Genomic DNA, 43,476 nt, shown 5'->3' on the forward strand with positions numbered 1-43,476 from the left:
TTTGCCTTGGCGCGGCGGGGACCGGGTGGCAGGCATGGATCAGGGGATGGAGGATGCGGACCAGCTTTTGCTGGTATGGTGAGCCCAAAGCCCCCTCAAACAAGAAAGCCCGCAGTCCTTGGAACTGCGGGCTTTTCCTTTTTGCACTCCGAACCGCTCAGTGGCCGCCAAGGATCCCAGTCTTGACCGAGTAATCCACCGCGATCTCGTATTCCGGGTCGTCATCGCTGTCGACCATCAGGTGGCCTGCCTTGGTCAGCAGCTGGTGGCAATCGCGGCTCAGATGCCGCAGCACCAGCTTTTTGCCCTCCGCCTCATACTTGCCGGCCACCGCTTCGATCGCCTGCAGCGCCGACTGGTCCACCACCCGGCTGCGGGCGAAGTCGACGATCACATGCGCTGGGTCTCCAGCCACATCAAACAGCTCGATGAACCCATCGGTGGAGCCGAAGAACAGCGGTCCTTCGATCTCATAGACCTTGGCGCCTTTGTCGCTTTCGGACTCGCGGGTATAGGCGTGGATGCGGCGCGCATTGTTCCAGGCATAGGCCAGCGCCGAGACAATCACGCCCACAACCACAGCCACCGCCAGGTCCGACATCACGGTGACAACCGTCACCAGAACGATCACAAAGGCGTCCATCATCGGCACCTTCCGCATGATCTTAAGGCTGTTCCAGGCAAACGTCCCGATCACCACCATGAACATCACGCCTACCAGGGCCGCCAGCGGGATCTGCTCGATCAGCGGCGAGGCCACCACGATGAACAGCAAGAGGAACAGCGCCGCGGCGATGCCCGCAATCCGCGTCCGGCCGCCCGATTTCACATTGATCATCGACTGGCCGATCATCGCACAGCCGCCCATGCCGCCAAAGAAGCCCGTGACCACGTTGGACGCGCCCTGCGCAATGCACTCCTGGCTTGCCCCGCCGCGCTTGCCGGTGATCTCGCCCACCAGGTTCAGCGTCAGCAGGCTCTCGATCAGGCCGATCGCCGCCAAAATGACCGCATAGGGCAGGATGATCCACAGCGTCTCCAGCGTGAAGGGCGCAAGTGCCGTGCCATAGAGCCCCTCACCCGTGCCGAACGGATTGTGGAAGCTCGGGAAACCGCCCTTGATCGAGGCCATATCGCCCACGGTCGGCACGTCGATGTTCAGCGCAATGACCAGAACCGCCACAACACCGATGCCTGCCAGCGGCGCCGGGATCACGGATGTGATCTTCGGCATCCCCCAGATGATCAGCATGGTGAGGCCAACCAGCCCCAGCATCATGTAAAGCTGCATCCCGCTCAGCCATTCCGCACCGCCTGAACCCGGTACCTTGAACTGCGTCAGCTGCGCCAGGAAGATCACGATGGCCAGACCATTCACAAAGCCAAGCATCACCGGATGCGGCACAAGGCGGATGAACTTGCCCCAATGCATCACACCCGCGATGATCTGCAAAATGCCCATCAGCACCACGGTGGCAAAGAGATATTCCACACCATGCTGCGCCACAAGCGCCACCATCACCACCGCCAGCGCGCCGGTCGCACCCGAGATCATCCCGGGCCGACCGCCGAACACCGCGGTGATCAGACCCACCATGAAGGCCGCATAGAGGCCGACCAGCGGATGCACCCCCGCCACAAAGGCAAAGGCGACGGCCTCCGGCACCAGCGCCAGCGCCACGGTCAGGCCCGACAAAAGCTCCGTGCGCACGCGGCCCACGGTAAAGCCCTCGTCCTGCATGATCGAAAGATTGGGCGGGGAAATCTGCTTGGCCAGCAAAGCCATGGCTGCGCGTCTCATAAGGTCTACCTGTGCTCGGGAGGAAAGCTGTTGCGCCCGCCCCTAGCGGAAATGCGCCTTTGGGGCAAGGGCGCGGGCCTTCCGCAGGGAATACCGCGTCTGCGGGACGCAAAGAGGCCACCCTCCCTGCTGCAACCGTCCGCGCGCGAGGTATCTGCTCAGACGGACCGGGATAAAACTTTAGCGCTTGTTACAGCTTCACCGCTCGCCCCGCCTTGAAAATACGCCCCAAGCCGCCGATGATCCCCCTATTCGGTTTGAAGGATTTGAGATGCAGCGATTTACAAGCTGGGACGAGATTGAGCCCACCGAGGCGGAGCGGAAGCTAATGCAGGCCGCAATGGCCGGTGAATTCTGCCACTGCAGCCCCGAGGGTCAAACCCCGCCAGAGCCAGCGGATTGGTCGTCGCTGCCCGCTGACCGCCACATCCGCGCCGATGTGCTGCGCTTCTTCCTGCGCGGCGGCTGTGCAGACAGCCAGGTCACGGAAGTCGGCGTTGCCCTGGCAGGCGCGCTGATCAGCGGTGAATTAAATCTGATGGATTGCGAAATCCCCGGCAACATGCTGCTGCACAATTGCCGGTTTCAGCATGGCATCTACGCTACCCGCTGTAACGCTAAGACAGATTTCCGGCTGCGCTCGTGCAAGCTGCCGTTTCTTGCAGCTGACGGACTTAAAGTCGGCGGACAGCTGGACTGTGAGGGCGCCGAGTTCAAGAACCAGGGCGGAGAGGCGCTGAACCTCCAGAACGCTGAGATTAGCCAAGACCTGTTCCTCCGCTCCGTAAAAATTTTTGGCGCGGCGGATCTGAAGCACCTCAAAACAGGAGGTGAACTGTCCTGCGAAGACGCAGACTTCCAAAACAAGGGCAGGACCGCGTTGAATCTCCAGAACGCAAAGATTGGCCAAGACTTGTTCTTTCGCAATCAGGTAAGGGTACAAGGGGTCGTAGATCTGACCACTGCACGCTGCGGTGACTTGGTGGATGATCCTGACTGCTGGCCGGACGGTGCACCAGACGGTGAAAACTACATCCTTGACGGGTTCACCTATCGCCGTCTTCACGGCCCCACCGATGCCCGCATTCGGCTCAACTGGCTGGCGCAGGGCGACCACTGGGAGGGGGAGTTCTACCCCCAGCCCTACAAACAGCTCGCCAAGGTGCTGCACGATATGGGGCATGAGGCGGATGCGATGAAAGTCCGCGTCAAGCTTGCCTGCGAACTGCGGGCAGAAGCACGGCGGGAAGCTATTCCGAGGTCACCCGCCTTTGCATTTCTGCGCCCGGCGAGACGCGGCGCGCTTTGGATCTGGCACGGGCTTTCCTTTTTACTAACTGCCCACGGATACCGCCCTTGGCAGTCCCTTTTTGCGCTCGCCCTTTTGATTGTCATGACTTCCATTCCAACAAAGCAGGCCTGGGAAGAAGGCAGCTTCGCCCCAAATTCCAGCGTGATCCTGAACTCGCAAAGCTGGGCAGCCTATGCTTCAGCTTACAACCACCCGCCGCACCCGAACCAGGCGCAGGACTGGAGCCAAACCTCTATCCCGGGCCGCGATTGGGAGAGCTTCCATTCTCTTGCCTATGCCGCCGATGTGGTGATCCCCATCATCAACTTCGGCCAGACCGACGCCTGGTCCCCTTCGACCGAGCGCGGCCCCTGGGGGTATCACCTCTGGTGGCTGCGCTGGCTCTTCGCAACCTTGGGCTGGATCGTCACCGCCCTTGGCGCCGCTGCGCTGACCGGGATCATACGGCGCGAGTAGGCCTCTCGCCCTTTCCTCTTTCCAGAAACATCCCCGCCGGAGGCTCCCGCGCTTGCAGCACCCCCCGGTGTACGAGGGGTGCACGGCCGGTGCACGCTTGTCACCCCCTGTTTATCAGCTTGGGCTTGCCAAATCCGGCGCCGCTTGCGCATATCCCAGACAACAGCATCAGGAGGGCAGCACGTGACCGCAGCAACACCCCGTGAAACCATGATTGCCGTGATCGGCGGCTCGGGCATTTATGAGATCGACGGGCTGGAAGGCGCCGAATGGGTCTCGGTCGAAACCCCCTGGGGGGCGCCGTCGGATCAGATCCTGACCGGTTCGCTGGACGGCGTGAAAATGGCCTTCCTGCCCCGCCACGGCCGCGGCCATGTGCATTCCCCGACCGAGGTCCCCTATCGTGCCAATATCGACGCGCTGAAACGGCTGGGCGTGACCGATGTGTTCTCGGTCTCCGCTTGCGGATCGTTCCGCGAGGAGATGGCACCGGGCGATTTTGTTGTTGTGGATCAGTTCATTGACCGCACCTTCGCGCGCGAGAAGAGCTTTTTCGGCACCGGCTGCGTCGCCCATGTGAGCGTCGCGCACCCCACCTGCGAACGTCTGTCGAATGCGGCGGAAGCGGCGGCGCGCGATGCAGGCGTCAACGTCCACCGCGGCGGCACCTACCTGTGCATGGAGGGGCCGCAGTTCTCCTCGATGGCAGAAAGCAAACTCTACCGCGAGCAATGGGGCTGCGATGTGATCGGCATGACCAACATGCCCGAAGCCAAGCTCGCCCGCGAGGCGGAGCTGTGCTACGCATCCGTTGCCATGGTCACGGATTATGACAGTTGGCATCCCGAGCATGGCGCAGTGGAAATCACTGAAATCATTGCGACTTTGCAAGGCAACTCCGCCAATGCCCGCGAGCTGGTCCGGCGCCTGCCCGGCCTCTTGGGCCGCGAGCGCGCCGATTGCCCGCATGGCTGCGACAAGGCGCTGGAATATGCCATCATGACCGCCCCCGAGAAACGCGACCCGGCGCTGCTGGCCAAGCTGGACGCGGTGGCGGGCCGGGTGCTGGGCTGACCCCAAGCAGCAGGCCACGGGAAGTTGGGGCGGCCCCAAGGGCCGCCCCTTTTTTGTGCGCTGCAGTTCCTTTTTCAGCCGGCAGAATATGCCCGCAGATTTCAGGGCCTTCAAATGCGCTTTCAGGGATTGGGCATAGCCCGCTTGCTGGCCTGCTGTCCGAGAACTTCCGCATCGCCGCACTGCTCCTTCCTGAAAACATGCCCTCTCGCTGTTCACAAATGCGCTGGAGGGCCGGGCCGCAACGCTGTTTGCGGCACTGGCCGGGATTGGGAAGCGTTGGGGCGGCTGGAGGGTTCTCTCACCTCAGGCTGGCTCTTCGGATACTCCTTGGGGTTCTGCGCGCTGCCGATGGTGCTGGCCCGGGTCTGGCCCCTGGTTGCCAAAGGCCGGCCGTTTGAGGCGCTGATGCGCTGGAGCACGAGCTTCCCCGTTGACACGCGTGCATTTCCGGGGATTGCTGCAAGCGCACCAACAGCCCGGAGAGACCCATGGACCTGAACCTTTGGCTGGCCTTCAGCGCCGCTTCCATCGCCCTTCTGATGATCCCCGGGCCGACCGTGCTGCTGGTGCTGAGCTATGCGCTTTCCAAGGGCCGGCAGGTGGCGGTGGCCTCGGCGCTTGGGGTGGCCCTGGGGGATTTCATCGCCATGAGCGCCTCGCTGGCCGGGCTTGGCGCGCTGGTGATGGCATCTGCCACGCTGTTTTCCGTGCTGAAATGGGCCGGTGCCGCCTATCTTGTCTGGCTGGGGGTAAAGCTCTGGCGCAGCGCGCCGGAAGCGGCAATCGAGCGGTTCAAGCCGGACAGCAGCGTCGAGGCCCGCGGCGTCTTTGGCCATGCGGCGGCGGTGACGGCGCTGAACCCGAAATCCATCGCCTTCTTCATCGCCTTTGTACCGCAGTTCATCCGGCCGGAAACCAGCCTGGCGCCGCAGTTTGCCGTTCTGATCGCAACCTTTGTCGGACTCGCGGCGCTGAATGCGCTGGCCTATGCGCTGCTGGCAGACAAGCTGCGGCGCTGGATTGCCAAGCCCGCAGCCGCCGCCGCTGTCACCCGGACCGGGGGATTGGCCCTCATCGGCATGGGGGCCGCCACCGCGCTGCTGCGCCGCCCGGCCTGAGCAGGAGGCAGAGCCGCACCGGCGGCGTTTGATTTCGCCGCCTGCGGACGCTAGGCTTCAGGGGCATCCTCCCTCCGGCTCCGGATGATCCCTTGCAACGCAACCCAGTACCGTCCCATGACAGTAAACCTCCACACCGCCCGCAACCTGCTGACCCGCCGCCGCCGGGACTGGCGCGGCGCGCATCTGGCCTGGCTGCCCTCCAGCCTTTACCGCAGCTACCTGTCACGCCGCAAAATCCGGCACGGCGGGTAACAACATCAGGTACCGGCATCATAGCCTCTTGCATGAGGCCGCCGCTTCGGCCACACCCCGGCTGGCCCGGGGCTGAAGCCGGGCGACTGTTTCATTTTCCGCCAAGGGGAGCCGTCCCATGCCCAAGAAGCCTGACGTCAAGGACTACATCCGCACCATCGTGGACTTTCCCCACGAAGGGATCATGTTCCGCGATGTGACCACCCTGTTTGCCGATCCGCGCGGCTTCCGCATGGCAATTGACCAGATGCTGCACCCCTACGCGGGGGAGCAGATCGACAAGGTGGTAGGCCTTGAGGCGCGCGGCTTCATCCTGGGCGGCGCCATTGCGCACCAGCTGAGCGTGGGTTTTGTGCCGATCCGCAAGAAAGGCAAGCTGCCCGGCACCACCATCAGCCAGGAATACAAGCTGGAATACGGCGAGGCGATTGTCGAGATCCACGACGACGCCATCAAACCGGGCGAAAAGATCCTGGTGGTTGATGACCTGCTCGCCACAGGCGGCACGGCCGGCGCCGGCATCAAGCTGATTGAACGGCTGGGCGGAGAGATCGTCTCCTGCTCCTTCATTGTCGACCTGCCCGAGCTGGGCGGCCGCAAACTGCTTGAGGCGGCAGGCATGGATGTGCATGTGCTGTGCGAGTTCGAAGGCCTGTGACCTCTGACTGCGGCCTCTGCTGCAGCGGAGTGCTCCCGCCCGCTTCAGCGCATTTGAAAATGCGCATTGCCGGTTGGGTATAGCCTTTCAGGCTCCTGAAGGAGCCTGAAAGGCGCGCCGCGCTCTTGCGCGGCGCCGGGCCCAAAGCCGCCAGGCTGCCCGGCAGGGCCGGGCAGCCGCGGGTGCGGGAGCCCCCCCTGATGTCCTGAAATCAGCCCCCAGCTAGCACAGCTCCGGGGTTCATGATGCCATTCGGATCCAGCGCCTGCTTGATGGCCCGCATGGCGGCCAGCTTGACAGGGTCGCCATAGCGCTGCAGATCGCCGGTCTTCATCCGCCCCACCCCATGCTCGGCGCTGAAGGAGCCGCCAAAGGCATGGACCAGATCGTGCACGGCTTCCTTCACCGCGTCCCGCACAGCGTGGAACTCATCGCGAGAACGGCCTTTGGGCGGGAAGACATTGTAGTGTAGGTTGCCATCCCCCAAGTGTCCAAAGCAGTTGATGCGGAAGTCTCCCAGCGCGGCAACCGCCTTGCCGCCTTGTTCGATAAAGGCAGGGATTTCTGAGATCGGCACCGAGATATCGTGGCTGGAAACAGAACCCACCGCTTTGTTGGCCACCGGGATGTGCTCACGCACGGCCCAGAGCCCCTGCCGCTGCGCCTCGGACTGCGCAATCACACCATCAGCAGCAAGGCCTGCGTCCAGCGCGGCCGCAAACAGATCTGCCAGCGCTTCATCCGCATTCAGGCCGCGCGGCAGGCCCAGCTCAATCAGCACGCACCATTCCGGCGCCTCCGCAAAGGGCTGACGGATCTGCGGCTGGGTTTCCGCCAGAAACGCCAGCCCCTGCCTGTGGATCAGTTCAAAGGCGCTGACTGCCTCGCCAGCCTGGCTGCGCGCGAGCGCCAGCAGCGCAATGGCGGCCTCCGGGTCCCTGACGGTGAAAACTGCCGCGCCCTGCCCTGCCGGAACCGGGGAGAGCTTCAGCGAGGCAGCCGTGATCATTCCAAGAGTGCCTTCGGCGCCGATCAGCAGGTTCTTCAGATCATAACCGGTGTTGTCCTTGCGCAGCCGCGACAGGCCATGCCAGATCTCACCCGACGGCAGCACCGCCTCCAGCCCCAGGCACAGGTCGCGGGCATTGCCGTAGCGCAGCACGTTCACCCCGCCTGCATTGGTCGAAAGATTGCCGCCGATCCGGGCCGAGCCCTCAGCAGCCAGCGACAGCGGAAACAGGCGGCCTGCCTTCTGCGCCGCAGCCTGCACATCCGCCAGAATGGCGCCGGCTTCAGCGACAAGGACATTCTCCTGCGGGTACACCGCCCGGATGGCCGACATCCGTTCCAGCGAGATGACCAGCGGCGCTGGTCCATCGGGCTTCACCTGGCCGCCAACCAGGCTTGTGCCGCCGCCATAGGGAACAACCGGCACGCAGGCCGCATTGGCTTCCCTCAGCAGGATAGAAACCTGCTCCACCGTCTGCGGCAGTGCCAGAACACCGGCCTGCCCCTGGTAGCGCCCGCGCGGCTCTTCCAGGTAGCGCGGTTCAGGCGGGCGCAGTACGCTTTCCGGCAGCAGAGCGGAGAGACGGGCGGCAAAAGCGGGATCGGCAGGGGTCAGCGTCATGCCTTATCCATGGCGCAAGCTGCACCCGCAGGCAAGGAAGGTCATTCGCCGGCTTCCAGGTACCGGGGCCGCAGCACATGGATCGTGGGGCGGCTGGGCAGGCTGCGCAGGGACACCGTCAGCGTGCTGTTCCCTTCATTGACGACGCTGAACTCCGGGCCGACCCGGGCCAGGAAGCGTTCCAGCGAGTAATCCGTGAACCAGTGCATCGGGATGATGACCGAGGAGCGCAGCCGCCCCAGCACCTCCAGCATCTGATCCAGCGGCAGGGTGATGCCGCCATCCACCGCTGCCATCACCACATCCAGCCGTCCAAGTGCTGCGAACTGCTCCGGTGTCGGCACATGGTGCAGATGGCCGAGGTGGCCGATGCAGAGGCCTGCGGCCTCGAAGACAAAGATCGAATTGCCGAGCGGCTCTACCCCGCCGAACATGTTGCGGATGTCGGTCGGAACGTTGCGGATCAGCATTTCTCCGAGGTCCAGGTGGTGCTGAGCCCCCGTTCCGGCAGGCCCCCACCCCTGCAGCACATGCGGGATCGCCGGGTCCGGATGTGCGGTCCAATGGGTTTCATGCGCGTGGTTCATGGTGACCGCATCGGGGATCAGCGGCGCGGAGCCGGTGAAGCCGGTGAAATCGGTCACCACATTGAGCCCGCCTTCAGTCCTGAGCAGGAAGGAGGCATGGGCAATGTAGCGGATATGGACGCTGTCCCGGGAAACAGGATCCTGCCAGCTGGCCTTCTGCAGATACTCCAGCCCGTCCGTGCTTTCGGCCAGGGCGATGCAATGGCTCGCCCGCCGCTCCTGTGCATGCAGAGCACCGGCAAAAAGGGTCAGGCAGAGAAACCAAAGAAGAGCGCGCATGACGCAGGTTCTAGGGCGTATTTTCCCGCTGTCAGCCTTTTGGGTGGAAATTCCTCTCAGAGGCCCTCCCGCCCGCTCCTGCAGAATTTGAAATTCTGCCTCGCAGTTGGGCATAGCGCCGGGCCGCCGGCCCGGCGCGGGCGGTTCGCTTTCGCAGCCGGTTCTTCCGGCCGCAAGGCCGGACAGCGCCGCGCCTCAGGCGCGGCGCTATGCCCAACGGGAGCGGTGCATCACAGATGCACCAGCGACGGGCGGGAGTTCCTGAATCCGGCTGTGCAGATGATTGCGGTCAGGCCTGCCCGGCCAGTGTCTTGCCGCGGCGGTCGTGGCGCAGGGAGGCATAAAGCACATGGGTCCGCCAGCGGCCGTTGATCTGCAGATAGGACTGGGCAACGCCTTCGTATTTGAAGCCGGATTTCTCCAGCAATCCGCGGGACGCCTGGTTTTCCGGCAGGCAGGCGGCCTCGATCCGGCTGAGGTCCAGCTTGCTGAAGGCATAGTGCACCACCGCGCCAATCGCCTCGCGCATGTAGCCCTGACGGGCAAAGCTCTGGCCGGTCCAATAGCCCAGGGTGCCGGATTGCGCCGGGCCGCGGCGGATGTTGTCCAGGGTGATGGCCCCGACCAGCTGGCTGTCCTCCCGGCGGATCAGGAACAGCGGCAGCGCAGTGCCGCCGGAGACTGAGCGGCGGGCCCAGTAAACCCGGTTGGTGAAGCTCTTGCGGCTGAGATGATCCGCCGCCCAGCTGGGCTCCCAAGGCGTGAGATAAGCCTGGCTTTGCAGGCGCAATGCCGCCCAGCCGTGAAAATCCGCATGCACCGGCGGCCTGAGAGTCAGGCGCTCGGTTTCAATACGGACCTTGCGGCGGTTCAGCAGCATCAGGCGGCGCGCCTCTCCTGCAGCCTCTCCAATGCGGGGGCGCCGTCCACCGGGCCGTAAAGCGCAAGTGCTGCAGGTGCTGCTACCGCCATGGTCTCGGCCAGCTCACGCACGTCTTTGGTGGTGACCGCATTGATGCGCTCCACCGTGCGCTCCAGCGACGGCACCTTGCCCCAGATCTGCACCAGCCGCGCCAGACGCTCGGCCCGGTTGGAGGGGCTTTCCAGCCCCATCAGCATGCCGGCCTTCATCTGGGCGCGGGCGCGCTCGACCTCGGCATCGTTCATATCATCCGCAGCGCGCTTCATCTCGTCGATGGTGATGCCTGCCAGCTCCGCCAGCTGCTCGCCCGAGGTGCCTGCGTAGACGGTCATCGAGCCGGTATCGGCATAAGACCCTGCCTGCGAGAAGATCGTGTAGCACAGGCCGCGTTTTTCGCGCACCTCCTGGAACAGCCGCGAGGACATGCCGCCGCCAAGGGCGCTGGCATAGATCTGCGCAGTGTACATCGACTGGTCGCGGTAGCTGGGCGCCTCAAAGGCCAGCGCGAAATGCGCCTGTTCCAGATCCTTGACCTGCCGTGCCTCGCCGCCGGTGAAGGTGGCACCTTCCGCAGTGAAATCGGCTTTCGGCTCCATGTGGCCGAACAGACGCTCGGCCAGTTTGACCAGTTCATCGTGATCCACACCGCCAGCGGCTGCGAGGATCATCTGGCCGGGACCGTAGTGCTCCGCCACGAAGCCCTGCAGGTCCTCGCGAGAGAAGCTGCTGACGCGTTCTGCCGGGCCCAGAATAGTCCGCCCCAGCGGCTGGCCGCGGTAGCTTTCCTCCTGCAGCCAGTCAAAGATCACATCATCGGGCGTATCCAGCGACTGGCCGATTTCCTGCAGGATCACCCCGCGCTCAACCTCGATCTCGCGCTGATCGAACACCGGATTCAGCAGGATATCCCCGATCACATCCACCGCCAGCGGCACGTCGTCCTTCAGCACACGGGCGTAATAGGCCGTCACCTCGCGCGAGGTATAGGCGTTGATATAGCCGCCTACATCCTCGATCTCCTCGGCGATCTGCAGGGCCGAGCGCCGCTTGGTGCCCTTGAAGGCCATATGCTCCAGGAAATGGGCGATACCGTTCTGCTCAATCCGCTCGTGGCGGCCGCCGGCGCTTACCCAGATCCCGATCGCCGCGGATTCCAGCCCCGGCATATGCTCGGAGACGATGCGGAACCCGTTGGCGAGTGTGTGCTGCTGTACGGTCAATGCGCGATGTTCTTTCTGATGTGATCCTCAAGGGCAGCCAGATCGTTTGCGATCCGGGTCACCCGTTCCGACCTCTCATACAGGTCGGACATGCGCGGCGGCAAGGGCGGATGGATACCGCTGGCATCTTCCACGGCTGCCGGGAATTTCGCCGGATGCGCAGTGGCCAGGGTGATCATCGGCACGTCTGCGCTTCGGTGCTCATTGGCGACCTTCACGCCGACCGCGCCATGCGGGCAGAGCAGCTCGCCCGAGGCTGCCAGTTCGGATTTGATGGTGGCCAGAGTCTCCTCCTCGGAGGTGCGGCCCGAGGCATAGGTCTCGGACAGCGCCTGCATCGCGCCCTGCGAGACGTCAAAACCGCCGTTCTTCAGCTCATCCATCAGCTGGGCGATGGCCTTGGCATCTTTGCCATAGGCGTAGAACAGGGCGCGTTCGAAGTTGGAGGAGACCTGAATGTCCATCGACGGCGAGATCGAGGGCTGGGTGTCACCCTTGTAATAGCCCTGCCCCGACAGGCAGCGGTGCAGAATGTCGTTCTGGTTGGTGGCAACCACCAGCTGGTCGATGGGCAGGCCCATCTGCTTGGCGATGAAGCCTGCAAAGATGTCACCGAAGTTGCCGGTGGGCACGGTGAAGCTCACCTTGCGCTGCGGTGCGCCGAGGCTCACGGCAGAGGAGAAGTAATAGACCACCTGCGCCAGCACCCGGGCGATGTTGATCGAATTGACGCCAGCCAGTTTCACGCCATCGCGGAAGTCGAAGTCGTTGAACATGTCTTTCACGCGCGCCTGGCAATCGTCGAAGTCGCCATCAACGGCCAGCGCATGGACATTGGCGTCCTGCGGCGTGGTCATCTGGCGGCGCTGCACCTCAGACACACGGCCGTGCGGATAGAGGATGAAGACATCGACATTGGACAGGCCGCGGAAGGCCTCCATCGCCGCCGAGCCGGTATCGCCGGAGGTTGCGCCTGCGATGGTCACCCGGTCGCTGCGGCGCTCCAGTGCGGCCTGGAACAGCTGGCCGATCAGCTGCATGGCGAAGTCCTTGAACGCCAGCGTCGGGCCGTGGAACAGTTCCAGCAGGAAATGGTTCGGCGCCAGCTGCTTGAGCGGTGCGCGGGCGGCGTGGCCGAAGCCTTCGTAGGCGCGGGCGATGATGCCGCGGAATTCCTCATCGGTGAAGCAATCGCCGATGAAGGGGCGCATGACGCGGAAGGCGGTTTCCTCGTAGGACAGGCCCGCCAGCGCCGCGATCTCATCCTGCGGCATCTGCGGGATTTCGGCCGGCACATAGAGGCCGCCGTCACGGGCCAGTCCGGTCAGCATGGCGTCTTCAAAGGTCAGCTCGGGCGCTTGGCCCCGGGTCGAGATATATTTCATCGCCTTCAGCTCTTTTCAGTTCAGGAGCGGCTGCGCCGCAGGAAATAGACAGTCATCGCGGCCCAGATAGCGGCCAGCGAAAACCAGGTGATCGCGTATTGCAAGTGGTTGTTCGGGATGGAGGCCGTGTTGACGGGAACCGGCAGCAGCCCCGCCTCCCCCTCCGGGTTCGCGCGCAGGACGATCATCACCGCTTCGGTGCCAAGCTGTGCCGCCATCTTTCCGGTGTCGCGGGCGTACCAGATGTTGCCGGCCAGATCCGGGTCAGGCGTGTAGCTGTCGGTCTCCTGCGGCCAGTGGATGTTACCATCAATGCCGGCAGGGCCGGCCAGGCGTGCGGCCTGCTTTTCCTTCACCGGGACAAAGCCGCGGTCGATCAGAACCTTGCGGCCATCCGCCAGGGTGAAGGGGGAAATCACCCGGTAGCCAGGGCCGATATCCTTGACCGAGGTGAGCACGTGCAGCTCCTCTGACCCGATCTCCCCTTCCAGGCGAACCGGGAGGTACTTGTCCGCTTCGGGGTCGAACTGGGCCGGCAGGGAGGCGGAAGGTGCCTCTGCGATCCGCGCATCTATGGTGGCGAGGATATTTTCCTTCCAGGCCTTGCGCTGCAGCTGCCAGGTGCCGAGGCCGGTCAGAACGGCCAGGCCCGCGCCGCTGATGATCAACAGGAAGATGACACGCCGCATCGACGCTGTGCTCCGCTTCAAAGTTCAGGGCGCGCAAGGTGTCCCTTGCGCGCCCCGTGTGTGACTTCAAGCCTGCGGATAATCAACCGCAAACATGTAACCCATACAAACCGCCCTTACAGGCCCGCGGTGCCCCAGATGTAGACAGCCACGAAGAGGAACAGCCAGACAACGTCCACGAAGTGCCAGTACCAGGCCGCGGCCTCGAAGCCGACGTGCTGTTCCGGAGTGAAGTCGCCCTTCATCGCGCGGATCAGGCAGACGGTCAGGAAGATGGTGCCGATGACCACGTGGAAACCGTGGAAGCCGGTGGCCATGAAGAAGTTCGAATAGAACTCGTCGCCGCCGAACTGCCAGCCTTCGTGCAGCAGGTGGTAGTACTCGTAGCCCTGCAGGAAGGTGAAGGCGATGCCGAACGCGATGCCGATGGCCAGGCCCTGCACCAGCGCTTTGCGGTCGTTGTTGTGGACCAGCGCGTGGTGCGCCCAAGTCACGGCACAGCCCGACAGCAGCAGGATCAGAGTGTTGATCAGCGGCAGGTGGAACGGGTCGACCGGCAGGATTTCCGGCGCGATGTACTCGGTGCCGATATAGGTCTCCATCGGGTAGATGGCGTGTTTGAAGAACGACCAGAACCAGGCGAAGAAGAACATCACTTCGGACATCACAAACAGGATGAAGCCATAGCGCAGGCCGATACGCACAACCGGGGTGTGGTCGCCCTGTTTGCTTTCCTTGACGACTTCCGACCACCAGGCGAAGGCCGAGTACAGCACCAGCACCAGTGCGCCCCAGAACAGATAGGACGTGATGCCCTGCATCCACAGCACGGCGCCGAACAGCATGAAGAAGGTGCCCAAGGAGCTCAGCAGCGGCCAGATCGACGGCGGCAGAATGTGATAATCGTGATTTTTAGCGTGCGCCATTTAAGTGTCCCTCACCTAGCGGCCTAGTTCGTGGTTGAGCCTGCCCCGGTGTTTTCCCCGGTATCGAGGGCTGCGTATCCCTCGGGCAGATCGATTTCATTGAACGTGTACGACAGCGTGATCGTATGCACGTATTTTGCGTCCCGGTCATCAATGATTTCCGGATCAACATAGAAGGTCACGGGCATCTGCACCCGCTCCCCCGGCTGAAGCACCTGCTCGGTAAAGCAGAAGCAGTCGATTTTTTCGAAGAAATAGCCGGCCTCGTACGGCACCACATTATAGGATGCCTGGCCCGCTACCGGGCGGTCGGTCGGGTTATAGGCCTCGTAGAAGGCAAGCCCGGTTTCGCCCAGCTTGATCTCCATCTCGCGCACCACCGGCTTGAACTCCCACGGCATGCCGAGGGCCTTGGAGGCGTCGAAGCGCACCTTGATGGTCTGCTCCAGCACGGTGTCGGAACCGGCACTGGCCACCTGAGTGACACCGCCAAAGCCGGTCACCCGGCAGAACCAGTCGTAGAACGGCACCGAGGCCCAGGAGAGGCCGCCCATCAGGACAACCACGCCGACCAGCTGCACAACGGTTTTCTGGGGCCCCTGCAGCGCCATCAGTTCTGCGCCTCCTGCGTTTCCGGGAACTGGAAGCCGGAGGAAGTCACCTTGACCATAGTCAGCACCATGATCAGCACCACAAATGCGGCCAGCAAGATGCCAACGCCCTTGTTGAGGCCCGAGCGGCGCTTGTGGATCTCGTGTTCCTTGTGCAGCGCCATGTTACCAGCCTCCCAGCCCGAAGGGTTTCAGCAGAGCTTCGGCCAGGATGGCGCCGAAATGCAGGAACAGATACAGCAGCGACAGTTTGAAGAAGCTGCGCTCAACCTTGAAGTTGTCGGCTTCGGAGTCGTCCTCGTCGCGGCGGGTGATCTTCCAGGCACCGTGCAGGAACATCGCGTTCAGCACCAGGGCCACGGCCAGATACAGCGGGCCGCCGATGCTGGAGAACGCGGTGCCAACGGCCAGAACGGCCAGCAGCACGGTATAGGCCAGGATGTGGAGGCGGGTCGAGCGGCGGCCGTGGGTCACGGTCAGCATCGGCACGCCCGCGTCGTCATAATCCGAACGCATGAACAGCGCCAGCGCCCAGAAATGCGGCGGCGTCCACATGAAGGTCAGCAGGAACATCAGCCAGGGTTCAACCGACATGGTGCCGGTTGCGGCGATCCAGCCGATCACTGGCGGGAAAGCGCCTGCGGCGCCGCCGATCACGATGTTCTGCGGCGTCGCCCGCTTGAGCCACATGGTGTAGATCACCACGTAGAAGAAGATGGTGAAGGCCAGGAATGCACCCGCAAAGACGTTGGCGGCCAGCGCCAGCATGATCACCGACAGGCCCGACAGGGCCAGCCCCAGGGCCAGCGCCTCGCCTGCCTCGACCTTGCCGGCCGGGATAGGGCGCCCTTTGGTGCGCTTCATCACCTTGTCGATATCAGCATCCCACCACATGTTCAGCGCGCCGGAAGCGCCGCCGCCGATGGCAATGAACAGGATGGCGCAGAAGCCGACAACGGGATGCACGCCAACGGGAGCTGCCAGCAGGCCGACCAGAGCGGTGAACACAACCAGCGACATGACCCGCGGCTTCAGCAGGGCGAAATAATCGCCGAAGCTGGCCTCGTCTTCATATGCGCGGCTGGCGTTGATGCTTGCGTCGGTCATCTTGGGTCCTTTGGCGGCAACAGGTGCGCATCGCTGCGCACCCTGGTCTTTTTTCTGAAACATATGGAGCTCCCTCAAGCTCCATATAGCCAGTTATCAGTTCGAGGCGACCTGGAAGGCCTGCGGGGTGCCCGCCAGTTCTTCCTTGGTGGCAGCCAGCCAGGCATCGTATTCGGCCTGGGTCACGACCTTGACGGTGATCGGCATATAGGCGTGATCCTTGCCGCACAGTTCGGAGCACTGGCCGAAGTAGACGCCTTCCTTGCCTTCGTCGACGTTGAACCACAGTTCCGCCAGACGGCCGGGAACCGCATCCTGCTTCACGCCGAAGGCCGGGATGGTCCAGGAGTGGATCACGTCGGCTGCGGTCACCTGCATCACGATGGTCTTGCCCGACGGCACCACAACCGAGGTGTCGGTGGCCAGCAGGAACTCGTCCTCGTTAAAGCCTGCGTCGACCAGCTTGGCCCGCATCGCGTCATCCAGCACAAACGGGGTGACGTCGGCGTCGGCCGGGCGGGCGTCAGTGTCGAGGGTCGACGGGTTGCCCAGCATGTAGCTTTCGAACTCGACGCCTTCGTCGACATATTCATAACCCCAGTACCACTGGTAGCCGGTCACCTTGATGGTGATGTCGCCTTCGGGGATTTCCTGCTGGGCAAACAGCTGCGGCAGCGAGAAGGAACCGATGAACACCAGAACCAGGATCGGGATCACGGTCCAGGCGATTTCAATCGGGGTGTGGTGGGTGAACTTGGCCGGTGTCGGGTTGGCGCGGCGGTTGAAGCGGACAATCGCCCACAGCAGCAAACCTGCAACAAACACGCAGATCACGGTGATGATCACCAGGATCATCCAATCCAGTTTATGGATCCCGTCCATCAGCGAGGTGGCCGCCGGCTGGAAGTTCAAGCCGCCGTCGACCGGCTTGCCAATGGTTTCCAGGCCTTCTTGCGCTGTGGCTGGAAGGCTCGAAAGGCCGGCGAAAAGGCCCGAAAGCATCAAAGCGTTTTTCATGTTCTGTCCTGATCGGTTGATCGCATGTTCCTGCGGCAGCACGAATCACAGGAATCAATGATTCCACAAAACGCACCTGCCCCGTTGTCTTTGACGCCGCTTAAAATCATATTCAGAGGCACAGATAAAGAGGCAGCCAAGCGTCAAACCGTCGCTTTCTTGATTTAGATCAAAAATTCTGAGGACCGTGCCATGGAAAACCCAGCCTTCCGCCCCTTTGAAACCGCGCTTCCAGAAGATGAGGCGCTGGCCTGCCTGCGCGACGCGCTGAACGGGGCCGAAGATGGCGAGATCTTTGCCGAACGCCGCAAGTCCGAGGCGCTGTCCTTTGACGACGGGCGGCTGCGCAGCGCCAGCTATGACGCGTCCGAGGGATTCGGCCTGCGTGCCGTGAACGGCGATGTGGCCGGCTACGCGCATTCCACCGATGTCTCCATCGCCTCGCTGCGGCGGGCCGCAGAGACGGCCAAACTGGCTGTGGGCGACGGCGGCGGCACCTACTCGGATGCGCCTCAGGCAACCAACACCAAGCTTTACACCGATGCCGATCCGATCAGCGCCATGCCCTTCCCGGTCAAGGTGGAGACCCTGCGCGAAATCGATGCCTATGCCCGCGATCTGGACAAGCGCGTTGTGCAGGTGTCCGCGTCCCTGGCCGCATCCCTGCAGGAAGTGGAGATCCTCCGCGCCGACGGGGCGCGGGTCAGCGACATCCGCCCGATGGCGCGGCTGAACGTGTCGGTCATTGTTGAAAAAGACGGCCGCCGCGAGAGCGGCTCGGCAGGCGGCGGCGGGCGGCTGGGGCTTGATGGCCTGGTCGACCCCAAGCACTGGCAGGCTCAGGTGCAGGAGGCGCTGCGGATCGCGCTGGTCAATCTGGACGCGGTTCCCGCGCCTGCCGGCGAGATGGATGTGGTGCTAGGCCCCGGCTGGCCCGGCATCCTGCTGCACGAGGCGATCGGCCACGGGCTGGAGGGCGACTTCAACCGCAAGGGCTCATCGGCGTTTGCCGGCCTGATGGGGCAGCAGATTGCCGCCAAAGGCGTCACGGTGCTGGATGATGGCACCATTCCGGACCGGCGCGGCTCGATCACCGTGGATGACGAAGGCACCCCAAGCCAGAAGACCGCGCTGATCGAAGACGGCGTGCTGGTCGGCTTCATGCAGGACCGCCAGAACGCGCGGCTGATGGGGGTTTCCCCTACCGGCAACGGCCGGCGCCAAAGCTATGCCCATGCACCGATGCCGCGGATGACCAACACCTATATGCTGGGCGGCGAGGCCGACCCCGGCGATCTGGTGGCGGGAATCAAGGACGGCATCTGGGCCGTGGGTTTTGGCGGCGGCCAGGTGGACATCACCAATGGCAAGTTCGTGTTCTCCTGCACCGAAGCCTACCGGGTGAAGGATGGCAAGGTCGGTGCGCCGGTCAAGGGCGCCACGCTGATCGGCGACGGCGCCACTGCCTTGAAGCAGATTCGCGGGCTTGGCAACGACATGGCGCTGGATCCCGGCATGGGCAACTGCGGCAAGGCCGGCCAATGGGTACCGGTCGGAGTCGGACAGCCATCGGTTCTGATGGGCGGTCTGACGGTGGGCGGCTCAGCCGCCTGAGGACGTCACTCCAACTGGCCTATTCCCGATTGAAGCTAAAAGCCACGGCCCGGACACTTGTGCATCCGGGCCGGTTTGGTTTTGAAACGCGCTCGCAACCATAGGGTGAAGGTCAATTCTACATTCACTTTGGTTACTCCGGAAAATTTTCGAGGAATTTCCAAAAAACCTCACCACGTTCACCACCTGTTAACCAGCCTAAGGTTAATTCTGGTTCTGCAAACAGGCGGAGCTGCGGATGACTGAAGAAGCATTTTCTTCCACTCACCCCCCACTCCCACCCACCACGGAAGATACGCAGTATTCCTGGCTTCGTCTGTTGCGCTCCAAGCGGGTAGGCCCGGTGACGTTTCACCGGCTGCTCGCCGAATACGGTTCAGCGCAGAACGCGCTGGATGCGCTGCCCGAAGTGGCACGCTCCGCAGGTATCAAGGGGTATGAAACATGCCCTGCCAGTGCGGTGGACGCCGAAATTGAGGCCGCAAAAGCCGCCAAAGCGCGGCTTTTGTGCTTTTCGGATCCCGGCTATCCCCAGCTTCTGAAGGGCTTGAAGGATGCGCCGCCGCTCTTGTGGGCTATCGGCGACCTGTCAGTGCTGAACCGGCCGATGATCTCGCTGGTCGGCGCCCGCAATGCCTCCTCGCTGGGGCTGCGCATGGCACGCTCGCTGGCGCAGAGCCTGGGCGAAGCGGGTTACACAGTGGTCTCCGGCCTGGCCCGCGGCGTCGACACGGCGGCGCATCAGGCGGCGCTGCCGACCGGCACCGTCGCAGTTCTGGCAGGCGGTGCCGATGTGATCTACCCCGCGGAAAATGCCGGGCTGGCCGAACGCATCAGCGAAACCGGTCTTTGCCTGTCCGAGCAGCCGATGGGCATGACGCCACAGGCCCGCGACTTCCCCAAGCGCAACCGGATCATTGCCGGTCTGCCACGGGCCGTCGTGGTGGTGGAGGCGGCAGCAAAGTCCGGGAGCCTGATTACCGCCCGGGACGCCCTGGACTATGGCCGCGAAGTGCTGGCGGTCCCCGGGCATCCGTTTGACGCCCGCTCCTCCGGCTGCAACCGGCTGATCCGCGACGGTGCGGTCCTGATCCGCGACGCAGCCGACGTGCTGGAGGCATTGCCACCGCAGGAAACCGCTGCTGCCGCCAAGGATGCTGCCCCGGCAGCCAGTTTGCAGCAGGCACTGGCGGAATTGCCGCCGCCACCGCCCCAGCGGCGCAGCCTGGCGGAGACCCACGCCCTGCATCAGCAAATTCTTGGCAGGCTGGGCCCCACGCCCACGTCTGAAACCGACCTGCTGCGCGACCTCTCCCTGCCGCCGCAGGATCTGGCTCCGGCACTGACCGATCTCGAACTTGAAGGCACGATCACCCGCCAGCCCGGCGGCCTGCTGTCCAAGGCCCTGCCGGAGGACAAAGACTGACACCCCCTGCCCCGCCAAACGCCCGGAAACGGCGCTGCAAAGCCCCCAGTGCAAGCCGCCGCCGCGGCAGAGCAAACACCGCCTTTACCGCCGCGTCCATTGCACCCGGATTGACAATCCCCCCTTGCGCCCCACATCTTGCCCCGCCATAGAACCCGCAGAAGCGGTCCGAAGAGGTATCAGAATTAATGCCAGTTGTTGTTGTCGAATCCCCGGCCAAAGCAAAAACAATCAATAAATACCTGGGCTCCGGCTATACGGTTCTGGCGTCATACGGCCATGTGCGCGACCTGCCGCGCAAGGATGGGTCGGTCGATCCTGACGACGGTTTTGGCATGACCTGGGAGGTCGGCGCTGATTCCCGTAAACATGTGAAGGCCATTGCCGACGCGCTGAAAGAGGACAATGCGCTGATTCTCGCCACCGACCCCGACCGCGAGGGAGAGGCAATCAGCTGGCATTTGCAGGAGGCGCTGACCAAGCGCCGCTCGATCAAGAAAGACACGCCGGTCAGCCGGGTGACCTTCAACGCCATTACCAAGGAAGCGGTGACCGAGGCGATGAGCAAGCCCCGCCAGGTCGACATGCCGCTGGTGGAGGCCTATCTGGCGCGGCGTGCGCTGGACTATCTGGTCGGCTTCAACCTGTCGCCGGTTTTGTGGCGCAAGCTGCCCGGCGCCCGCTCCGCGGGCCGGGTGCAGTCGGTCTGCCTGCGGCTGATCGTCGAGCGCGAGATGGAGATCGAGGCCTTCAATGCCCAGGAGTACTGGTCCGTACGGGCACAGCTGGCCACCCCGCGCAGCCAGGAGTTCGAGGCGCGCCTGACCGTGCTGGGCGGCGAGAAACTGGATAAGTACTCGCTGAAAAACGCCACCGCAGCGGAACTGGCGGTGCAAGCGGTCGCGTCGCGCAGCCTGTCGGTGCTGTCGGTGGAGGCGAAGCCTGCCGCCCGCAACCCCTCTGCGCCCTTCATGACTTCGACCCTGCAGCAGGAAGCCAGCCGCAAGTTCGGCATGGGCGCGCGCCAGACCATGAATGCAGCGCAGCGCCTGTATGAAGCGGGCTACATCACCTATATGCGGACTGATGGCATCGATATGGCGCCGGAGGCCGTGCAGGAGGCCCGCGCCGAGATCGAAAAGCGCTATGGCGCCGAATACGTGCCCTCCTCTCCGCGGATTTACAAGAACAAGGCGAAGAACGCTCAGGAAGCGCACGAATGTATCCGCCCGACGGATATGAGCCGCGATGCCAAGGCGCTGAAGGTCACCGACGACGATCAGCGCAAACTCTACGACCTGATCTGGAAACGCACCCTGTCCTGTCAGATGGAAGGCGCCCGGCTGGAGCGCACCACCGTCGACATCGGCTCGGACGACCGCCAGGTGGTGCTGCGTGCCACCGGCCAGGTGGTGCTGTTCGACGGTTTCATGCGGGTCTACGAGGAAGGCCGCGATGACGTCTCGGATGAAGACGACAAGCGCCTGCCGCAGATCATGCAGGGCGAGGCGCTGAAATTTGCCTCCTCCCTGGCAGCACAGGCTGACAAGGCCGGCAAGGACGCATCAGTGCTGTCCGAAAGCGGCGCCGTGCTGGCGCTGCAGCACCACACCCAGCCGCCGCCGCGCTATACCGAGGCCACCCTGGTCAAGCGGATGGAAGAGCTGGGCATCGGCCGGCCCTCGACCTATGCGTCTGTGATCACCACCATTCAGGACCGCGAGTATGTCCGCAAGGAGAAAAACCGCCTGTTCCCCGAGGACAAGGGCCGGATCGTCACCATCTTCCTGCTGAACTTCTTCCGCAAGTACGTGGGTTACGAGTTCACCGCCAATCTGGAAGAAGAGCTCGATGACGTGAGCGCCGGCGACCGCGACTACAAGGATCTGCTGGGCAAGTTCTGGCGCGATTTCTCGGCAGCGATCACTGAAACTTCGGATCTGCGGATCACCGAAGTTCTGGACGTTCTGGATGACGCGCTGGCGCCGCAGCTTTACCCGCCTCGCGAGGATGGCACCGACCCGCGCAGCTGCCCCAAATGCGGCGCGGGCCAGCTGCATCTGAAAACTTCGCGCACCGGCGGCTTTGTCGGCTGCGGCAACTATCCTGAGTGCAACTACACCCGTCCGATCTCAGGCGAGGGTGCCGAGGGATATGAACGCATCCTGGGCGAAGACAACGGGGATGAGATCCACCTGAAGTCCGGCCGTTTCGGGCCCTATGTGCAGCGCGGCGAAGCCACGCCCGAGAACAAGAAGCCGCCGCGGTCGTCGCTGCCCAAACAGGGCAAGGATTTCCTGCCCGGCTGGGGGCCGAATGAAGTCACCCTGGAACAGGCCCTGACCCTGCTTACCTTGCCGCGCGAAATCGGCCAGCACCCGGATGGCGGCGCCATTCAGTCCAACCTGGGCCGGTTCGGGCCGTATATCGCGCATCAGCTGCCGGACGAGGAGAAACCAGTTTATGTGAACCTCAAAGACACATTGGATGTCTTTGAGATCGGCATGAACCGGGCGGTTGAGATGCTGGCGGAGAAGCGCGCCAATCCGGGCCGCGGGCGCGGACGGGCTGCAGCCAAGCCGCTGAAGGAACTGGGCGAGCACCCCGAGAGCGGCGGCGCCGTCAACATCCTGGACGGGCGTTACGGGCCTTACGTGAAATGGGAGAAGGTGAACGCCACACTTCCCAAGGACGTGGAGCCCAAGGACGTGACCATGGAGATGGCCGTGAAGCTGATTGCGGAGAAGTCCTCCAAAGGCGGGAAGAAAAAAGCGGCCCCAAAAAAGAAGAAAGCCGCATCCAAAAGCTGAGCTGCAGGCTGTTCACCTGCCCATGCAGCTGCAGCCTGCGGCAAAACCGCCGCGGGCTGAATAATTCCCAGTGCTATAGTGTTTTCTTGTGGAAGGGGCGCAGCTGGCGCCCGAACACAGGAGAAAACATATGCTCAAAACCTTCATTACAGCTGCCGTATTGAGTGCCGCCGCCAGCGCGGCTGCACTGGCCGGCGGGCACATCAATTCAGCCAAGGCAGATCTCATCAATGCGGATGGCGAGATTATCGGCGCTGCACATCTGACCCAGGGGCCGAACGGCGTTCTGCTGCATCTCAAAGTGTCAGGCCTGACCCCGGGCAAACACGGGCTGCACCTGCACAGCCATGGCACCTGCGACCCGGGCACCGGGTTCAAATCTGCAAAAGGCCATGTGGGGAAAGTTGAAGGCGCGCACGGGCTGATGAACCCCGAAGGGCCTGAGCCGGGCGACCTCCCGAACCTCTTTGTCGCGGCAGATGGCACCGGCGAAATGGAAGCCTTCACCAGCCTGGTCACGCTGGACGGCGGCGATCATGCTCTGCTGGATGCCGACGGCTCCACCTTCATCATTCATGAAAACGGCGATGACCATATCAGCCAGCCCATCGGCGGCGCCGGTGCGCGGGTTGCCTGCGGCATAGTCACCGCGGGCTGAAACACCTGCCGGGCGCGTACCGTAGAAATACGTGCCCGGCTCCGTATTCGTTGACTCTCCCCCGTCCGGGCGCCAGAAATCGCTGCAACCGGCATAATGGGAGATCTCCATGAAAAAGGTATATTCCAGCGCCGCTGAAGCACTCGACGGTCTGCTTCACGACGGCATGTTCATTGCGGCGGGCGGCTTTGGCCTCTGCGGCATCCCCGAGCTTCTGCTGCAGGCGATCAAGGATGCGGGCACCAAGGACCTGACCTTTGCCTCCAACAACGCGGGCGTTGATGACTTCGGGATCGGTATCCTGCTGCAGACCCGCCAGGTGAAAAAGATGATCTCCTCCTATGTGGGCGAGAACGCGGAATTCATGCGCCAGTACCTCAGCGGCGAGCTGGAGCTGGAGTTCAACCCGCAGGGGACCCTGGCCGAGCGTATGCGCGCCGGCGGCGCAGGCATCCCCGGCTTCTTCACCAAGACCGGCGTCGGCACTGTCATTGCCGAGGGCAAGATGGAAAAGCAGTTTTCCACCGGCCCTGACGGCGCGATGGAAGACTACATCATGGAGGAGGGCATCTTTGCCGACCTCGCCATCGTGAAAGCCTGGAAGGCGGATGAGACCGGCAACCTGGTGTTCCGCAAAACCGCCCGCAACTTCAACGCGCCGGCCGCCACCTGCGGCAAAATCTGCGTCGCGGAAGTGGAAGAGATCGTGCCCACCGGCTCGCTGGACCCCGACTCGATCCACCTGCCCGGCATCTATGTGAACCGCCTGATCCAGGGCAATCACGAGAAACGCATCGAACAGCGCACCGTCCGTCAGAAGGAGCAAGCATAATGCCTTGGGACCGCAATCAGATGGCGGCACGCGCCGCGCAGGAGCTGCAGGACGGCTGGTATGTGAACCTCGGCATCGGCATTCCGACACTGGTCTCCAACTACATCCCCGAGGGTGTGGAAGTGACCCTGCAGTCGGAGAACGGCATGCTGGGCATGGGCCCCTTCCCCTATGAGGGCGAAGAAGATCCCGACCTGATCAACGCGGGCAAGCAGACCATCACCGAACTGCCGCAGACCGCCTATTTCGACTCGGCGCAAAGCTTTGCGATGATCCGGGGCGGCAAGATTGCCATGGCGATCCTGGGCGCGATGGAGGTGGCCGAAAACGGCGACCTGGCGAACTGGATGATCCCGGGCAAGCTGGTCAAGGGCATGGGCGGCGCCATGGACCTGGTTGCGGGCGTCGGCCGCGTGGTTGTGGTGATGGACCACACCAACAAGCATGGCGACAGCAAGGTGCTGAAGGAATGCACCCTGCCGCTGACCGGCAAGGGCGTTGTCGACCGCATCATCACCAATCTGGGTGTGCTGGACGTCGTCGAAGGCGGGCTGAAGATTGTCGAACTGGCTGATGGCGTCAGCGAAGACGAACTGCGCACCGCAACCCAGGCTGCCATCGTCGGCTGATCCATCCCGGAAGAAATGCAAAAAGGCCCGCCGGTTTCCCGGGGGGCCTTTTTTGAAGTTTCGGGAGTAGGCTGTCCTGATCAGACTCCGGCAGCGGCGCCCGGCCTGGCACGGGGGCGCAATGTGTGCCACACCGCGCCTTCCGGCGGGTTTATGATTTCCCACATATAAACCCGCTTGTCGTACCAGTTGACGATCTTTTCCCCGCCCTCTTCAAACACCACAACGCAGTAGCTGCCATCTGCCGGGTCGCAGCTGTCCTTGCCCAGCCAGGTGACTGTGATCGGGTCCACCAGATGCCGGTTGAACAGAACCATGGCCTTGGTCTGTTTCCCCGAGATGTATAGCGCACCTGCAAACAGACCTGCCGCCAGCAGGATAAAGCCAGGGCCTGAGAAATTCCGGAACGGGTTCGCTTTGGCGATACCCGGTGCAAAAGCCACAAACACCATCCGTCCGAAAAAACCGGCAAATGCAATGAAGCCAATCAGCATAAGCTTGCTGGTCAGCCCTTGCGAGCCCACGGCAACCGCCGAGGGATCAATACCCAAATCCAATGTCTTTCTCCAATGTCTTGCAAAACCTGAAAATGCAGGCCGGGAACTGCCCCTTTCGGCAGCATAATCACCACCCGAGCAGGGAGGTGCAAATTTATCGAAAATTATTGGTTAATCAAACCGCTGCGGCTTCGGCCGCCGCTACTTCATCACCCGGAAAACGCAGCCGTCGGAGATCAGCTCGGGCGGCGTCAGGCAAAGGCCCCGTGCTACTTGATAGGCCGCCAGGACCTTGGGAACGTAGTCGCGGGTTTCGGCAAAGGGCGGCACCCCCTGATGGCTGCGCACCGCACCTTCGCCTGCATTGTAGCCGGCCAGGACCAGAATCGGGTCGCCATCGAATTCGCCCATCAGCCAATCGAGGTACTGGATGCCGCCGGAAATGTTCTGCTGTGCCTGCAGCGGATCGGAAACGCCAAAGCGGGCAGCGGTATCGGGCATCAGCTGCATCAGCCCCTGCGCCCCGGCTGTGCTGACAGCATCCGCCTTGCCGGCGGATTCGACGGCGATCACCGCAAGAACCAGCGCAGGCGACACCCGGGTGCCGGCGCTTTCGGTCAGAATCTGCACACCCCGGTCCTGTGCAATCTCCTGCATCAGCTGCAGCCGCGGCGCCGCCAGGTCCTTGGCGCCCGTCAAAGCCAGCAGAGCGCTCTCCAGCCGTCCCGGCCCCGAAGCCTCGATACCGGGCGTCACCTTGTCCCAGAACCAGCCGTAGCGTCCGGCCGTCTGCGCGCCCCTTTCCGGAGCAGCCCCCGCCGCGGCCGCTTCCGGTTCGGATGCCGGTTCAGGCGCCGGCTCGATCTGAATGGTGATACGCTTGCCCGTTCCCGGCGCAGGCGGTTTGACCCGCTTGGCCTCGAATTGGGGAAAAGGCGCCGGCTGCTGCTCCTGCCCCGCTGCGGTCAGAGGCATGGTGCAGGCAGCAAGCGTAGAAACTGCGGTGCGGAAAGACATTGCCCGGCCTGCCTGTGGTTTTCTTTTGCTGCAGACTCAGGAATTCAGGCAGCAAAATCCAGCTTTTCCGCCCCGAAATCTGGCGCATTCGCCATATTTGCCCCCGCCTGGCGCGGATTTACCACGCGCCCCAACACGGTAACGAAAAATTAATCTCACAAAATCAACCGATTAGTGAATTTCTTGCCGAAAAGTAAAAATTGGGCGGCAATTTCCGGTTTTCAGCCCAAATCCTGCCACGCTGCGCTGGCTATATGTACCCATCCAAGCCGGACAGTGGTCGAGCAGGTGAGAGAGCAGACCCTGGCGAGATGGCGGGATAACGCAAATTCTGAGATCCTTTGGAGGGACCAAACCATGATCAAATTCTTCAAGAACTTCCGCAAAGACGAATCCGGCGCCGTGACTGTGGACTGGGTTGTGCTGACCGCAGCCGTTGCTGCTCTGGGCGGCGTTGTCTACACCGCCATCGAAAACGGCGCATCGACCCTGACCACCAACACCGGCTCCTACCTGGCGACCAAAGGTCCGACCGACTCCTAAGTTCTTCGCGGCAACGCACCAAGACACCGGGCCGCCCTGCTTGCAGGGCGGCTTTTGCTATTTGTACGCCCCGGCTTGACCAAAGGAAGCGGAGCCAGGCGCCATGTGCCGCGTGAAACATGCTGGCACACAAAGCCTGCACAAACTCTCCCTTGCGGCACAAGAGCCAGGGCCAGCCCCCTCGCAGCGCAGAGGCGCCAGACACGGCGAATCCGTTAACATTGCGCCGCGCAGAAACGCCCCACTGCTGCCACATTCACATGGAACCAGTTGTTCTCGCGGTCAAAGCACTGCACTTTATTAAACAATATCAATTACTTAATTGCTTCTTCGGAATTTCTTCACTTTTGGGCAAAGATTAAGAATTTGCGCCGCACTCATGCCCAAATCGCAAAGCTTAATAAGCCTATCCCAGGACGGGCGAGCCAGAAAGAGAGAGCTGGCCACAACCCCGGACTGGCGAAACCCTATTATTGAGATCCTTTGGAGGGACCAAACCATGATCAAATTCTTCAAAAACTTCCGCAAAGACGAATCCGGCGCCGTGACTGTGGACTGGGTTGTGCTGACCGCAGCCGTTGCTGCTCTGGGCGGCGTTGTCTACACCGCCATCGAAAACGGCGCATCGACCCTGACCACCAACACCGGCTCCTACCTGGCGACCAAAGGTCCGACCGACAGCTGATCTGCTGAGAATCGCATAGCGCTGCGCCCGGCGGTTTCCGGGCGCAGTTGCTGCAGACTGCCCCTAAACGCAGTGAGGTTCATATCATGAAGAAACTATGGTCATACATTGCGGGAGATGACGGTGCCGTAACCGTCGACTGGGTGGTTCTAACTGCTGCTATGGTTGGATTGGCGGTTCTGATTGCCGCTTCGATGGAAGACGGTGCCATGGGCCTGGCCAATATGCTGGCCACCTATATGTCCAATTGGTCATTCAGCTGAGACGTATAATACGCCTGCCGGCCAAGCAGGGCGCAAGCTCATTTGCTGCCTGACAGAACGCTCAGAATTCCGCAGCAGTTTGAACAATACAGCAGCCGGTTCCACCCGTGGGACTCCGGCTCAAGTTGATGAGAGGTAACGCAATGCGAGCAGTTTTCGGACTTGTGCTGATTGTCGGTGTCGCCCTCGCCGGCGGCGCCGTCATGATGGCGAAAAACTACATATCAGCCTATCAGAACGAATTGGCGCGCGAACGCGCTGCCCGTGCCGAAGCAGTGCCGACGGTGGATGTCTATGTCGCCACCAAAGCACTGAAATACGGTGAACGGCTGTCCAAGGAAGCGGTTCGTGCGGTGCGGTGGCCGGAAAATGCCATCCCCGAAGGCGCCTTTACCTCCCTGGAGACCCTGTTCCCGCCGGAAAGCGGCGACAAGCTGCGGGTGGTGCTGCGCGCCATGGAAAAGGATGAGGCGGTGATGGCCATCAAGGTCACCCGGCCTGGCGAAGATGCCGGCATCACCTCGCGCCTGGCCCGCGGCATGCGCGCCTTTGCGATCAAGGTCGACGTCTCCTCGGGTGTTTCCGGCTTCCTGCGCCCTGGCGACAAAGTGGATGTCTACTGGACCGGCGTGATGCCGCGGGCCGGCGGCACCCATGGCGAAGTCACCCGGCTGATCGAAACCAATGTCGAACTGGTGGCCGTGGACCAGAGTGCCGGCGGCGACATCAATGAAGCGATTATTGCCCGTACCGTCACGGTCGCGGCGCACCCTGAACAAGTGGCCGCCCTGGCGCAGGCGCAAACCACCGGGCGGCTGTCGCTCGCCTTGGTCGGCGCTGGCGACGATACCATCGCTGCGGTTGTCGAAGTGGACCAGCGCAAACTGCTGGGCCTGGGTGCTCTGGAAGCGCCGCAGGAGGTGGAACAGAAGAAAGTCTGCACCATCCGCACCCGCCGCGGCGCTGAAGTAGTGGAAATCCCGATCCCGTGCACCAACTAGGAATTCCATTTCCTTGCAAGCTGTTACCAGCATCAGCCGCCTCTTCCAAGCGAAGGGCGGCTGATTTGCGTGTTGCCCTGGCTCCACAATGGGCGGGCCTAGAGAATCGCTCCGAAGCCATTGATTCTTGCAATAATTCAGGATCTGCAGCACAGTGCCCGAAAGAGCGGGCAAAAAGACCCGGATTTTGAGGCGTGATCGGAAAGGCAGGTCACATGGCAATTCGAAGGTTCGTAGCGGCGGCCCTGATGGGGCTATCGCTGGTTGGCATGCCGCAGGCGGATGGGGCATCAGCGCAATCCTTGCGGGTCGTAAAAAAGGGCACGGCAGCAACGCTGGATGTGCCCATGAACCGCGCGGTAGTGGTGGAAAGCGAAACACCCTTTGCGGAGCTCAGCATCGCCAACCCGAGCATTGCTGATATCTCTTCGCTGTCTGACCGCACCATTTACGTGCTGGGCAAATCGCCCGGCCTGACCACACTGACATTGCTCGACGGCTCCGGCCGGCTGATCACCAATGTCGACGTGCGCGTCGCCGCGGATGTGACCGAGTTCAAACAGCGGCTGCGCCAGATCCTGCCCAATGAAAAAATCGAAGTGCGCACCGCCAATGACGGCATCGTGCTGTCCGGCACCGTTTCCAGCGCGGCCCGGCTGCAGCGGGCGCTTGACCTGGCCGAACGCTATGCGCCGGAGCGGGTGAGCAACCTGATGTCGGTTGGCGGCGTCCAGCAAGTGATGCTCAAGGTCCGCTTTGCCGAAATGCAGCGCACCGTTTCAAAATCGCTGAGCGCCTCGCTGGGCTTTAATGGCGGTACCGGTAATGGCCGCACCGGCGGCGTCAACACCTTGAACACCTCTGGCGCGCTGGCCAACTCGCTGGCCGGCAATATTCCGGCGGCCAACAGCAACACCGGTGCCTTCCTGTTCGGCTTCAATGCAGGTTCCGTCCAGGTCAGCCTGCTGCTGGAAGCGCTGGAGCAGAAGGGTGTTGTCCGCACCCTGGCCGAGCCGAATCTCTCTGCCCTGTCGGGACAGGAAGCGAAGTTCCTGGCCGGCGGCGAATACCCGGTGCCGGTGGCCCAGGAAGACGGTGTCATCACTATTGAGTTCAAACCCTTCGGCATCGAGCTGAACTTCATTCCCCGGGTGGTCGACGGCGATCTGATCAATCTGGAACTGAATGCCGCGGTTTCGGCCATCGACCCTGCCAACTCACTGACACTGAACAACTTTACTATCGACGCCTTTTCCCGGCGCGAGACCTCGACAACGGTTGAGATGCGCGATGGCGAGAGCTTTGCCATCGCCGGCCTGATCAGCGACGAGTTCCTCGACAATTCCTCGCAGCTGCCCTGGCTGGGCGACGTGCCGGTCCTGGGCGCCCTGTTCCGCAGTGCTGATTACCAGCGGGAGCAGACCGAATTGGTGATCATCGTCAGCGCCCATCTGGTCACCCCGACCCGCGGCGAAGCCCTGACCCTGCCGACCGACCGTGTGGCACCGCCTAGCGAAAAGGATCTGTTCCTGTTCGGACGCACCACCCGCACCAAGAACGGTCCGGCTGCAGAAGTGGCGAAGCAGGATTTCAACGGCTCTTACGGCTACGTGCTGGACTGATAAGGAGTGGCACAGATGATCAGAACCGCTGCAATTCTCGGCCTTGTCCTGACTGCTGCCGCCTGCGAGCGGGAAGCCGGGCGCGAACTGAACAGAAAAGGCACCTTCGGCGAGGCCACCCTCAACAATGCAGCGGTTATGAGCGGCGAACGCAGCTATGCCATCCAGCTGGCGGGCAGGTTCGCCAAGGAAGTGCCGACCACAATCAACTTTGACTTCGACAGCTCCCGCCTGGATAACGCAGCCCGTGCCGTGCTGGACCGTCAGGCGGTTTGGATCAAACAGTTTCCTGAGGTGCGCTTCCGCGTCTTTGGCCATACCGACGCAGTTGGCAGCAATGCCTACAACAAGGCGCTTGGCCTGCGCCGCGCCCGGGCAGCGGTGAACTACCTGGTCTCGCGCGGCATTGGCCGCAACAGGCTGGAGGCCGTGGTTTCCTTTGGCGAAACTCAACCGCTGATCGCCACACCCGAGCGCGAACGCCGCAACCGCCGCACCGTCACCGAGGTGAGCGGTTTCCTGAAGCGTCATCCGACAGTTCTGGACGGTAAATACGCTCAGATCATCTACCGCGAGTATCTGGAAAGCGCGGTTCCGGCCACGACGCTGACTGAGCAGAAATCGCTGGAACGCACGCTGGAGTAACTGTTTCCGTTGCCTTCCACTGCCCAAGCGCGTCCAAGGTATTAACAATTCCCTATATTTGGGGCTTTTTGGCCCCAATATCGCCCAGATTGCCATCGACATTGTTTCCAAGAGGCGGACTGTGCCCAAGGCCCGGTCAGCCCATGTGAACAAGGATGATGGCAATGAGCGGAATGCCGCAAACAGAGACACCTGCGATTGTTGCCTGCACGATCAGCCGTGACGTGCAGAATTTCGACCTTCTGATCGAAGACATGGAAACCGCCCTGGGCGAAGCTTGGGGAGACCTGGGCTTTACCGAGGCGCTGGCCTTCTTTGCGCAGGCCGAAGCGGAACCGTTGCAGTTTGTTGCGCTTGCCATCGACAGCGCTGACGAGGGCGACCTGCCCTTGATGGGTGAGATTATCACCCAGGCCAAGGCACGCGGCATCAAGGTGATCCTGATCGCCGAAGACGTGACCCCGGCTGCCCTGCACACGCTGCTGCGCCAGGGCGCGGACGAGTTTGTCCCCTACCCGCTGCCGGAGCAAGAGCTGCAAGCAGCCATCGAGCGCCTGCAAGAGCCGGAACCCGTAGCAGCGGCGAACCCGCATCAGCTGCAGACCGGCAACCAGCGCGAGGGCGCGGTGGTGGTCTGCCACGGCCTGGCTGGCGGTTCCGGCTCCACCACCATGGCGGTGAACCTGGCCTGGGAACTGGCGGCACTCAGCGAACAAGAAGAACCCAGCGTCTGCCTGCTGGACTTCGACCTGCAGAGCGGTTCGGTCTCGACCTACCTGGACCTGCCCCGCCGCGAAGCGGTGATGGAAATGCTCAGCGAAACCGAAAGCATGGATGAGGAGCTGTTTGGCCAGGCCCTGCAGCCGTTTCAGGAAAAACTGCAGGTTCTGACTGCTCCGTCCGAGATGGTGCCGCTGGATCTCTTGTCGCCCGACGACATCGCCCGGGTGATTGAAATGGCACGCAGCCACTTCGACTTTGTCGTCATCGACATGCCGCACACGCTGGTGCAATGGTCCGAAACCGTGCTGAGCACCGCCCATGTGTATTTTGCGCTGATCGAACTGGATATGCGCTCCGCTCAGAACGCGTTGCGGATGAAGCGGGCGCTGCAGTCCGAGGACCTGCCGTTCGAGAAACTGCGCTTTGCCCTGAACCGGGCGCCGAAGTTTACCGACCTCACCGGCAAAAGCCGGGTCAAGCGGATGGCGGAATCCTTGAGCATCTCGATCGATCTGCAGCTGCCCGACGGCGGCAAGCAGGTGCTGCAGAGCTGCGATCACGGGCTGCCGCTGGCCGTTTCGGCCGCGAAGAATCCTTTGCGCAAGGAAATCGCCAAGCTGGCAGCCTCGCTGCACGAGCTGGGCCGGAGTGAAGCCGAAGCCGCCTGAGCGGTTTGAACTGGGGGTGAGTTGATGTTTTCCAAATACAAGAAGCAAGCGGCCAAACCAGCCACACCTGCACCGCAGCCGGCCGCCGCGCCGGCCGCTGCTGCCGCTGCGCCTGCCGCCAGCCTGCGCCGCCCGGTCCAGCGCAAGGCTGCCGAAGCCGCGCCAATGGACAAAGAGCGCAAGCGCAAGGAGCGTCTGAGCGAGATCAAGATCCAGCTGCACCGGGAATTGCTGGAAAACCTGAACCTGGCAGCGCTGGAAAACGCCGTCGAAGCAGAGCTGCGCAGCGAGATTGCCTCGATTGCGACCGAAATCCTGGCTGAGAAAAGCATCGTCCTGAACCGCGAGGACCGGCAGCAGCTGAACAAGGAGCTGTACGACGAGGTCACCGGCCTGGGTCCGCTGGAGGCTTTGCTGCAGGACGACACTGTCAGCGATATCCTGGTCAACGGCCCGCAGCAGATCTTTGTCGAACGCAGCGGCAAGCTGCAGCTCTCCGACATCACCTTCAAGGATGAGAAGCACCTGATGCGGATCATCGACAAGATCGTCTCTGCCGTGGGACGCCGGGTCGATGAATCGAACCCCTATGTGGACGCCCGTCTGGCGGATGGTTCGCGCTTCAACGCGATGGTGCCGCCGATTGCGGTGGACGGATCGCTGGTTTCGATCCGGAAATTCAAAAAAGACAAGCTGGGCATTGATGACTTGGTGCAGTTCGGCGCCTTCACCGAAGAAATGGCTGCATATCTGCAAGCCGCTGTCTCGACCCGCCTGAACGTGATCGTCTCCGGCGGTACCGGCTCCGGTAAAACAACCACGCTGAACGCGCTGTCGTCTTTCATCGACAATTCCGAACGGATCCTGACCATCGAGGACACTGCGGAACTTCAGCTGCAGCAGACCCATGTGGGCCGGATGGAAAGCCGCCCGCCCAACGTCGAAGGCAAGGGAGAGGTCTCTCCCCGCGACTGTTTGAAAAACGCACTGCGGATGCGTCCCGACCGCATCATCGTCGGCGAGACCCGCGGCGAGGAAGTGATCGACATGCTGCAGGCGATGAACACCGGCCACGACGGCTCGATGACCACCATCCACGCCAACAACGCGCGCGACGGTATCTCCCGCCTGGAAAACATGATTGCCATGGCCGGGATCGAAATGCCGCTCAAGGCGGTGCGCAGCCAGATCTCCTCGGCGGTGAACCTGATCGTGCAGGCCTCGCGCCTGCAGGACGGTTCGCGCCGGATGACCTCGATCACCGAAGTCACCGGCATGGAAGGCGATGTGATCTCGATGCAGGAAATCTTCCGCTTCCAGCGGGTCGGACTGACCCCGGACAACAAGATCATCGGCCATTTCACAGCCACTGGCGTGCGCAGCCATTTCTCAGAGCGCTTCCGTCTCTGGGGCTTTGACCTGCCGCCGTCGATTTATGAACCCACCGTGATGGAGGCGCGCTGATGCAACTGAGTGCAGAACCGCTTATCTACGGCTTGATTTTCTTCGGGGTTCTCGCCCTGGTCGAAGGCATCTATCTGTTCACTTTCGGCAAATCCATCAGCCTCAACAGCAAGGTCAACCGCCGGCTGGAGATGATGGAAAAAGGCGGCAACCGCGAACAGGTTCTGGAACAGCTGCGCAAGGAGCTGGGCCAGCACGCCAGATCACAGTCGATCCCGCTTTATTCGCTGCTGTCGGACCGGGCGCAGAAAGCCGCCATCGCCTTTTCTCCCAAACAGCTGATCCTGATCATGGCGGGGCTGGCAGGCATTGCCTTTGTCGGGCTTAGCATCGGCACCTCTGCCCCCCTGCCCGTCAAGGCGCTGGGTTCGGCCATCATCGGCGTCGGCGCGGTATTCTTCTGGGTCAACAAGAAAGCCGCCAAGCGGATGGCGATGATCGAGGAGCAGCTGCCTGACGCGGTGGAACTTATGGTGCGCTCACTTCGCGTTGGCCATCCGTTCACTTCCGCCATTCAGATCGTCGCCAATGAGGTCGAGGACCCTCTCGCCACCGAATTCGGGATCATCTCCGATGAATGCGCCTATGGCCGCGATGTTGGCGAGGCGCTCAAGGAAATGGCCGAGCGGCTGGATATGCAGGACATGCGGTTCCTGGCCGTTGCGGTGACGATCCAGCAGCAGTCGGGCGGCAACCTGGCCGAAGTGCTCGCAGGTCTCGCCAAGGTGATCCGCGCCCGCTTCCGGCTGTTCCGCCGGGTCAAGGCCATTACCGCCGAAGCGCAATGGTCGGGCAAGTTTCTGTCAGGCTTCCCGCTGTTCTGCCTTATCGGCATCCTGGTCAAGGATCCGAACTACTATGACACCGTGCTGGACCACCCCTGGTTCATCCCCGCCTGTTTCGCCGTCGGCGTGATGCTGACTGCCAACCTCTTTGTCATGCGCATGCTGACAAACATCAAAGTCTGAGGAGGCGCCGATGGAGTTTCTGACCGGAATCAACGACTACTTGACTGCAAACTTCGGTGACCTCGGCCCGCTGCTCGCCCTTGGCATTGCCGGTCTGTTCATGATCCTGCTGGCGGTTCCCTTGATGCTGAACCAGCCCGAGGATCCGCTGAAGAAGCTGCAGAAGAACATCGCGCCTGAAACCCGGACCAAGCCGAAGAAAGAGCGGCTGCGCCAGGCCGACCGCAACGAGCAGCTGCAGAAATTCGCCAGTTTCCTGGAACCGCAGAACGCCGAAGAGCTCTCTGCGATGGAGCTGAAACTGCGCCAGGCGGGCTACCATTCCAAGGACTCGGTACGGCTGTTCCATTTTGCCCAGTTTGCCCTTGGCCTTGTCGGCCTGGGCTGCGGGCTATTCTTTGTCTATGTGCTGAATGCCGATATGGACTACGACAGCCAGCAGATGGCAATCCGCATCATCGGCCCCGGCGTGGCTGGCTATTTACTGCCCAAGTATTGGATCACCCGCCGGATTGAGGAGCGCAAGCAGAAGATTACCGAAGGTTTCCCGGACGCGCTCGACATGATGCTGGTCTGTGTTGAAGCAGGCCAGTCGCTGGACCAGGCCATTGTCCGCGTCGCCAAGGAGCTGCACGCCTCCTTTCCGGAACTGGCTGAAGAATTCGAAGTCGTTGCTTACGAAATGAAGGCGGGCAAGGAGAAGGACAAGGTTCTGCGCGACATGGGCACCCGCTGCGGTGTGCAGGATGTCTCCTCCTTTGTCACTGTGATGATCCAGTCCGCCAGTTTCGGCACCTCGATTGCGGACGCCTTGCGGGTTTATGCCGGGGAAATGCGTGACAAGCGTGTGATGCGCGCCGAAGAGGCCGCAAACAAGTTGCCCGTGAAGATGACCCTTGCCACAATGGGGCTGACGGTGCCGCCCTTGCTGATCATCCTGGTCGGCCCGTCGATACAGGGCATTATGAACATGGGCAACGCAGGACCCCAGTAATGAAGACAAAGCCACGGGCACCGGCTGCCCGTTTGCTGCCAGCGGCTGCCGCCGCCAGTGCCCTTGCACTGGCGGCGGCTTGCGCGCCGGGCGGGCTGAAACAGGACAAGGGAAGCCCTTGGGCTCCCGGCGCCGATCACCGCCGCGAGGCTGAAGACGGGCTGTTGGTCGGCAACCGGCTGATGGCCGCGGGTGAGCATGAACTGGCGCTGGAAGCCTTTACCCGGGCCGCCCTCGACCAGGGGCTGACCCCTGAGGTGCTCTCTGGCATGGGCTCCGCCAAGCTGGGCCTCCGGCGGCTGGGCCAGGCCGAAGAGCTGCTGCGCCAGGCGGTGGACGCGGATCCTGCCTGGCCGGAGCCGATGAACAACCTCGGTGTGGTGCTGATGGAGCGCGGCAAAACCGCGGAAGCCGTGCAGGTGTTCCAGCGCGCCTATGCGCTTGACAATGGCGAAAGTGACGCAATCCGCGATAATTTAAGGCTGGCACTCGCAAAACTGGAAAATCCTGCGCATACTGAGCCTCAAAACGAAGATTATAAATTGGTGCGGCAGGGCGGCGGCAGCTACCTGATTCGCCAGACACCATGATCGAGGCAGAGCAGTAAAAAGGACGCACCAATGCGCCAGCAGTTTTTCCTATCCGCTTCTCTGGCAGGGGCGCTGGTCTTGTCGGCCTGCGCCGAGAAAGCCGATGAAACCGTGGAACGGGCCTTTCAGGAAGTAAACGTCATCGACGAGAGCAATCTCAACGATGTCATGCTGACCGTCGCCGACCCCAACGAGGCGGTCGCGCATTTCCAGCGCACTGTCCAGAACAACCCGGAGCGGATCGATCTGCAGCGCGGCCTGGCGCATTCGCTGATCCGCGCCAAGCGCACCACGGAAGGCACCGCCGCCTGGAAGAAAGTCGTGTCGATGAAAGGTGCAACCAGCGAAGACCGGGTGCAATTGGCCGGCGCGCTGGTGCGCAGCGGCGAATGGGACGCCGCCAAGGCAGAGCTGGACCAGGTACCGCCCACCCACGAGACCTATGAGCGCTACCGGCTGGAAGCGGTGGTTGCAGATGCCAGCAAGGACTGGAAGCGGGCGGACAGCTTTTATGAAATTGCCGCCGGCCTGACCACGACACCCGCAAAGATCATGAACAACTGGGGCTATTCCAAGCTGACCCGCGGCGACTTCGCCGGGGCCGAGCGGTTGTTCGGCGAGTCGATCCGTCAGGATCAGGCTCTGTTCACCGCCAAGAACAACCTGGTGCTGGCCCGCGGCGCGCAACGCAACTACACTCTCCCGGTGATCCCTATGCAGCAAACCGAACGCGCACTCCTGCTGCATACCCTGGCGCTGTCCGCGGTAAAACAGGGCGACGTGAAAACCGGTGAAGGGCTGCTGCGCGAGGCCATCGACACTCATCCCCAGCATTTCGAGGAAGCCGCCAGCGCGCTGGCAGCCCTGGAGAACGGCTGACCCATGCACTTCCCGGCCCATGCCGCCCTGTGGTTCCTGCCCTTTGTGCTGCCGCTGTGCTATACGGTCGCGCTCACAGACCTGCGCGGCATGCGCATTCCCAACTGGACCGTTGATGTTCTGGCGGTGATCTATGTGGTGATTGGCGCAGTCGTGATGCCCAGCTGGAGCGACTACGGCTGGCATTTGCTGCATTTGCCCGTCGGCATTGGCCTTGGCTTCCTGTTCTACGCGGCCGGAGCCGTGGGCGCAGGCGATGCCAAGTTCGCCGGCGCCGCGGCACCGTTTTTCGCACTTGGCGATCTGCGGCTTCTGATGGTGATCTTTGCCGCCACCCTGCTGGCCGGCTTCACTGCCCACCGGATCGCCAAATACACCCCGCTGCGGCGTCTGGCACCGCACTGGCAAAGCTGGGAGACGGGCAAGAGCTTTCCAATGGGCCTGTGCCTGGGCGGAGCCCTGGCGATCTACCTGCTCCTGGCAGCCTTCCACGGGAGCTAAGCCGCTCGCCGCCTGCAGCCCGCAATTCCGGCAGCCCCATAAAACTTATCCGCTTTTCCTACCGCCTTCCCGGAATTGGCCCAGCTCTGCCCCGCTGCTGCCACAGTCCTGAATAGTCTGTTTCCAAAGCGCGCCCCGTTTCAGCGGCGCACGAATCCGGAGTTCAGGAGCAGGCACCGCCATGAATATGCAGAACCTCACCGTGATGGCCCCTCCCGCCCCCCGCGGACTGGAGCAGATGCAGCTGCCGCTGGTGATGATGCGGGACATCCTGCTCAAGACCATCTTCCGCAAGAACGTCGAAAACGTGACTGAAATCGCCGAGGCGATCTGCCTGCCCTCATCTGTCACCCAAGAACTGGTCGACATTGCCCGCGAGCAGAAACTGCTGGAGGCCACCGGCACGCTCAACGCCAACAGCGGCAATGAGATGGGCTATCAGCTGACCGACGCCGGCAAGGCCCGGGCTCTGGATGCACTCAGCCAGTCGGAATACTTCGGCGCCATGCCGGTACCGCTGGATATCTACCGCGAACAGGTCAAGCGCCAGTCGATCCGCAACATTCAGGTGACCCGCGACCAGCTGACCAACGCAATGGGTCATCTGATCCTGCCCGACAGCCTGCTGGACCACCTTGGGCCCGCTGTCAGCGCAGGCCGCTCGATCCTGATGTACGGCCCGCCCGGCAACGGTAAATCCTCGATCTCCAACGGCATCCGCGACGCGCTGGGGGATCACGTCTACGTGCCGCGCGCCATCGAGTACTCTGGCCAGGTCATCACCGTCTACGACCCGATCGTGCACACCGAAGTGGAGCAGGAGCCCGAAGATCCCAACGCCTTGCGCCGCCGCAGGAGGTTCGACACGCGCTATGTGATGTGCGAGCGCCCCACCGTGATCACCGGCGGCGAGCTGTCGCTGAACATGCTGGATCTGGTCTACAACCCAACGGCGCGCACCTACCAGGCGCCGCTGCAGCTGAAATCCACCGGCGGCATCTTCATCGTTGACGACCTTGGCCGCCAGGCCGAGCCGCCGCAGGCGCTGGTCAACCGCTGGATCGTTCCCTTGGAGGAAAGCAAGGACATCCTGGCGCTGCAGTCGGGCGAGAAATTCGAGGTCCCCTTTGACACGCTGGTGATTTTCTCCACCAACTTCCACCCGAATGAGATCTTCGACCAGGCCGCGCTGCGCCGGATCTTCTTCAAGATCAAGATCGATGGGCCGGACCAGGAGAACTATCTCAAGATCTTTGCCTTGGTGGCCCGCAAGAAAGGCATGCCGCTGGATGAAGCTGCGCTGGTGCATCTTCTGAAGCGGAAGTATCCGACAATCGACAACGTCTATGCGAACTATCAGCCGGTGTTTCTGATCGACCAGATGATCGCGATCTGCGAATTTGAAGGCATCCCTTATCAGATGACACCGGAACTGATCGACCGCGCCTGGGCCAATATGTTCGTCAAAGACGAGAAGATCGTGAAGTAAGCCAGCCCAAACGCCGCCTGTTGACCTGACGCAAAAGCCGGCGAAACTGACATGCGTTCCTCCCGGGACCAAGGAAGGCTCCCGCCCGTCGTCAACCCGTTCTGCGAACAGGTTTCCTCCCGTTGGGCGTGGCACCGCGCCTTGCGCGGTGCCACGCCCAAGGCCGCCAATTGGTTCCGGCGCAGTCGGGGCATATGCGGGCGCGGGAGCGCTTCCGTCAGCGATTGGCAGCGCGCTGCGGCTGGACTAGACAGATAGCATGTCTCAGCTGCCTGGCATCATCACAGACTGGTTCGCGTCAAAAGGCTGGTCCATCCACCCGCATCAGCACGTCATGCTGGAGCAGGCTTCTGCCCCTTGCACGCTGCTCATCGCTCCAACCGGCGGCGGCAAGACCATGGCCGGCTTCCTCCCAACCCTAGCCGAGCTGGCGGAGGGCAGCCAGGACGGGCTGCACACGCTTTATGTCTCGCCGCTGAAAGCTCTGGCCGCCGATATCAAGCGCAACCTGCGCGCACCGGTCGAAGAGATGGGCCTGCCCATCCGCATTGACGACCGCACCGGCGACACGCCCGCCAGCCGGAAAAAGCGCCAGCGGGCCGATCCGCCGCATATCCTGCTGACGACGCCGGAGAGCCTCGCCCTGCTCACGTCCTACGAGGATGCCGCGCGCACCTTCAAGGGCCTGAAGCGCATTGTCGTGGATGAAATTCACGCCTTGGCGGAAAGCAAGCGCGGCGACCAGCTGATGCTGGCGCTGGCGCGGCTGCAGACTCTGTGCCCGGGCCTGCGCCGTGTGGGCCTGTCAGCCACCGTCGACGACCCGCAGGCCATTGCCGGGTATCTGGCCTGCCACCCGGACCCTTGCGACATCGTGCAGGCCGATCCCGGCCCGGCTCCGGACATCCGCATGCTCGAAACCGGAAACGCGCCGCCCTGGGCCGGAGGCGGAGCGGCCTATGCCATCCCGGCCGTGATGGAACAGATCAAGGCGCACAGGACGACACTGATCTTTCACAACACCCGCGCCCAGGCCGAGATCTTCTTTCACAACCTCTGGCTCGCCAATGAGGACGCCCTGCCCATCGGCATCCACCACGGCTCGCTTGACCGGGTGCAGCGGGAACGGGTCGAGGCGGCGATGGTCCGCGGCGAGCTGCGCGCCATCGTCTGCACCGGCTCGCTCGACCTTGGCATCGACTGGGGCGATGTGGATCTTGTGATCCAGATCGGCGCCCCCAAGAACGTTAAACGCCTGGTTCAGCGCATCGGCCGCGCCAACCATCGCTACAATGCGCCCTCCAAGGCGCTGCTGGTCCCCGCCAACCGCTTTGAAGTGGTAGAATGCCGTGCCGCGCTGGAGGCGGTTCGTGAAGGCGATCTGGACGGCGATCCGCGCGGTCCCGGCCCACGGGACGTTCTGTGCCAGCACATCCTGATCGCCGCCTGCGCAGGGCCGTTCGACGCCGATGAACTCTACACCGAGATGACCCAGGCAGGTGCTTACGCTGGCCTCTCCCGCCCCGCCTTCGACGCCTGCCTGGAGTTCTGCGCCACCGGCGGCTATGCACTGAAGGCCTATGACCAGTGGCAGCGCCTGCTGCAGCGCCCCGACGGCCGATGGCAGCTGCGCGACCCGCGCGCCACCCAGCGTATCCGCATGAACCTGGGCACCATCCAGGACGCCGACCTGATGAAAGTCCGCCTGAAACGCAGCCGCGGCGGCAAGCCGCTGGGCGAGATTGAAGAGGCCTTTGCCGCCACCCTCACCCCCGGCGACACTTTCCTGATCGGTGGTCAGACAGTGCGCTACGAGGGCCTGCGCGAGATGACTGTCGAGGTCAGCCGCAATCCGGGCAAGAAGCCCAAGATCGCAGTGTTCTCCGGCACCAAATTTGCCACCTCTACCCAGCTCAGCACCCGTATCCTGGAGATGTTCAAACAAGACAGCTGGCCCGCCCTGCCCCGCCACACGGCGGACTGGCTGGAACTGCAGCGCGAGGTCTCGGAACTCCCCCGGGCAGGGTCCCTGCTGATCGAAAGCTTTCCTCATGACTCCCGCGAGCACACCTGCATATACGGTTTTGCCGGGCGCAATGCGCAACAGACCCTGGGCCTTCTGCTCACCAAGCGGATGGAGGAGCTGGGACTTGATCCGCTGGGATTTGTCGCCACCGACTATGCCACGCTGATCTGGGGGCTGGAGGCACTGGCTGATCCCGCGCCGCTGTTCGAACTTCACGCCCTGCGCGACGGGCTGGACGGCTGGCTGGCCGGCAATGCAGTGATGAAACGCGCCTTCCGCGGCGCTGCCACCATCGCAGGCCTTATCGAACGCAACACGCCGGGCGCGCGCAAGAACGGGCGGCAGGCAACATTTTCCTCCGATATCCTCTATGACACGCTGCGGAAATACGACCCGGACCACCTGCTGATGGATATCACCCGGGAAGAAGCCCTGCGCGGATTGGTCGACTTTGGCCGCATCGAAGACATGATCGCCCGCATAAGGGGCCGCATCACTCTGAAGCGGCTGGAGCGTATTTCACCCCTTGCAGCACCCTTGCTGCTGGAGGTTGGCAAGGTTCCCGTCAAAGGCGCTGCCGAAGAGAAGCTGCTGCAGCGCGAAGCGGAAGCGCTGATGCAGCAATCCGGGCTGGCCGGGCTGGCGCAATAAGTCTTGCCTGCCCAGCCAGCGCCGCTAAGACCACTGCATGAACGGATTTGATTTTACCCTCGCGGGCGCCCGCCTCACCGCTCTTGGCTCCGGCGCGCTTTGGTGGCCGGAGCAGCAAGCCTTATGCGTTTCGGACCTGCATCTGGGCAAATCCGAACGGCACGCCCGGCGCGGCGGCAGCGCTTTGCCGCCCTATGAGACGCAGGACACCCTGTCCCGCCTGGCAGCTGTACTGGACGGAACCAATGCAAAAACCGTCCTGAGCCTCGGCGACAGTTTTGATGACGACGACGCCTCGCATGCCTTGCCCAAGGCTGAACAAAATCTTCTGGCCAGCCTGATGCAGGGGCGCCGCTGGATCTGGGTTGAAGGCAACCATGATCCGTCCCCTGCCGTATTCGGCGGCGAGCATGCAGCGGAGCTTAAACTCGGGCCGCTGGTGTTCCGCCACATCGCAGTTCCGCAGGCCGCAGCTGAGGTTTCCGGCCATTACCATCCCAAGGCCCGGGTGCGCGGCACCTCCCGCCCGGCTTTTCTGCTGGATCAGCACCGGCTGATCCTTCCGGCATTTGGCACTTACACCGGAGGCCTGCGCAGCACGGATCCCGTCTTGACGGAACTTATGGAGCCAAACGCACTGGCCCTTCTGACCGGGCCACGGCCAACGGCCGTTCCGATGCCGCGCTAGGTGGCGCAGCGTCACATGCACCTGCACGGTCAAGCCGGCCTATGGTGCAGGAAAACCTCCGGGAGACGCATGCATGACCGCCGTTGAAGACAAGATCCGCCTAAGCTTTGGCAAACAGAACATGATGCAGACGCTTGGCGCGGAAATCGAAAGTGTTTCGGACGGCGAAGTGGTGATCACCGCCCCGATCCTTCCAGGCAGCCGCCAGCAGCACGGTGTCGCCCACGCCGCGCTCAGCTTTGCAATCGGCGATACGGCTGCCGGCTATGCAGCGCTGACTAAAATGCCGGAAGACAGCGAAGTGATGACGGCAGAGATGAAGATCAATCTGCTGGCGCCCGGGGACGGCGATCTCCTGCGTGCCACCGGCAAAGTAATCAAACCCGGCCGCCGTCTGGTCATTGTCACTGCGGAAGTTCATGCGGTGAAAAACGGCCAGGAGAAGCTAACAGCCATCCTGCAAGGCACAATGGTTCCGGTAAAGGCCTGATCCCCGGCCCACGCCCTCTTCCCCCCCCAAAAAAAACACCCGCCGGAGGGGTT

The 43,476-nt window shown here is 62.6% G+C and carries 42 protein-coding genes; 28 read left to right on the forward strand and 14 right to left on the reverse strand.

Translation table 11 applies throughout. The annotated features are described in order from the left end of the window. Nucleotides 1-157: 157 nt before the first annotated feature. Nucleotides 158-1,801: a SulP family inorganic anion transporter gene (locus tag RA20_RS13855; RefSeq protein ID WP_039129826.1), complete on the reverse strand. Its 1,644-nt coding sequence runs from the start codon at nt 1,799-1,801 to the stop codon at nt 158-160. A 187-nt stretch (nt 1,802-1,988) separates the two neighbouring features. Here RA20_RS13855 and RA20_RS13860 point away from each other — a divergent pair, with 187 nt between their 5' ends. The 5 genes from RA20_RS13860 (at nt 1,989) to RA20_RS13875 (ending at nt 6,677) form a co-directional block, all read left to right on the forward strand. Further along, complete coding sequence (locus RA20_RS13860) at nt 1,989-3,569, forward strand: hypothetical protein (RefSeq protein ID WP_152618518.1); 1,581 nt, start codon at nt 1,989-1,991, stop codon at nt 3,567-3,569. 210 nt (nt 3,570-3,779) lie between these two features. Beyond that, nucleotides 3,780-4,643, forward strand: a complete 864-nt coding sequence (locus RA20_RS13865; RefSeq protein ID WP_039129831.1) for an S-methyl-5'-thioadenosine phosphorylase — start codon at nt 3,780-3,782, stop codon at nt 4,641-4,643. Nucleotides 4,644-5,134: 491 nt separating this feature from the next. Beyond that, entirely contained in the window at nt 5,135-5,764 is a 630-nt protein-coding gene (locus tag RA20_RS13870; RefSeq protein ID WP_039129833.1) for a LysE family translocator, read from the forward strand. 117 nt (nt 5,765-5,881) lie between these two features. After that, complete coding sequence (locus tag RA20_RS25795; RefSeq protein WP_193748841.1) at nt 5,882-6,019, forward strand: hypothetical protein; 138 nt, start codon at nt 5,882-5,884, stop codon at nt 6,017-6,019. 118 nt (nt 6,020-6,137) lie between these two features. Further along, a complete protein-coding gene (locus RA20_RS13875) occupies nt 6,138-6,677 on the forward strand; it encodes an adenine phosphoribosyltransferase (RefSeq protein ID WP_039129835.1) in 540 nt (179 codons plus the stop codon). Between the two features lie 211 nt (nt 6,678-6,888). Here RA20_RS13875 and RA20_RS13880 read toward each other — a convergent pair whose 3' ends face one another. From RA20_RS13880 to coxB, 11 genes are all read right to left on the reverse strand, one after another. Continuing rightward, a complete protein-coding gene (locus tag RA20_RS13880; protein WP_039129838.1) occupies nt 6,889-8,307 on the reverse strand; it encodes an FAD-binding oxidoreductase in 1,419 nt (472 codons plus the stop codon). Nucleotides 8,308-8,348: 41 nt separating this feature from the next. Beyond that, a complete protein-coding gene (locus tag RA20_RS13885) occupies nt 8,349-9,173 on the reverse strand; it encodes an MBL fold metallo-hydrolase (protein WP_039129841.1) in 825 nt (274 codons plus the stop codon). A 289-nt stretch (nt 9,174-9,462) separates the two neighbouring features. Further along, complete coding sequence (locus RA20_RS13890) at nt 9,463-10,053, reverse strand: GNAT family N-acetyltransferase (protein WP_039129843.1); 591 nt, start codon at nt 10,051-10,053, stop codon at nt 9,463-9,465. Next, nucleotides 10,053-11,315 carry a M16 family metallopeptidase gene (locus tag RA20_RS13895; protein WP_039129844.1) on the reverse strand — a complete coding sequence of 421 codons (1,263 nt, stop codon included), beginning with the start codon at nt 11,313-11,315 and terminating at the stop codon, nt 10,053-10,055. Before RA20_RS13895 ends, RA20_RS13890 begins: the two co-directional genes overlap by 1 nt. Continuing rightward, nucleotides 11,312-12,700, reverse strand: a complete 1,389-nt coding sequence (gene thrC / locus RA20_RS13900) for a threonine synthase (RefSeq protein WP_039129845.1) — start codon at nt 12,698-12,700, stop codon at nt 11,312-11,314. Before thrC ends, RA20_RS13895 begins: the two co-directional genes overlap by 4 nt. 20 nt (nt 12,701-12,720) lie before the next feature. Continuing rightward, the gene (locus RA20_RS13905; RefSeq protein ID WP_039129847.1) at nt 12,721-13,389 is read right to left on the reverse strand and encodes an SURF1 family protein; all 669 of its coding nucleotides are present in this window, start codon (nt 13,387-13,389) and stop codon (nt 12,721-12,723) included. 116 nt (nt 13,390-13,505) lie between these two features. After that, nucleotides 13,506-14,315 (reverse strand): cytochrome c oxidase subunit 3, encoded by an 810-nt coding sequence (locus RA20_RS13910; RefSeq protein WP_039129848.1) that lies wholly within the window; start codon nt 14,313-14,315, stop codon nt 13,506-13,508. Between the two features lie 23 nt (nt 14,316-14,338). Then, nucleotides 14,339-14,926 carry a cytochrome c oxidase assembly protein gene (locus RA20_RS13915; protein ID WP_039129849.1) on the reverse strand — a complete coding sequence of 196 codons (588 nt, stop codon included), beginning with the start codon at nt 14,924-14,926 and terminating at the stop codon, nt 14,339-14,341. Then, complete coding sequence (locus tag RA20_RS13920; protein WP_039129851.1) at nt 14,926-15,090, reverse strand: hypothetical protein; 165 nt, start codon at nt 15,088-15,090, stop codon at nt 14,926-14,928. The genes RA20_RS13915 and RA20_RS13920 overlap by 1 nt, the downstream gene beginning before the upstream one ends. Nucleotide 15,091: 1 nt before the next feature. Next, a complete protein-coding gene (cyoE, locus tag RA20_RS13925) occupies nt 15,092-16,033 on the reverse strand; it encodes a heme o synthase (protein WP_039129892.1) in 942 nt (313 codons plus the stop codon). 96 nt (nt 16,034-16,129) lie between these two features. Then, nucleotides 16,130-17,050 carry a cytochrome c oxidase subunit II gene (coxB, locus tag RA20_RS13930; RefSeq protein WP_039129853.1) on the reverse strand — a complete coding sequence of 307 codons (921 nt, stop codon included), beginning with the start codon at nt 17,048-17,050 and terminating at the stop codon, nt 16,130-16,132. A gap of 192 nt (nt 17,051-17,242) precedes the next feature. Between coxB and tldD the strand changes: the two genes are divergently transcribed. The 6 genes from tldD to RA20_RS13960 all read left to right on the forward strand — a co-directional run bounded on the left by tldD (nt 17,243) and on the right by RA20_RS13960 (nt 25,019). After that, entirely contained in the window at nt 17,243-18,664 is a 1,422-nt protein-coding gene (gene tldD / locus RA20_RS13935; RefSeq protein WP_039129854.1) for a metalloprotease TldD, read from the forward strand. 238 nt (nt 18,665-18,902) lie between these two features. Further along, a complete protein-coding gene (gene dprA / locus RA20_RS13940) occupies nt 18,903-20,090 on the forward strand; it encodes a DNA-processing protein DprA (RefSeq protein ID WP_039129855.1) in 1,188 nt (395 codons plus the stop codon). 188 nt (nt 20,091-20,278) lie between these two features. Next, nucleotides 20,279-22,900 (forward strand): type I DNA topoisomerase, encoded by a 2,622-nt coding sequence (topA, locus tag RA20_RS13945; protein WP_039129857.1) that lies wholly within the window; start codon nt 20,279-20,281, stop codon nt 22,898-22,900. Between the two features lie 130 nt (nt 22,901-23,030). Further along, nucleotides 23,031-23,558, forward strand: coding sequence for a superoxide dismutase family protein (locus tag RA20_RS13950; RefSeq protein WP_039129859.1), 528 nt, complete (start codon nt 23,031-23,033; stop codon nt 23,556-23,558). Between the two features lie 109 nt (nt 23,559-23,667). Next, nucleotides 23,668-24,390 (forward strand): CoA transferase subunit A, encoded by a 723-nt coding sequence (locus RA20_RS13955; protein ID WP_039129861.1) that lies wholly within the window; start codon nt 23,668-23,670, stop codon nt 24,388-24,390. Continuing rightward, entirely contained in the window at nt 24,390-25,019 is a 630-nt protein-coding gene (locus RA20_RS13960; protein ID WP_039129863.1) for a 3-oxoacid CoA-transferase subunit B, read from the forward strand. Before RA20_RS13955 ends, RA20_RS13960 begins: the two co-directional genes overlap by 1 nt. An 80-nt stretch (nt 25,020-25,099) precedes the next feature. Here RA20_RS13960 and RA20_RS13965 read toward each other — a convergent pair whose 3' ends face one another. Both RA20_RS13965 and RA20_RS13970 read right to left on the reverse strand, forming a co-directional pair. Then, nucleotides 25,100-25,576, reverse strand: coding sequence for a hypothetical protein (locus RA20_RS13965; protein ID WP_039129864.1), 477 nt, complete (start codon nt 25,574-25,576; stop codon nt 25,100-25,102). 141 nt (nt 25,577-25,717) lie between these two features. Continuing rightward, nucleotides 25,718-26,533, reverse strand: a complete 816-nt coding sequence (locus RA20_RS13970; RefSeq protein WP_082018016.1) for a lytic transglycosylase domain-containing protein — start codon at nt 26,531-26,533, stop codon at nt 25,718-25,720. 357 nt (nt 26,534-26,890) lie between these two features. Here RA20_RS13970 and RA20_RS13975 point away from each other — a divergent pair, with 357 nt between their 5' ends. The 17 genes from RA20_RS13975 to RA20_RS14050 all read left to right on the forward strand — a co-directional run bounded on the left by RA20_RS13975 (nt 26,891) and on the right by RA20_RS14050 (nt 43,423). Next, nucleotides 26,891-27,076, forward strand: a complete 186-nt coding sequence (locus RA20_RS13975) for a Flp family type IVb pilin (protein ID WP_039129865.1) — start codon at nt 26,891-26,893, stop codon at nt 27,074-27,076. 499 nt (nt 27,077-27,575) lie between these two features. Beyond that, the gene (locus tag RA20_RS13980; protein WP_039129865.1) at nt 27,576-27,761 is read left to right on the forward strand and encodes a Flp family type IVb pilin; all 186 of its coding nucleotides are present in this window, start codon (nt 27,576-27,578) and stop codon (nt 27,759-27,761) included. 86 nt (nt 27,762-27,847) lie between these two features. Then, on the forward strand, nt 27,848-28,024 hold the full coding sequence (locus tag RA20_RS25800) for a hypothetical protein (RefSeq protein WP_193748842.1): 177 nt from the start codon (nt 27,848-27,850) through the stop codon (nt 28,022-28,024). 143 nt (nt 28,025-28,167) lie between these two features. Next, nucleotides 28,168-29,025 (forward strand): Flp pilus assembly protein CpaB, encoded by an 858-nt coding sequence (cpaB, locus tag RA20_RS13985; RefSeq protein WP_039129866.1) that lies wholly within the window; start codon nt 28,168-28,170, stop codon nt 29,023-29,025. Between the two features lie 215 nt (nt 29,026-29,240). Next, nucleotides 29,241-30,647, forward strand: a complete 1,407-nt coding sequence (locus tag RA20_RS13990; protein ID WP_039129868.1) for a type II and III secretion system protein family protein — start codon at nt 29,241-29,243, stop codon at nt 30,645-30,647. 15 nt (nt 30,648-30,662) lie between these two features. Continuing rightward, nucleotides 30,663-31,292, forward strand: coding sequence for an OmpA family protein (locus RA20_RS13995; protein ID WP_039129869.1), 630 nt, complete (start codon nt 30,663-30,665; stop codon nt 31,290-31,292). Between the two features lie 155 nt (nt 31,293-31,447). Next, nucleotides 31,448-32,683, forward strand: coding sequence for an AAA family ATPase (locus RA20_RS14000; protein WP_039129870.1), 1,236 nt, complete (start codon nt 31,448-31,450; stop codon nt 32,681-32,683). Between the two features lie 24 nt (nt 32,684-32,707). Further along, nucleotides 32,708-34,147: a CpaF family protein gene (locus RA20_RS14005; protein ID WP_039129871.1), complete on the forward strand. Its 1,440-nt coding sequence runs from the start codon at nt 32,708-32,710 to the stop codon at nt 34,145-34,147. Further along, nucleotides 34,147-35,115 carry a type II secretion system F family protein gene (locus RA20_RS14010; protein WP_039129873.1) on the forward strand — a complete coding sequence of 323 codons (969 nt, stop codon included), beginning with the start codon at nt 34,147-34,149 and terminating at the stop codon, nt 35,113-35,115. The genes RA20_RS14005 and RA20_RS14010 overlap by 1 nt, the downstream gene beginning before the upstream one ends. A 10-nt stretch (nt 35,116-35,125) precedes the next feature. Further along, nucleotides 35,126-36,109: a type II secretion system F family protein gene (locus tag RA20_RS14015; RefSeq protein ID WP_039129875.1), complete on the forward strand. Its 984-nt coding sequence runs from the start codon at nt 35,126-35,128 to the stop codon at nt 36,107-36,109. Continuing rightward, nucleotides 36,109-36,699, forward strand: a complete 591-nt coding sequence (locus tag RA20_RS14020) for a tetratricopeptide repeat protein (protein ID WP_039129877.1) — start codon at nt 36,109-36,111, stop codon at nt 36,697-36,699. Before RA20_RS14015 ends, RA20_RS14020 begins: the two co-directional genes overlap by 1 nt. Nucleotides 36,700-36,729: 30 nt before the next feature. Further along, nucleotides 36,730-37,578, forward strand: coding sequence for a tetratricopeptide repeat protein (locus RA20_RS14025; protein WP_039129878.1), 849 nt, complete (start codon nt 36,730-36,732; stop codon nt 37,576-37,578). 3 nt (nt 37,579-37,581) lie between these two features. Next, on the forward strand, nt 37,582-38,079 hold the full coding sequence (locus RA20_RS14030) for a prepilin peptidase (RefSeq protein ID WP_039129881.1): 498 nt from the start codon (nt 37,582-37,584) through the stop codon (nt 38,077-38,079). Between the two features lie 181 nt (nt 38,080-38,260). Next, nucleotides 38,261-39,568 (forward strand): ATPase, encoded by a 1,308-nt coding sequence (locus tag RA20_RS14035; protein ID WP_039129883.1) that lies wholly within the window; start codon nt 38,261-38,263, stop codon nt 39,566-39,568. A gap of 259 nt (nt 39,569-39,827) precedes the next feature. Continuing rightward, a complete protein-coding gene (locus tag RA20_RS14040) occupies nt 39,828-42,245 on the forward strand; it encodes a ligase-associated DNA damage response DEXH box helicase (protein ID WP_039129885.1) in 2,418 nt (805 codons plus the stop codon). A gap of 37 nt (nt 42,246-42,282) precedes the next feature. Then, nucleotides 42,283-42,933 (forward strand): ligase-associated DNA damage response endonuclease PdeM, encoded by a 651-nt coding sequence (gene pdeM, locus RA20_RS14045; protein WP_039129888.1) that lies wholly within the window; start codon nt 42,283-42,285, stop codon nt 42,931-42,933. Nucleotides 42,934-43,006: 73 nt separating this feature from the next. Further along, on the forward strand, nt 43,007-43,423 hold the full coding sequence (locus tag RA20_RS14050) for a PaaI family thioesterase (RefSeq protein ID WP_039129890.1): 417 nt from the start codon (nt 43,007-43,009) through the stop codon (nt 43,421-43,423). Nucleotides 43,424-43,476: the final 53 nt, after the last annotated feature.

This window comes from Leisingera sp. ANG-Vp, from assembly GCF_000813725.1.
Lineage (GTDB): Bacteria > Pseudomonadota > Alphaproteobacteria > Rhodobacterales > Rhodobacteraceae > Leisingera.

Coding starts and splice junctions, on each gene's coding strand:
- RA20_RS14010 (WP_039129873.1), top strand. CDS start 34,147: ATGCAACTGAGTGCAGAACCGCTTATCTACGGCTTGATTTTCTTCGGG.
- RA20_RS13980 (WP_039129865.1), top strand. CDS start 27,576: ATGATCAAATTCTTCAAAAACTTCCGCAAAGACGAATCCGGCGCCGTG.
- tldD (WP_039129854.1), top strand. CDS start 17,243: ATGGAAAACCCAGCCTTCCGCCCCTTTGAAACCGCGCTTCCAGAAGAT.
- RA20_RS13995 (WP_039129869.1), top strand. CDS start 30,663: ATGATCAGAACCGCTGCAATTCTCGGCCTTGTCCTGACTGCTGCCGCC.
- RA20_RS14030 (WP_039129881.1), top strand. CDS start 37,582: ATGCACTTCCCGGCCCATGCCGCCCTGTGGTTCCTGCCCTTTGTGCTG.
- RA20_RS13990 (WP_039129868.1), top strand. CDS start 29,241: ATGGCAATTCGAAGGTTCGTAGCGGCGGCCCTGATGGGGCTATCGCTG.
- coxB (WP_039129853.1), bottom strand. CDS start 17,050: ATGAAAAACGCTTTGATGCTTTCGGGCCTTTTCGCCGGCCTTTCGAGC.
- RA20_RS13950 (WP_039129859.1), top strand. CDS start 23,031: ATGCTCAAAACCTTCATTACAGCTGCCGTATTGAGTGCCGCCGCCAGC.
- RA20_RS13910 (WP_039129848.1), bottom strand. CDS start 14,315: ATGGCGCACGCTAAAAATCACGATTATCACATTCTGCCGCCGTCGATC.
- RA20_RS13920 (WP_039129851.1), bottom strand. CDS start 15,090: ATGGCGCTGCACAAGGAACACGAGATCCACAAGCGCCGCTCGGGCCTC.
- RA20_RS13855 (WP_039129826.1), bottom strand. CDS start 1,801: ATGAGACGCGCAGCCATGGCTTTGCTGGCCAAGCAGATTTCCCCGCCC.
- RA20_RS14040 (WP_039129885.1), top strand. CDS start 39,828: ATGTCTCAGCTGCCTGGCATCATCACAGACTGGTTCGCGTCAAAAGGC.
- RA20_RS13905 (WP_039129847.1), bottom strand. CDS start 13,389: ATGCGGCGTGTCATCTTCCTGTTGATCATCAGCGGCGCGGGCCTGGCC.
- RA20_RS13885 (WP_039129841.1), bottom strand. CDS start 9,173: ATGCGCGCTCTTCTTTGGTTTCTCTGCCTGACCCTTTTTGCCGGTGCT.
- RA20_RS14020 (WP_039129877.1), top strand. CDS start 36,109: ATGAAGACAAAGCCACGGGCACCGGCTGCCCGTTTGCTGCCAGCGGCT.
- RA20_RS13975 (WP_039129865.1), top strand. CDS start 26,891: ATGATCAAATTCTTCAAGAACTTCCGCAAAGACGAATCCGGCGCCGTG.
- RA20_RS13865 (WP_039129831.1), top strand. CDS start 3,780: ATGATTGCCGTGATCGGCGGCTCGGGCATTTATGAGATCGACGGGCTG.
- RA20_RS14035 (WP_039129883.1), top strand. CDS start 38,261: ATGAATATGCAGAACCTCACCGTGATGGCCCCTCCCGCCCCCCGCGGA.
- RA20_RS25795 (WP_193748841.1), top strand. CDS start 5,882: ATGACAGTAAACCTCCACACCGCCCGCAACCTGCTGACCCGCCGCCGC.
- RA20_RS13960 (WP_039129863.1), top strand. CDS start 24,390: ATGCCTTGGGACCGCAATCAGATGGCGGCACGCGCCGCGCAGGAGCTG.
- RA20_RS13875 (WP_039129835.1), top strand. CDS start 6,138: ATGCCCAAGAAGCCTGACGTCAAGGACTACATCCGCACCATCGTGGAC.
- pdeM (WP_039129888.1), top strand. CDS start 42,283: ATGAACGGATTTGATTTTACCCTCGCGGGCGCCCGCCTCACCGCTCTT.
- RA20_RS14025 (WP_039129878.1), top strand. CDS start 36,730: ATGCGCCAGCAGTTTTTCCTATCCGCTTCTCTGGCAGGGGCGCTGGTC.
- RA20_RS14000 (WP_039129870.1), top strand. CDS start 31,448: ATGATGGCAATGAGCGGAATGCCGCAAACAGAGACACCTGCGATTGTT.
- RA20_RS14015 (WP_039129875.1), top strand. CDS start 35,126: ATGGAGTTTCTGACCGGAATCAACGACTACTTGACTGCAAACTTCGGT.
- RA20_RS13915 (WP_039129849.1), bottom strand. CDS start 14,926: ATGGCGCTGCAGGGGCCCCAGAAAACCGTTGTGCAGCTGGTCGGCGTG.
- dprA (WP_039129855.1), top strand. CDS start 18,903: ATGACTGAAGAAGCATTTTCTTCCACTCACCCCCCACTCCCACCCACC.
- RA20_RS14005 (WP_039129871.1), top strand. CDS start 32,708: ATGTTTTCCAAATACAAGAAGCAAGCGGCCAAACCAGCCACACCTGCA.
- RA20_RS13880 (WP_039129838.1), bottom strand. CDS start 8,307: ATGACGCTGACCCCTGCCGATCCCGCTTTTGCCGCCCGTCTCTCCGCT.
- thrC (WP_039129845.1), bottom strand. CDS start 12,700: ATGAAATATATCTCGACCCGGGGCCAAGCGCCCGAGCTGACCTTTGAA.
- RA20_RS13870 (WP_039129833.1), top strand. CDS start 5,135: ATGGACCTGAACCTTTGGCTGGCCTTCAGCGCCGCTTCCATCGCCCTT.
- RA20_RS13970 (WP_082018016.1), bottom strand. CDS start 26,533: ATGTCTTTCCGCACCGCAGTTTCTACGCTTGCTGCCTGCACCATGCCT.
- RA20_RS25800 (WP_193748842.1), top strand. CDS start 27,848: ATGAAGAAACTATGGTCATACATTGCGGGAGATGACGGTGCCGTAACC.
- topA (WP_039129857.1), top strand. CDS start 20,279: ATGCCAGTTGTTGTTGTCGAATCCCCGGCCAAAGCAAAAACAATCAAT.
- cpaB (WP_039129866.1), top strand. CDS start 28,168: ATGCGAGCAGTTTTCGGACTTGTGCTGATTGTCGGTGTCGCCCTCGCC.
- cyoE (WP_039129892.1), bottom strand. CDS start 16,033: ATGACCGACGCAAGCATCAACGCCAGCCGCGCATATGAAGACGAGGCC.
- RA20_RS14050 (WP_039129890.1), top strand. CDS start 43,007: ATGACCGCCGTTGAAGACAAGATCCGCCTAAGCTTTGGCAAACAGAAC.
- RA20_RS13955 (WP_039129861.1), top strand. CDS start 23,668: ATGAAAAAGGTATATTCCAGCGCCGCTGAAGCACTCGACGGTCTGCTT.
- RA20_RS13890 (WP_039129843.1), bottom strand. CDS start 10,053: ATGCTGCTGAACCGCCGCAAGGTCCGTATTGAAACCGAGCGCCTGACT.